This is a genomic window from Amycolatopsis ponsaeliensis (assembly GCF_030182635.1).
In the GTDB taxonomy this organism is placed as follows: Bacteria; Actinomycetota; Actinomycetes; order Mycobacteriales; family Pseudonocardiaceae; genus Amycolatopsis; species Amycolatopsis ponsaeliensis.
This window is the reverse complement of record NZ_JAPZLD010000019.1, coordinates 1-54,904: the sequence shown is the minus strand read 5'-3', so window position 1 is coordinate 54,904 and position 54,904 is coordinate 1. Positions and strand designations below refer to the sequence as shown.

Genomic DNA, 54,904 nt, shown 5'->3' with positions numbered 1-54,904 from the left:
CGCCAGCAGGAGCTGCTGCGCACGCTGAAGTCCGCCCGGGCGGAGGCGACGCGCCTCGCCGACGAGGCCGCCCGAGGGTGACCCGGTCCGGGTGAAGCTGGTCACCCGGGTTCAACGCCGCGCGCTTAATCGAGTTAGTCTCGCGCCGTTCGTCCGGTACCCGGAACGGGACTGGAACGAGAGCAGAGGGAGTCTGCCCACCATGAGCGTCCACAGGCGCACGCCATGAATCGGCCCGCTCGTCTCGCGGTCGGTGTCGTTTCCGCCGGCCGGGTCGGCAGTGTGCTCGGGGCCGCGCTGGCCCGGGCGGGGCACACCGTGGTCGCCGCGTCGGGGCTGTCCGCCGCGTCGCTGGCCCGTGCCGAACGCCTCCTCCCCGACGTGCCGCTGCTGCCGCCCGACGAGGCCGTCCGCCGGGCGGACCTGGTGCTGCTCGCCCTCCCCGACGACGCGCTGGCCGGCATGGTCCGCGGGCTCGTCGCGACCGGGTCGCTGCGGCCCGGGCAGATCGTCGTGCACACCTCCGGCGCGCAGGGCATCGACGTGCTGGCGCCCGCCGCCGAGGCCGGGGCGCTGCCGCTCGCGCTGCACCCGGTGATGACGTTCACCGGCCGCGAGGAGGACCTCGAGCGGCTGGCGGCGTGCAGCATCGGCGTCACCGCGGCGGCCGACGACGACGCCGCCTGGAGCGTCGGAGAGGCCCTCGCGGTCGAGATGGGTGCCGAGCCGGTGCGCATTCCCGACTCCGCGCGAGCGCTCTACCACGCAGCGTTGACCCATGGCGCGAACCACCTGATGACACTGGTCGCGGACTGCGCGGAAGTCTTGCGGGAAGCGGGAATCGGGCACTCCGAACGCCTGGTGGCGCCACTGCTTTCGGCGGCGTTGGATAATGTGCTCCGACACGGCGACCGCGCGCTCACCGGCCCGGTCGCCCGTGGCGACGTCGGCACCGTCCGCAAGCACCTGGAGGTGCTGGCGGACCGGGCGCCGGACGTGGCGCCGGCCTACCGGGCGATGGCCAAGCGCACGGTGGCGCGTTCTTCGGCTGCCGGGCTGCTGGACACCGCGGCCGCCAAAGACCTCACCGAACTCCTCGACGATCCCGCCGAAGGGCACCAAGACCAGTGACCACACCGAAATTCAGCCGCGGCACGCTGAACACCTTCGCGTCGCCCGAGCAGATGAGCCAGGTCAGCAAGGCCCTGCACGGCGTCGGCCGCAAGCTGGCGCTCGTGCCGACCATGGGTGCGCTGCACGCCGGGCACCGCGAGCTGATCCGCCGCGCGAAGCGGCTGCCGAACAACGTCGTGGCGACCTCGATCTTCGTCAACCCGCTGCAGTTCGGCGCGGGAGAGGATTTCGAGGCGTACCCGCGGCCGTTGGAGAACGACCTGGCCGTGCTGAGCGAGGACGGCGTCGAAATCGCGTTCACGCCCAGCGCCGACGCTCTCTACGGCGAGGGCGCGGTCGTGACCGTGCACCCCGGCCCGCTCGGCGAGGAGCTGGAGGGCGCTGTCCGGCCCGGCCACTTCGCCGGCGTGCTCACCGTCGTGGCGAAGCTGTTCAACCTGCTTCGCCCGGACTACGCGCTCTTCGGCGAGAAGGACTACCAGCAACTGGTCCTGATCAAGCGGATGGTGCGCGACCTGAACATCGACACGCACGTCATCGGCGTGCCGACCGTGCGGGAACGCGACGGGCTGGCGTTGTCGTCGCGCAACGTCTACCTGACGCCCGAGCAGCGTGAAGACGCCGTCGTCCTGTCGGCCGCCCTCACCGCGGGGGCGTTCGTCGGGCGCGACGGTGCCGAGGCGGTCCTCGAGGCCGCGTGGAAGACCCTCGCCGCGCGGCCGGCGGTCGAGGTGGATTACCTGGAGTTGAGGGGAACCGACCTCGGGCCCGCGCCCGTCGATGGTGAAGCACGCTTGTTGATCGCGGCCCGGGTGGGGAGTACCCGGCTGATCGACAACGTTCCGGTGTTGCTCGGCGCTTCGGTAGATCACCCAGCGCACCCGGAGCGGGACGCAGGGGAATAGGAGTCCACGATGTACCGCACCATGCTCAAGTCGAAGATCCACCGCGTCACCGTCACCCAGGCCGACCTGCACTACGTCGGCTCGGTGACCGTCGACGAGGACCTGATGGAGGCCGCGGACCTGCTGCCGGGCGAACAGGTGTCCATTGTGGACGTCACCAACGGCTCCCGGCTGGAGACCTACGTCATCAAGGGGGAACGCGGCACCGGCGTGCTCGGCATCAACGGCGCCGCGGCGCACCTGGTGCACCCGGGCGACCTGGTCATCCTCATTTCGTACGGCCAGATGGACGACGCCGAAGCCGCGACGTACGAGCCGCGCGTGGTGTTCGTCGACGCGGACAACCGGATCGTCCACCGGCACGCCGACCCGGGCTATGCGCCCGAGGGGTCGGGGCTGCTGTCCGGCACGGTGACCCTGCCGCCGGAGGAAGAGACCGCGGTGTTCCCGGTCGCGGAGACGGCGGACGCCCGCCGCCTCGACGCGCTGCTGCACGCGGAAAGCTGACCCGCTTGCTGCTCACCGTCGACGTCGGCAACACGAACATCGTGCTGGGGCTGTACTCCGGCACCGAACTGGTCGGCGACTGGCGCATGCGCACGGACGCGCGCATGACGGCCGACGAGCTGGCGTTGACGGTGCGCGGCCTGCTGGGCCCGCACGCGGACGCGGTCACGGGCATCAGCGCCTTGTCGACGGTGCCGGCGGTGCTGCGCGAGCTGCGGGTGATGCTCGCGCGCTACTACGACCGGGTCCCGAAGATCGTGGTCGAGCCGGGCGTGCGCACGGGCGTGGCGCTGCTGGTGGACAACCCGAAGGAGGTGGGCGCGGACCGGCTGGTGAACACGCTGGCCGCGCACCACCTGCACGACACGGCCTGCGTGGTGGTCGACTTCGGGACCTCCACGAACGTGGACGCCATTTCCGCCCGGGGCGAGTTCCTGGGCGGGGCGTTCGCGCCGGGGATCGAGATTTCGGTCGACGCCTTGGCGTTGCGCGCGGCGGCGTTGCGGAAGGTCGAGCTGGTCCCGCCCCGGTCGGTGATCGGGAAGAACACCGTGGAGTGCCTGCAGTCCGGGATCCTGTACGGCTTCGCCGGGCAGGTGGACGGGCTGGTCCGCCGGATCGTCCGGGAGCTGTCGCCGAGCGGGACGGAACCGGTTGCGGTGCTGGCGACCGGCGGCCTGGCACCGTTGGTGATCGGCGAGTCGGAGACGATCACCGATCACGTGCCGGATCTGACGCTGCTCGGGTTGCGGCTGGTCTTCGAGCGGAACATCCGCCCCTGACCGGGTGGCCGGGGGCGGATGACTCGTCAGCCCTTGGCCAGGCGCCGCCGCTCCAGGACGTACCCCAGCGCCGTCACCGCCAACGCCGGGAAAGCCACCACCGCCTGGGGAAACTTGGCCGTCCCCGGCGGATCCACCGCCTTCGAACCCGGGTAAGCCAGCGCCGAAATTTGCGTCAGCCAGTACAGCGACGCCAGCGCGGCCCCGGCGTCGAGACCTTCCCGGGTCGGCCGCCGCCACAGCTGCCACAGGCTCGTGACGCCCAAGGCCAGTCCCAGGCTCATCGTCTGCCCATTGTGGAACTTCGCGTGCGGCGGCCAAGCCGGGTTCTTGACGTGCGTTTCGTTCCAGTCGGCGCGATACGGGCCCACCGCCGTGACGAGTGAAGTCAGCGAGATCAGTGCTCGCCCCAAGGATTTCCCAGGCATGAGCGCAGTATCGAACCTCGACTTCGCTAGAGGTCAAGACCGCCGGGCGCGGAACACCCAAGTACGCAATGGCAGGTCGAACTCGCCGGACGCCGTGTGCGGATTCGTGGCGAGGAACCGGCGGATCTCCGCCAGGCCGGCGGCCGCCTCCGCCGGATCCGCGACGATCATGTGGGAATGCGTCGCGATCGTTTCGACGAGGCTTTCCGCGGTGCGCCGTTGCACATGGTGAAACGTGCGGCTTTCGAACGGTGCGAACTCGGGGTGCGTGGCGGGTTCCCGCTCGCCGTCGGTCCAGGCGCGGCTCACGCCGGTCCGGCCGAGATTCCCGAACTCGGCGACCCACGGCACCGAATCGTCTTCGTAGTTCCACATCGGCACCAGCACGCCGCCCGGGCGGAGTACGCGCGCGATCTCCGTCATCGCCACGGGCACGTCGAACCAATGGAACGCCTGGCCCACGAAAACCGCGTCGACTTCGCCGTCGGGCAGCGGGATTCGTTCCGCCTGCCCCGCCAGAGACGTCGCCGACGGCACCACCCGGTCCAGTTCGGCGCGCATTTCCGGGTCGGGTTCGACCGCGGTGACGTCGAGCCCGAGCCCGGCCAGGCCGAGGGTGAGCTTGCCCGTTCCGGCGCCCAGATCGAGCACCCGGCGCGGGGTTCCGGTCATGCCCGAAAGGCCCCATTCGAGCGCTTCCCGCGGGTAGTCGGGCCGGTGCTCGGCGTACGCGGCCGCCCGGCTGCCGAAGGAAGAAGCTCGCCGGGCATGTGTGGGATCACTCACCGGGCCAGGTTAATGGACGGAAAGGAAAGGTAATCCGGTTGGCGTAGTGCTCAGCCGGGTTCGTACCCTATGGGCCATGACCGAAAACCCCGCTTCCACCAGCGAGCCCGCCGAAGACGAACTGCCCGAGCAGATGCGGGTGCGCCGGGAGAAGCGCGACCGGATCCTCGCGGAGGGTATCGATCCCTACCCGGTCGAGGTGCCGCGCACGCACTCGCTCGCCGAGGTGCGCGCGGCTCATTCCGGTCTGCCGGTCGACACCGCCACCGGCGAAACCGTCGGCGTCACCGGCCGGGTGATGTTCCTGCGCAACACGGGCAAGCTGTGCTTCGCCAGCCTCCGCGAGGGCGACGGCACCGAGCTGCAGGCCATGATCAGCCTGGCGAAGGTCGGCGAGGACGCGCTGGCGGCGTGGAAGTCCGACGTCGACCTCGGCGACCACGTGTTCGTGCAGGGCGAGGTCATCACGTCCAAGCGCGGCGAGCTGTCCGTGATGGCCGACGCGTGGCGCATCACGTCGAAGGCGCTGCGGCCGCTGCCGAACGCCTACAAGGACCTCGCCGAGGAGACGCGGATCCGGCAGCGCTACGTCGACCTCATCCTGCGCCCGCGCGCGCGGGACGTCGTGCGCACGCGCGCCGGCGTGGTCCGGTCGCTGCGGGAGTCGTTCCACCGCCGCGGGTTCACCGAGGTCGAGACGCCGATGCTGCAGACGTTGCACGGCGGCGCCGCGGCCCGCCCGTTCGTCACGCACTCGAACGCGTTCGACATGGAACTGTTCCTGCGGATCGCGCCGGAGCTCTACCTCAAGCGCTGCGTCGTCGGCGGTATCGAGAAGGTCTTCGAGATCAACCGCAACTTCCGGAACGAGGGCAGCGACTCCTCGCACTCGCCGGAGTTCGCGATGCTCGAGTACTACGAGGCGTACGCCACTTACGACACGAATGCGGTGATGACGCGCGAGCTGATCCAGGAGGCCGCGCAGGCGGTGCTGGACAGCCAGGTCGTCACCCTGCCCGACGGTTCGGAGTACGACCTGTCCGGCGAATGGACCACACTCGGAATGTACGAGTCGTTGTCCGATTCCCTCGGCGAAGAGGTCACCCCGGAGACGCCCGCCGCCAAACTGCACGGATTCGCGCAGGCCAGGGGCCTGGAAGTGGATCCGAAGCTCGGTCACGGGAAGCTGGTCGAGGAACTGTGGGAACACCTCGTCGGGGACCACCTGCACGCCCCCACGTTTGTCCGTGATTTTCCGTTGGAGACGTCGCCATTGACGAGGCAGCACCGCTCACGGGCCGGAGTGGCCGAGAAGTGGGACCTCTACGTGCGCGGATTCGAACTCGCCACCGGATACTCCGAGCTGGTCGATCCGGTCGTCGAACGGGAACGGCTCACCGAACAGTCCCTGCTGGCCGCGCAGGGCGATAGCGAAGCCATGCGCCTCGACGAGGATTTCCTGAGGGCTCTGGAGTACGGAATGCCGCCGAGCGGCGGCGTCGGAATGGGAGTCGACCGGCTCCTCATGGCGCTGACCGGTCTCGGTATCCGGGAGACGATCCTCTTCCCCCTCGTGCGACCTGAATAACCCGGCGGTGTCGTTTACCGCAATGAGATTTGCGCTGTCCTCCAGAAGCGGGTACTAATGTTCTAGACAAAGACTTCTGTCCCGGGGCTCGCCCCGTAACCAGATCATTGCGCAAGTCCCCGCAGGAGGAATCGGATGGCACAGAAGGTGCTCGTCTCGCTGGTCGACGACCTCGACGGCAGTGAGGCGGAAGAGACTGTCGAGTTCGGTTTGGACGGCGTCAGCTACCAGATCGATCTCTCTTCGGATAACGCCGAGGAGCTGCGGGACGCCCTCGCCCAGTATGTCGAGCACGCGCGTCGCGCGGGTGGCCGCAAGCGCGCTTCGGTGCGCCCGGTCTCGGGTAAGGGCCCCGCCCGTCCCGCCGCTGTCGACCGCGAGCAGAACCAGGCCATTCGGGCGTGGGCGCGCAAGAACGGTTACGCCGTTTCGGACCGGGGCCGGATCCCGTCCGAGGTCGTCGAGGCCTACCACAAGAAGAACTGAGGATCCTTCAGCTCTCCGGGTGGCCGCAGGCCGCCGGGATGACTGGGGAAACTCCTCGAAGCGGGGTTCCAGCCGAGGGCCGCCGGGCGAATTCGCCCGGCGGCTTTGTTCATGTCCGATCGTTGTCCGGTGTCCGTTCGGTGTCCGCCCCGGCCGTCCGGGCGTACTCGGCGGGCGGCTGACCCGTCACCGCCCGGAAATCGCGGATGAAGTGCGACTGGTCGCTATAGCCCAGTCGAACCGCCAGACCGGCGTAATCCGGCTCTCCTTCCGCGGCGATCCGCTGTGCCGCGTCGTTGAGGCGGTATATCCGGATCGCCCACTTGGGCGTGCAGCCGACGTGTTCGGCGAACAGTCGCTGCACTGACCGGGTGGTTAGTCCAGTATCCGCGCACAGTTGCGCCACCCGGGTAATTCCGGGATCCCGCGCGATTGATTCCACGGCCTCCGCGGCCCGCCGGGCGGCGATCGACAGCCCGGCGCGATTTGCGATCAGCAAGTTGTCGATCGTGCGGACCATTTGCGCGTCATCGATCGCAGTCCGCACCGATTCAGCGGCTTCGATCACCTTCGGCCCGAAAACATCCACGAGCGGGACAGCGCGGTCGGCGATGTCACTCACCGGGCCATCGAGGAACGCGCGGAAGCACCCGGGCCGGAAACGCACGCCCAAGCCCTGGACGCGGCCTTCGAGGCGGTGGGAAAAGACGTCGTGCATCGGGCCGTACACCCCGGACGCGCCGGGGAAGAACGTCGCGTGCACCGCGAGGTTCGGCAGTACGCGCTGTTCGTGGGGTGGTTTGCCGCGCCGGTCCCAGTGCAGCACCCAGTGGTATTCGACGAACTCGGCCAGCTCGGGCGCGGGCGCGTGCCTGGTCAGCGTGAACATCGTGCGCGCGGTGGCCTCGGCCACGATGCCGCGCGGGATCCGGTGCTCGCCCACGTCGTCCACGGTAGCTGTCGCGTTCCTTCAAGACGGCGTCCCGGCCGGGCGGATTGGATCGCGGGATGACTGCCGAGTTGCTGCGGCCCGCCGCGGCCGAGTTCCTGCGGGTCGCCGACGCCGTGGCCGACCTGTCCGCCCCGACGCCGTGTGCCGGCTACGACGTCCGCGGGCTGCTGAACCACCTTCTCTATTGGGGGCCGTGGCTCGTCGCCGCGGGACGCCGCGAGGACCCGCCGTCGCCGGGTGCGGGCGAGGCGGAGTCGGCGCTCGTCACGCAGGACTGGCGCGCGGCGCTGGAGAAGCAGACGGAGACGCTCGTGGACGTGTTCGGGGCGTCGTCGGCGTGGGACGGGATGACGGCGCTGGGGACGGCGCGGATGCCGTCGGCGGTGGTCGGCGACATGGTGCTGGGCGAGTTCGTCCTGCACGGCTGGGACCTGGCCCGGGCGAGCGGCCAGGAGGTCGCCTACGCGCCGGAAGCGGCGACGGCGGTGTACGAGTCCGCGATGGCGATGGGCGAGCAGGCGCGGTCGATGGGGGTCTACGGGCCTTTGGTGGAAGTGGCTGCGGGTGCGTCGGCGTTGGAGCGGGCGTTGGGGGCCTCGGGCCGCGACCCGGGCTGGACGCGCTGACCGCTCAGCGGGAACAGGTGCGCGGGCAGCCGTCGCACTCCGGCTCGGCCGGGAGCAGGTACGAGAAGCAGCAGCTCTCGCGGCGCCGTGTCCACTCGCGGTCGGCCAGGCGCAACGTCGACGCCGACGTCAGCGGCGGGTACCGCTCGTCGAGCACCAGGGCTGCATTCGCGACGCCGGCGCCCTCCGCCTCCGGTGTGCCGCCCGCCCGGCCCGCTCCCCAGAGGGCGTTTTCCAGGGCGTCGGTCGCCGCGGCCCAGAGTGTCCGGCGGCCGAACCGGCTGCGTGGCCCGTACGCCTGGACGAACTGGGCCGCGTGTGCCGTGTAGCGGGCCCGGAGGACCGCCGCCAGGGCTCGCTCGTCGCGGACCACCGTCGCTCCCCGGGCGTCCGACGCCGGGTCGGTCGGCAGGCAGCAGAACTCGTCGCCGAGCACCGCCAGCGCGTCCGGGTACGGCTGACCCGCGCCGAGGCGGAAGGCCAGGTCCGCGGGCCGGAGCGAGGGCACCCGCCGCTCGTGGTGCAGCAGGAGCGCGCCGACCTGGGCCGGGACGTGCAGATACCACGCGATCAGGTACGCGTCGGCGGTCCGGGGCGGCGCCTCGCCGTACTCGCGCCGCAGCCAGCCGGTCAGGCGCAGGTGCCACTCGCCGAAGAACTCGGGGGCCGCTGAGCAGCGGATCCAGCCCGCCGGGACGTCCCGCCGCAGGTCGAGCCGCCGCAGGGACGGCGCGAGGCCGTCCGCTGTCTCGCGGGTGCTCGGCTGCGTCAACGGCGTCCTCCTTAGGTCTGCCTAACCTAACAGGACTCCGCCGATCGGGTGGCCGTCACCCCGGTCACTCCCAGGTTGCGGACCTGTTCGCGGTGAGCGGACACCGCGCGGATGGCGGAATCCGGGTGGCCGCCCGCACGTTGGGGTTGACGTAAAGGTGCAGGGCAACCTGATGATGGAAGCACCCGGAACACCCCACGTCCGGGTGCGGAAAAGACCGCGAACAGCCGTAGTGGTACGCCAGCGCTACCAGTTGGCTACTAGAGTGGTCTCACGGTGCTGAATCCATCGCGGTGAAAGCACGATGGATAACGGGCCGCCGGCGCAGCAGTCGAGGGAGTGCACATGTTTGAGAGGTTCACCGACCGCGCGAGGCGGGTGGTCGTCCTGGCTCAAGAAGAGGCCAGGATGCTCAACCACAACTACATCGGCACCGAGCACATCCTCCTGGGTCTGATCCACGAGGGTGAGGGTGTCGCCGCCAAGGCGCTGGAGTCGCTGGGCATCGCCCTGGAGGGCGTGCGCCAGCAGGTCGAAGAGATCATCGGCCAGGGCCAGCAGGCGCCGAGCGGGCACATCCCGTTCACGCCGCGGGCGAAGAAGGTGCTGGAGCTGTCGCTGCGCGAAGCGCTGCAGCTCGGCCACAACTACATCGGCACCGAGCACATCCTGCTCGGCCTGATCCGCGAGGGCGAAGGCGTCGCCGCGCAGGTCCTGGTCAAGCTGGGAGCGGACCTCAACCGGGTCCGCCAGCAGGTGCTGCAGCTGCTCTCGGGCTACCAGGGCAAGGAGTCCACCGAAACCGGTTCCGGCGGCCGTGGTGAAGGCACCCCGTCGTCGTCGCTGGTGCTGGACCAGTTCGGCCGCAACATGACCGTGCTCGCCCGCGAGGGCAAGCTCGACCCGGTCATCGGGCGCGGCAAGGAGATCGAGCGGGTCATGCAGGTCCTGTCCCGCCGGACCAAGAACAACCCGGTGCTCATCGGCGAGCCCGGCGTCGGCAAGACCGCCGTCGTCGAGGGCCTCGCGCAGAGCATCGTCAAGGGCGAGGTGCCCGAGACGCTCAAGGACAAGCAGCTCTACACGCTGGACCTGGGCTCCCTGGTCGCCGGCTCCCGCTACCGCGGTGACTTCGAAGAGCGCCTGAAGAAGGTGCTCAAGGAGATCAAGACCCGCGGCGACATCATCCTGTTCATCGACGAGCTGCACACGCTGGTCGGGGCGGGTGCCGCCGAGGGTGCGATCGACGCGGCTTCGATCCTGAAGCCGATGCTCGCCCGCGGTGAGCTGCAGACGATCGGCGCGACCACGCTCGAGGAGTACCGCAAGTACATCGAGAAGGACGCCGCCCTCGAGCGCCGGTTCCAGCCGATCCAGGTCGGCGAGCCGTCGCTGGAGCACACGATCGAGATCCTCAAGGGCCTGCGTGACCGGTACGAGGCGCACCACCGCGTCTCGATCACCGACTCGGCGCTGGTCGCCGCCGCGACCCTGGCGGACCGGTACATCAACGACCGGTTCCTCCCGGACAAGGCGATCGACCTGATCGACGAGGCCGGCGCCCGGATGCGCATCCGCCGGATGACCGCGCCGCCGGACCTGCGCGAGTTCGACGAGAAGATCGCGAACGTCCGCCGCGACAAGGAGTCCGCGATCGACGCGCAGGACTTCGAGCGGGCCGCCCGCCTGCGTGACGAGGAGAAGACCCTCCTCGGCCAGAAGGGTGAGCGGGAGAAGCAGTGGAAGGACGGGGACCTCGACGTCGTCGCCGAGGTCGACGACGAGCAGATCGCGGAAGTGCTGGCCAACTGGACCGGCATCCCGGTGTTCAAGCTGACCGAGGAGGAGACCACCCGGCTGCTGCGCATGGAGGACGAGCTCCACAAGCGCATCATCGGCCAGGAGGACGCGGTCAAGGCCGTCTCGCAGGCGATCCGCCGTACGCGTGCCGGTCTGAAGGACCCGAAGCGCCCGTCGGGCTCGTTCATCTTCGCCGGCCCGTCCGGTGTCGGTAAGACCGAGCTGTCGAAGGCGCTGGCGGCGTTCCTGTTCGGCGAGGACGACGCGCTCATCCAGATCGACATGGGCGAGTTCCACGACCGCTACACCGCTTCGCGGCTCTTCGGTGCCCCTCCGGGTTACGTGGGCTACGAAGAGGGCGGCCAGCTGACGGAGAAGGTGCGTCGCAAGCCGTTCTCGGTGGTGCTGTTCGACGAGATCGAGAAGGCGCACCAGGAGATCTACAACACGCTCCTGCAGGTGCTGGAGGACGGCCGCCTGACCGACGGTCAGGGTCGCACGGTCGACTTCAAGAACACGGTCCTCATCTTCACGTCCAACCTGGGCACGTCGGACATCTCGAAATCCGTCTCGCTCGGGTTCGCCGGGTCCAACGACACCGGCACCCGGTACGAGAAGATGAAGCAGAAGGTCAACGAGGAAATGAAGAAGCATTTCCGCCCGGAGTTCCTGAACCGGATCGATGACATCATCGTGTTCCACCAGCTGACGCAGGACCAGATCATCATGATGGTCGACCTGATGATCGGCCGCGTGGAGAAGCAGCTCAAGGCCAAGGATATGGAGCTGGAGCTGACGTCGAAGGCCAAGGCTCTGCTGGCCAAGCGCGGCTTCGACCCGGTGCTGGGCGCGCGGCCGCTGCGCCGCACGATCCAGCGCGAGATCGAGGACCAGCTGTCGGAGAAGATCCTCTTCGGCGAGGTCGAGCCCGGCCAGATCATCCTGGTCGACGTCGAGGGCTGGAGCGGCAACCCCGAGGACAAGGACGACCAGGCCAAGTTCACCTTCCGCGGTGAGCGCAAGCCGTCGTCGGTCCCGGACGCCCCGCCGGTCAGCATCGGCGCGGGCCACGAGGAGAACAGCGGCGAAGCCGAGAACGAGTGATCGGCTGAGTGGTACGTGAGAAGGGCGGTTCCCCGGTTGGGGAGCCGCCCTTCTTGCGTCTGGTGAGTTGGGGCTCGCCCGACAGCGAGAAGCCGCGAACATTCCGATCGCGGGGCACCGGTTCCGCGAGCACCTGAGTCATGGAGAGAAGGGCTGAGATGAGCCGGACCTGGAAGGAAGTGAAGGCGGACAAGTCGGCCGCCGACCAGGAGGCCGGACGCGACGTCGAGGCCGCTCGTACGGCCGCGCGGGAGGCCACCCAGGCGTACGTGCTCGGGTTCCGCCTGGCTCGGCTGCGCGAGAGCTGGACACGCTCCGCCGGTACATCACTGCTCTCGGCGGCCGGATGCGCGTGGTCGCCGATTTCGACGACCACGATGTCATCGTATCGGTCGCCGAGCGGGGTTCTGCCGACGTCCGCGCCTGACCGCGGGACACCCCCGGCCCCGTGAGACGATGCCGGTGGGAGGGGAACCTGCGTGGACGTGCTGTCGATCGACTTCGGGACTTCCAGCACCGTCGCCGTGGTCTCCGCCGCCGGGCGGACGCCGTGGGCGGTCGAGGTCGATGGGGCGGTGACCATGCCGTCGGCCGTCTGCGTGGACGATGCCGGTCTGCTCGTCGCCGGGCTGGAGGCCGAACGGCGCGCCCGGCTTGATCCCAGCCGGTTCGAGGCCAACCCGAAGCGGCGCATCGACGAAGGCTCGCTCCAGCTCGGTGAGTACGCCTTCGAGATCGCCGACACCTTCGCCGCGGTGCTGCGGCGGGTCGGCGAGGAAGCCGGGCGTGAGCTCGGCCGTCCGCCCGCGCAGGTGCGGATCTCGCACCCCGCCGGCTGGGACGCGGGCCGCCACGAAGTCCTCCGTACCGCCGCGGCCCGGGCCGGTTTCGGTGATGTCCGGCTGGTGCTTGAACCCGTTGCCGCGGCGGCACACTACGCCGCGCTCGGGGGCCGGGCCGGCGGGCCGATCGGGGTCTACGACCTCGGCGCCGGCACCTTCGACTGCGCGGTCGTCGGCATGACGCCGCACGGGTTCGCGGTGCTCGCCGAAGACGGCCTGACCGACATCGGCAGCCTCGACATCGACCAGGCGCTTCTGGTCCACATCGGACGCTCGGTGTCCTTCACGGATCCGGCGCAGTGGCAGGGCCTGCTCCGTCCGCGCACGAAGTCCGAACGCCGCCAGCGGCGCGCCCTGCTGCAGGATGTCAAGGGCGCCAAGGAAAGCCTCTCGCGGCACCAGGAGACGGCGGTGCCGATGCCCGAGCCGTTCGGTGACGTCGTGGTCACCCGGGCGGAGCTGGAAGCCCTGGTGCGGCCCAGCCTGCTGCGCAGCGCGGAGCTCCTCGAGACGACGATCCACCGCGCCGGCCTGACCCCCGACCGCCTCGCCGGCGTCTACCTCGTCGGCGGGCCGAGCCGGATGCCGCTGCTGGCCGACCTGCTGGCCCGGAAACTGGGCGTGCGGCCGGCGACGCAAAGCCAGCCGGAGACGGCGGTCGCGTTCGGCCTGCAGCACGTCCAGCTGGGCACCGCGGCCCCGAACCTCACCGTTCCCGCGGTCCGGCCGGTCGGCACTCCGCCGCCGCCTTGGCAGCGGACCTTCTGAGCGTCACCAGGCCTGGTCCATCCGCGGGCCCTGGCGGTAGAAGTCGTCGTCCGCGACCGGGCCGGGTGGCGGTGCGGCCGGCGCGACTTCTTCGGAGCGGTCCTTCAGCACCGCGTCGGTCCGCTCTTCGCGCCGCGTGACGGCCGGCGAAGGCGAAGGAGCCGGCGCCGGTTCGAACTGCACCCGCCAGCGCAGCCGGTCCATCAGGTAGCCGCCGCTGCCCAGCGGCGCCAGCAGCTGTCCGGTCCGCTTCGCCGAATCCCGCTGCGCCTCGACGTAGGTGCGCAGCACGGCGTCGGCGATCTCGTCCGGCGACATCCGCGAGACGGCGTCGGTGAGCCGCAGCCGGGTCAGCACGCCGTCGGTGTTGACCGACAGCGAGACGGCGCCGTCGGCGGACGTCGCCGTCGCCGACAGCGCGGCCAGCTCGCTCAGGAGGCCTTCGCGGTCCGGTTTCGGTGGCTGCTCAGCCATCCAGCATCCCCACGTGCGTCGCGCCGCTGGACGGCTTCCCGTCGCGGCCGATGTCGACGTTCGCGTCCCGGACGTTCTTCTCCGTCTGGCGCGAGGTGTGGCTGGTCTCGAAGTTCGACGGGTCGAAGCTCGAACCCGGGCTGACGTCCGGTGAATCGGGGATCGGCGGCAGGTCGACGGCTTCGTCGTTGATCCGGTCCGCCAGCTTCGCCGCCGCCTCGCCGGCGCCGTCGCGGATCTTGCCCGCGCTCTCGACGAAGCTGTCGTACAGGTCGATCGCGTTGTCGCCCTTGATCTCCGTCTGGTTCGCCACCGCCGCGGTGATCGCGCCGCCGGCGGCGTTCCCGGCGATCAGCGCGCCGTTGGCCGCGGTGAACACCGTCGCACCCGCCGCCGCGCCCGCACCGGCGGTGGCCACGGTGAGCAGCCCGGCGACCGCGCCCGCGAACGTCGCCGCCAGCACCTTCGACATCGCCGCTTCGCGCTTGCGTTCCTGTTCCTTCTGGAAGTCCTCGGCCGTGTGCTTGAACGTGGCGCCGAGGTTGTTCAGGTCTTGCCGGGCCGACGCGATCGCTTCGCGCGCCGCGACGAGGTCGCTCTCCAGCACCGTGATCTTCGACGTGACCGCCGTGAAGGTGTCCGCCAGCTCGTTCAGGTAGGCCTTGACCTCGTTGGCGGCCGAGCCGCGCCACTCCTCGAGGAACTGCCGGGCGTCGTCCAGCTTCGGCTTCGAGTCGCGCTGCAGCTGCTTCCAGACGGCGTCGTGCCGCATGATCATGTTCTGCAGGCCACCGGTCGACTCGTGGTCGATGTCGCCGTCGGAGAACTCGCGGTAGAACCCGGCGATCTCGTCCTGCATCTTCCGGTACTGGTCTTCCATGCTGACCAGGACCCAGTCCGTGTACTTCAGGATCCGGAGGCCGTCCAGGGCGTCGTTCGCGCCGTCGCGCAGGTCGTCGGACACGCCTTCGAGCAGCTCGGCCCGGCGGTCGTCGTCGCCGCCGGACATCGTCTCGAGCCCGGTGTCGAAGTAGCCGTCCACGCCTTCAGTTCCCTTCCAGGTTCGCGGCGGCGCGGTGCACGCGCCGCTTCGCGTCCTCGTCGGCCTGCTCGTACAGGTCCGCGACCGACATCAGCGCGCGGCCGGTGTCCAATGTGGTCTCGTGCAGCCGCGCGACCAGCTGCTGGATCTTCGCCAGGTGGTCGTTGTAGGCCTTCGCGACCGCCGTCATCCCCAGCGACCGGCCGAAGGCGTTGTGCGCGGGCAACATCCCGGCGATGCCGCCGAGGAAGCCACCGCCGTCCGACGTCAGGGGGACGTCCTGCCCGCGCAAGCCGGTGGACGCGGTTTCCGCGGCACCCGCGGCGTCCAGCATCGCGCCGGCGGAGTCGCGCAGATCCTGCAGGTCGGTTTCGAACCCGATCATCGTTCACCTCTCGTCCCGGGCATCTCGCCATGTAAACACCGTTCAGTCGCCCGTCAGGGTGATTCGCGGAGGGTGTGCGTCAGATCACGAGCGCGGCCGGCGTGCCGCCGAACGGGCGAAACTCGTACCTGCCCGGGGCGGCCGGCGCTCTTACCTGCATGAGCACCGTCACGAAGCCTCGCGCGCCGACCGTGCGGAGCCGGCTGCGCGAGGCGAAACGCTTCTCCTGGACCGGGTTCGCCGTCACGGTCGCGGCGTCCCTGCTCGGCACGCTCGTCCCGGCGGCGATCGGCGCCGGCCCGAACGCGACGCTGATTTCGACGCTGGTGGTCACCGTGCTGGTGGCCGGCGGGTTCACCGCCAAGGACGGCAGCGCCGCCCGCGGGATCAAGGCGATCGCGATCGTGCTGCTGGCCGTCGGTGCGCTGGTCCTGACGGTAACCGGGGTGACGGTGCTCGACGTCGTCCGCGGCCGCCCGGCGACGTTCCCGGTGGGGCCGGACGCGGCTCCGGCGGCGCTGCTGGTGCCGGAGTCGGTCACGTGCGGGACGACGCCGGTGCGCACGACGGCGTACTGCGCGGTGGCGGTCCGCAGCGTCGGCGCCGGGCCGCTGCGGGTCAGCGGGATCGAGCTGGACAGCGAGGAGTTCACGGTGGACGCGAGCGCGTGCGTCGGCGCCGAGGTGGTGCCGGGCAAGCGGTGCACGCTCGTCGTGAGCTTCACGCCGGAGTGGACCGGCAACCGGGTGGCGGACCTGACGGTGCACCACAACGTGCCGGGCCCGGCGTCGTTCGTGGAGCTCACCGGACGCGGCGGCTAGCGGACGCCGACCCGGGCCGCCCTCGCCACCCCGGCGTGCAGGAGCGCGGAAACCGCGGCCAGCAAAGCGATCCGGTAACCGCCGAGGCCGCCGGTGACGTTGTAGACGATCACCAAAGCGAGGGGCGCCAGTGCGGCGGCCAGCACGATCGGCACCTTCGGCCACATGCGCGTCATGCTGACGGCGAGCCAGGTCAGCAGCGATGCCCCGGCGACGGTCGCGAAGAAGACGATCAGGCCGAGCAGCCACACGCCGAGTGCGCACATTTGGTTGCCGCCGCCGCACAACCGGTCGTAGCGGCCGGACATCACGACCCAGAAGAGGCCGGTGGCGGCGCCGGTGACCAGGCCGGCCAACCCCACGGCGACGAGTGCCCGCGGGTCGGCTCTCGGCGTGGTCAATGCTCCGCGCCCGCGCTGACGGCGAGGTCCTCCGTCGTCTTCGATGCCGTGTCCACCAGCGCCTCCAGCGCGTCGGCGATGCGGTCCACCCCCAGCGACGGCGCGGCCTTGCCGGACGCCGCCACCTGCTCGGGGCTGTACGGGACGTGGACGAACCCGCCGCGCACGTCCGGCAGGGTGGACAGCAGGTGCATCAGCCCGTAGAAGACCTGGTTGCACACGTACGTCCCCGCGGTGTGGGACACCGAAGCAGGCACGCCCGCCGCGCGGATCGCCGCCACGCACGCCTTCACCGGCAACGTCGTGAAGTACGCCGCCGGGCCGTCCGGGACCACCGGGACGTCCACCGGCTGCTCGCCCGCGTTGTCGGGGATGCGGGCGTCGATCAGGTTGATCGCGACGCGCTCCGGGGTCACGTCGAGGCGGCCGCCCGCCTGGCCCACGCACACGACCAGCGACGGCCGGTGCTCCTCCACTGCGGCACGCAACGCGGGCAGCGACGCGGCGAACTCGCACGGCAGCTCCACCGCCGCGATGTCTTCCCGGCGCGCGCCGAGCAGGGAAACCGCCTGCCACGACGGGTTCACCAGCTCCCCGCCGAACGGCGCGAACCCCGTCACCAACACCTCGGCCATGCACCCTCCCGAAAGCCGTTAAGGCCACCTTACGGGCGTCAGACGCCCGTAAGGTGGCCTTAACGGCTTTCAGCGACCACTCAGGCGGCGGGCTTCAGGCCACCTGGGAAGAGGTACTGGTCGGCGGGCTTGCCGGCGCCGTACACCCATGCGTCGAAGAACCCCTGGAGGTTCTTGTGCGCGACCTTCTCGGTGTACTGCTGGAACTCCTGCATGCTCGCGTTCCCGTCCCGGTGCAGCGACGGCCAGGTCTTGATGACCCGGTCGAACGCGGCCTGCCCGACGTAGCTCCGCAGCGCGTGCAGCATCATCGGGCCCTTGGAGTACACGGACGTGAACTCCTTGCCGGGGCCCATGTCGTACAGCTTGCCGTTCCAGAAGTTCGCCGACGCCTTCTTGACGTCGTCCGCGTACTGCTTGTTCAGGTCGACGCCCTCCTTCGCCTCGTCCCAGAGCCACGTCGCGTACGACGCGAAGCACTCGTTGAGGCAGACGTCGCGCCAATGGGACACCGCGACCGAGTCGCCGTACCACTGGTGGGCGTTCTCGTGGACGATCGTCGGCACGGTGCCGGCCCAGCCCGCGGAGTAGATCGGCCGGCTCATCGTCTCCAGCGAGAAGCCGATCTGCTCGTTGAGGAAGATGCCGCCCGCCGCGTCGATCGGGTACTTGCCGAACTTCGACTCGAGGAAGTCGAGGATCTCCGGCAGCTTCGCCTCGGCCTGCTTCGTCGAGTCGGGCACGCCCGGGGCGAACGCGCTGACGATCGGCGTGCCGTCCTTGCGCTTCTGCTTGTCGAAGGTCCACTTGTCGATCGCGACCGTCGTCATGTACGGCACGATCGGCGTCTCTTCGGCCCAGACGTGCGTGGTGCCGCCCGGCGCCTTGAAGGACGGCTTCTCGCGGCCGTTGGCGATCACGCCCCACTCGTCGGGCACGGTGATCGCGAGGTGGAACGTGGCCTTGTCGAGCGGGGTGTCGTTGACCGGGTACCAGGTGGCGGCCGACTTCGGCTCGCCGGCGACGAACGCGCCGCCCGCCTGGGCGTACTGCCAGCCGTTGTTGCCGAGCACCGGGTCGTCGATCGGCTCGGGCACGCCGTGGTAGTCGATCTTGACCTCGAAGTGCTCGCCGCGCCGCAGCGACCGTGCCGGCGTGATGACCAGCTCGTGGTCGCCGGTGCGGCTGAACTTCGCGCCGCGGCCGTCGACCTTCACCGCGTCGACGGTCAGGCCGCGCAGGTCGAGGTTGAACGAGCTGAGTGACTGCGTGGCCCGCGCGGAGATGTCCTGGGCGCCCTTGAGCTGGTGCGACGCGGGGTCGTAGCTCACCTTCAGGTTGTAGTCGGCGATGTCGTAGCCGCCGTTGCCGTCCTGCGGGTAGTAGCTGTCGCCGGCGCCGTCGCTGCCCGGCTTCGCGCCGCCCCAGTCGTTCCCGGCGGCCGCGACCCCACTGCTCAAGCAGATGCCGGTGAGCAGCGCGGCGGCCAGCACGACCGGTTTCTGTCCCCTCATGAACGCTCCTGTCCGTCTGGGGTGGACCAAGAACCGCAACGTATCGCCACGAACCTGCCGCGGGGCGGTCGAACGTCGCATTTGTCCGGATAATCACCACTTCCGTCGGTGCCGCTCCGGCCATCCGCCCCCGGCCCTCAGGCGAGGTCTGGAAAGCTGGGCACATGCGCGTCGCGCTGCTGGGCCCGCTGCGGGCGACCGATGACGAAGGCACGCCGATCGACATCGGCGGAGCCCGCCTCCGCATGCTCCTCGCCAGGCTCGCGCTGGACGCCGGGCGCGCCGTCCCGGCCGACGCGCTCGTCGACGGCCTCTGGGGTGCCGAACCGCCCGCAGACGCCGCCAACGCCTTGCAGTCGCTGGTCTCGCGGCTGCGCAAGGCGCTGCCGGTGGCCGTCGAGTCGGGCCCGGGCGGCTACCGGCTCGCCGTGGCCCGCGAAGACGTCGACGCCGAGAGGTTCGAACGGCTCGCCGCCGACGGCCGCCGCGAGCTCGCCGTGGGCCGGGACGCTCACGCGGCCGAGCTGCTGGCCGAAGCGCTCGGGCTCTGGCAGGGCGGGGCGCTCGCCGACGTCCTCGACGCGCCGTTCGCGCCCGCGCCCGCCCGCCGCCTCGCCGACCTGCGGGCGGAGGCGGCCGAAGACCGGTTCGACGCGCTGATCCGGCTGGGCGAGCACAGCGGCGTCCTCGCCGACCTGGCCGCCGCGGCCGATGCCGACCCGCTGCGCGAGCGGCTGGCCGGGCTGCGGATCCGGGCACTGTGCGCGGCCGGGCGCCAGTCGGAAGCCCTGGCCGTCTACACCGGGATCCGCCGCACGCTGGCCGACCAGCTCGGCGTCGACCCGTCGGCCGAGCTGCAGGAGATCCACCTCGCCGCGCTGCGCGGCGAGTTCGCGCCGCCGTCGCCGGTCGCCGACCGGCTGCCGACCCGGCTGACCACCTTCATCGGCCGTGACGACGAGCTCAAGCTGCTGGCCGAGCTGCTCGGCGGCGCCCGGCTGGTCACCCTGGCCGGCCCGGGCGGGGCCGGTAAGACGCGGCTGGCCACGGAAGCGGCGTCGCGGCACCCGGTGCACGCGCGCGGCCGCGTGTGGTTCGTGCCACTGGCCGGCGTCCGCGACTCCGGCGACGTCGTCGGCGCGGTGGTCGGCGCGCTGGAGGTGCGGGACATCCGCAGCGCCGACACCGAGGTGCGGCGGCGGCCGGACCTGCTCGGCCACGCCGTCGAGGTGCTGGCCGGCGGGGAGGCGCTGCTGGTGCTGGACAACTGCGAGCACGTCATCGACGCGGCCGCGAACCTGGCCGACGAACTGCTGAGCCGCGTGCCCGGGCTGCGGATCCTCGCGACCAGCCGGGAGCCGCTGGCCATCACCGGCGAGGCGCTGTGCCCGCTCGGGCCGCTGCCCGTGCCCGCCGAACGCGCCGCGCCCGCCGAATCCGCCGAGCTGGACTCGACGCGGCTGTTCCTCGACCGGGCGAGCGCGGTCCGGCCGGACTTCGTGCTCGACGAGTCCACTGTGGACGACGTCGGTCAGATCTGCCGCCGGCTCGACGGGATGCCGCTCGCCCTGGAGCTGGCCGCCGCGCGGCTGCGGTCGATGACGCCGGCGCAGATCGCCGCCCGGCTCGACGACCGGTTCCGGCTGCTGACCTCGGGCAGCCGTACGGCGCTGCCGCGGCAGCGGACGTTGCGCGCGGTCGTCGAGTGGAGCTGGGACCTGCTCACCGAGCCGGAGCTGGTGCTCGCGCGGCGGCTCGCGGTGTTCCCCAGCGGTGCGCCGATGGACGCCGTCGAGCGGGTCTGCGCGGACGAGCTGCTGCCCGCCGCCGACGTCCCGTACGTGCTCGGCACGCTCGTCGAGAAGTCCATCGTGGACACCGTGAACCGCGGCGGGGAGCCGCGGTACCGGATGCTGGAGACCCTGCGGGCCTACGCCGGCGAACGGCTGGCCGAGTCCGGCGAGCAGGACGCGTTCCAGCGCGCGATGGGCCGTTTCTACGTCGGCCTGGCCGAGTGGGCCGAACCCCTGCTGCGCACCGGCGAGCAGCTGTCCGCGATCGACGTCTACGAGGCGGAGTCGGCGAACCTGACCGGCGCCCTGCGCACGGCCATCGAGATGTCCGATGTGGACACTTCGGTGCGGTTGCTCAACGGGCTGTTCTGGTACTTCACCATCCTCGGGCAGGGGGAACGGGCCGAGGAGTTCATCGACGCGGTGCTCGACTTCGGCGACCGGCTGCCGCCGGACGTCCTGGCGGCCTACCGCGCGATCACGCGGTTGTTCCACCAGATGCCGTCCCGGTTCCCGTTCGAAGGCGTCCGTGAGCTGATCGACGAGTGCGTCCGCACCGGCGCGGTGGGGAAGTACCCGGGGCTGGCCGTGGCGCTGCCGATGCTGGCGTTCCTCGGCGGCGAACGCGAGCTGGCGATGCGGGAGGTGCGCCGCTCGCAGGCCGCCGTCGACCCGTGGACCCGCGCGGGCGGGTTCTGGGTGGAGAGCTTCCTGTTCGACGACGCCGGCGACGTCGAGGGCGCGGACCGGGCCCGGGACCTGGCGTACGCGGGCTTCCGCGAAGTCGGCGACCGCTGGGGCACGGCGATGACGTTGAGCTTCAAGGCGATGGCGTTGTCGCAGGACGGCGAGGGCGAGAGCGCGATCGAGGTGTACCAGCAGGGCCTGGCGCTGTCGATGGAGCTGCGCTCGCAGGAGGACGTCGTCCAGCACTGGTGGCGCCTGGCCGTCGAACGGGCGCGGCTCGGGGACATGGAGGGCGCGTGGCGTGACCAGGAGGCCGCCGAGCGCTACGGGCGGGGGGTCGAGAGCCCGCAGCAGCGGGCGATCCTGATGTTCGGCCGGATCGAGCTGTGCCTGCGCAGCGGCCGGCCGGCCGACGCGCGCGCGGCGCTCGCCCAGCTCAGGGCGCTGACGTGGGAGACCGCGTTCCCCGAGGGCATGGGCGTGGAGTGGGTCAGCGCGTTCGAAGGGCGGCTCGCGCTCGCCGAGCACCGCCCGGACGTGGCCGAGGCCCACGTGGTCAAGGCCATCGTCGCGAGTCGCGACCGCGGTGACATGCCGGATCTCGCCGGCGCCGTGGAGCTGCTGGCGCTGGTGCGCGGTGCGCAGGGCCGGCCGGTCGAGGCGGCCCGCATGCTGGGCACGTCGGCGCTGATCCGCGGCCGGTTCGACCTCGGCAGCCCGGAGGTGCGCGAGCTGATCGCCCACCTGCGCGCGGAGCTTTCCGGCGCGCGGTACGAAGAACTGGTCGCGGCGGTGCGCACGATGTCCAAAGAGGACGCCATCGCCGAGGTCTACGCCTCCATAGACTGAAGGGGACGCCCTCGCGGACGTCCCCTTCAGTTCCCCCTGGCGCGACTCACCCCCGTGCGTCGGCGCCTTTCAGACCCGCCGGCGGTAGGCCCAGGTGGCCAGCGGGAAGAACACGATCACCGCGCCGGCCATCCAGGCGAGCGCCCCGGCCAGCGGACCGGCGACGGCGCCGCCGTTCATCAGGCCGCGCAGCGCGTTCGCCATCAGGCTCACCGGGCTGATGTCCGCCCACGCCTTCAGCCAGCCCGGCATGGTGCTCGTGCTGACGAACACGTTGCTGCCGAAGGTCAGCGGCATGATGAAGACGAACATCAGCGCCGTCGCCGCGCCCGGCGACTTCATGATCATGCCGACGAACACCGAGCCCCAGCAGAAGCAGAGCCCGAACGCCACCGCCAGCAGGATCGCCACGATGAACTCGCCGGGGCTGGTCGCGATCCGGTAGCCCATGATCGTCGCGACGACCATCAGCACGGTCAGGCAGACGAGGTAGCGCACGACGTCGGCGAGCACCGCGCCGATCAGCGGTGCCGACCGGGCGATCGGCATGCTGCGGAACCGGTCGAACACGCCCTTGGTGATGTCGGTGTTGAGGTTCGTGCCGACCGTGAGACAGGCCTGCAGGATGTTCATCACGATGATCCCGGGCACGACCATCTGCAGGTACGCGTCGGTCGAGCCGGACAGCGCGCCACCGAACAGGTAGACGAACATGACCAGGAAGATGATCGGCATCAGCGTGACGTCGGCCAGCTGCTCCGGGTTCTTGCGGATCTTCAGGATGCCGCGCCAGGCCAGCGAAAGCGCGTGGCCGAATCCCTTGGCGGGGCTGATGTGCCGCGGCGGGGCCGGGCGGTCGAGCGCCAGCGTCGTCATGCCAGGCTCCCTTCGAGGTCGCGGGTGGTGTCTTCGGTCGCCGCTTCGGCGGTGTGCCCGGTCAGGGCGAGGAACACCTCGTCGAGGCTGGGCAGCCGCAGCGCCAGCTCGTCCGCGGTGATCCCGGCTTCGTCCAGCTTGCGGACCAGAGTGGACAGCAGGACCGGGTCGCTGACCGGCGCGGTGAGCAGCCCGGTCGCGTTGTCGCGGCTCGGGTGCACGCCGGTGAGGTCGCCGAGGATCCGGTTGACGGCGTCCATGTCGGACAGCTGGGTCGGCCGGACCTGCAGCGTCTGCCCGCCGACGCGGCGCTTGAGCTCGTCGGCGCGGCCGTCGGCGACGACGCGGCCGTGGTCGAACACGGTGATCTTGTCGGCCAGCTGGTCGGCCTCCTCCAGGTACTGCGTGGTCAGCAGCACCGTCGCGCCGTCGGCGACGAGGGTGCGGACGACGTCCCAGACCTCGTTGCGGGCGTGCGGGTCGAGCCCGGTGGTCGGCTCGTCGAGGTAGAGCACCTCGGGCCCGCCGACGAGGCTGGCCGCCAGGTCGATCCGCCGCCGCATGCCGCCGGAGTACGTCCGGACCGGCCGCTTGGCCGCCTTGGTCAGCTCGAACCGCTCGATCAGCTCGGCGGCGCGGGCCTTCGACTGGGCGCGGGAGTGGCCGTACAGCCGGCCGATGAGGACGAGGTTCTCGATGCCGTTGAGGTCCTCGTCGACCGACGCGTACTGCCCGGTCAGCCCGATCAGGCTGCGGACCCGCACCGGGTCCTTGACGACGTCGAAGCCCCCGACGGTGGCTCTCCCGGCGTCCGGTTTCATCAGCGTCGCCAGGATGCGGACGGCGGTCGTCTTGCCCGCGCCGTTCGGCCCGAGCACCCCCACGACCTGCCCGAACGGGACCTCGAGGTCCACCCCGTCGAGCGCCTTGGTGTCCCCGAAGTGTTTGACCAGGCCCTCGGCCTGGATCGCGTGCGACATGGGCGTTCCTCCTTCACTGTCGCTGTCTGGGAGCAACTGTGGCGGTCGGCGCTGGCAGGCCGCGCACAGCGCGCTGGCAGGCGCTGGCAGCCGCTGGTGGAGATCTTGTGGAGGACTTGTCGGCGCCCGGGCCGGGTGGCGGGCTCATCGGCATACTCGGCACATGACCGTTGCGGAAGAGACGCGCGTCCGGCGGAAGTATCCGCTGGTCACGGCCCTGCTGGTGGTGCCGCTGGTGCTGCTGGCGGCCCTGGTCGCGCTGCGCCTGATCGGCTACGACGGCGACTGGTACACCCTCGTCGCGCTGTCGCTGACGCCGTACGTGGCGGCCGCGGGCGTGTTGCTCGGCGGGCTCGCGCTGGCGCTGCGGCGCTGGTGGGTCGGCGGGACCGCGCTGGTGCTGGCGATCGTGCTGGCCGTCCTGGTGCTGCCGCGGCTGTCGGCGAGCGACCAGCGCGAGGTGCACGGCAAGACACTGCGCGTGCTCGCGTCGAACCTGCTCTACGGCCAGGCGGACCCGAAGGCCGTCGTCGACCTGGTGCGCGAGCAGCGGATCGACGTGCTGAACCTGGTCGAGCTGACGCCCCGCGCGGTCGACGGCCTGACCGCGGCCGGGCTGTTCCAGGCTCTGCCGTACCGGGTGCTGCACCCGGCGCCCGGCGCGTTCGGCTCGGGGATCGTGTCGCGCTTCCCGCTGAAGGAGGTCAACCTGACGGGTGATTCGGCGGCCAAGCAGCCGGGCGCGCAGGCCGACCTCGGCGACGGCGTGGTGGCCGAGATCGTCGCCGTCCACCCGATCTCCCCGGACGTCGACACCCCGCAGTGGGAGCGCGAGATCAAGGACCTCTCCCGCGCGGCGGGCGAGCACGGCCTGCGCATCCTGGCGGGCGACTTCAACGCGACGCTCGACCACGCGGCGTTCCGCACGGTGCTGTCCCGCGGCTACAACGACGCGGCGGAGGAGCACGGCTCGGGGTTGACGCCGACGTGGCCGTCATCGTCGCCGGTGGTGACGATCGACCACGTGGTGGTCGACAACCGCGCGGCGGTCCAGGACTACCGGGTGTTCGACGTCGCGGGCAGCGACCACCGGGCGGTGTTCGCCGAAGTCCGCCTGCCGTGATCGCGTTCCTGGCAGGCTGACGGGCATGCGAAGACTCGTGGTCGTGCTCGCGCTGGTGGCCACCGCCTGCGGGCAGCCCGCGGCGGCGCCGGCGGACGACGGCCCGAAGAGCGCGCTCGGCTTCACCGCGCACGCGGGTGCGGTGGAGTTCCCATCCGACACCGACTGGATCCCCACGACCGGCGGGCTGAACGCTTTGGTCCCGGTGCAGGGCTGTGTGCTCGGTATCGGCGACTACGCGACCGGCAACCGGATGCCCAACGTGAACTGGACCGGCGGCGCGGACTGCACGACGTTGCGGATCGGCCCGATCGGCGGCGGCCTCCCGGCGGTGGCCGCGGTGCCGGGCCCGGACGGCTCGGTGCTCGGGGCCGGCGCGAAGTTCTCGCACCGGGACGCCGGCGGCACCGTCATCGAGCTCGGCGAGCTGCGCGGCCGGCGTGACGTGCGGGCGCTGGCGCGTTCGGGTGGCAACCTGGTGGCGGTCGGGACGGCGTTCCTCGACGGGCAGACGACCCGGCCGGTGGCCTGGGTGTCGGACGACGGAGGCAAGACGGAACGCACGGTCGTGCTGCCGCTCCTCGCCGGGGTGACCGGGGCGAACGGGCCGTCGTCGGTGGCGGCCGCCGGTCAGGAGCTGCTCGCCGCCGGGTATTCGAACCCGCGGCTGCAGCTCTGGGCTTCGCACGACGGCGGCGGCAGCTGGACGGTGTCGGAGCTCTCGACGCCCTCTGACCAGACGCTCGTGTACGGAATCCTGCTGGTCGCCGGGCAATGGCTGCTCTACGGCGAGACTTCGAACGGCTACGCGCAGAAACCCTTCGTGCTCACCGGCAAGCCGGGTGCCTGGTCCACTGTGGACACCCCGGGACCCGGGGGGATCGTGGCGGGCACGCTGGACGGGCGCGGCAACCTCGTGCTGGCCGGCCGGACCCTCGAACCGATGCGGGGCAACCAGCGCCCGCGTTCCTGCTCGGCCGTGCTGGCGCGCGACGGTCAGGGCTGGCAGCGCGGCGAGCTGGGCTGCGCGGAGTGGCCGGTGCGGGTGGCGACGACGCTGTCCGACGGCCGGGTCATGCTCGCGGGGAACCGGGACCTGTGGCTGCGGCCAGCGCCGTGAGCGTTTCCAGGGCGCCGGCCGCGATCGAGACGCCTCGGTTGTGGCGGATCTCGGGTTCGCGCGGGTTGATCCGGATCAGCGCACCACTCGCCGCGCTCGCCAGTTCGGCGTAACGGCGGACCGTCGGGATCGCCTGGCCCGCGCCCAGCTCCACCACGACCAGGTCGCGCACACCGCGTCGCCATACTGTCAGCTCGTGGAGCTGCGCCTGGCCGCGGTCCGGGACCCACGCGTCGTCGCCGAACATCAGGATGTTGGGGCGCGCCAAGCCGCCGCAGCGGGGGCACGACGGCAGCGGCGGCACCGCGCGCATCGTTTCGGGGTCGATCGAAACGTCGACGTCGTCAGCAGGCCAGATGACCGGCGAACACCCGGCCAGGCACTGCAGGTGGTGGATCGAGCCGTGCACCTCGGAGACGAGCCCGAAGCCCGCCGCCTGGAACTGGCCGTCCACATTGGACGTGAACACGCCGGTGCCGCCGGGCAGGCGCGAGCCGATCTCGAGCAGGATCCGGAAACCCTCGTGCGGCACCGTCTTCCGGTAGAGCGCGAGCCGGTGCCCGTAGAAACCCCAGGCCAGCTCGGGGTCGTCGGCGAAGTGGCGCGGGTCGGCCAGCTCTTCGAACCGCAGCCCGAGCCGGGCGTACGGCGGATACGCGCGCCAGAACCCTTCGCCGCCACGGAAGTCCGGCAGCCCGGAGTCGACGCCCATCCCGGCGCCGGCGCAGATCAGCAGCGCGCCGGCGCCGTCCAGGAGCTCCGCGGCTCGGTCGAGCGCGTCACTCACCCGGCTGCGAACCGAGGACGACCTCGAACTCCAGCAGGTTCGCCCCGGTGGACACGGGCTTGGCGCGCTCGCCCGAGTGCGCCGCCGCGGCCGGGCCGCCCTTCGCCCACGCCTGGTAGTGCTCCTCGGTCTCCCACTTCGTGTACACGAAGTAGCGCGTCTCGCCGGAAACCGGGCGCAGCAGCTCGAACCCGAGGAACCCGGGCTGCTGGTCGACGGCGTGCAGCCGCGCCGCGAACCGCTTCTCCAGTTCGGCGCCGGCACCTTCGGGGACTTCGATCGCGTTGATCTTCACGACACTCATGGCCTCCAGACTAGTTGGCCACGTGGTGTGATCCGTGCCACTGTGACATCGGGGGCTTCGCCCCCGGCCGGGGGCTCCGCCACCCGGACCCCCGAAAGCAAGGGGTGGAAGCCATGGGGAGCATCGAGCGCGACCTCGCCACCGATATCGCCCGGATCGTGCGCGCCACCGCCGACGAGGTCGGCGAGGGCCGGGCCAGTGAGCTCATCGAGCGCGTGACCGGCCACCTGGGGGCGCAGCTGCCGGAGGTGGTGGTCGTGGCCCGCTCCTGGCCGATGTGGGAGCACGCCAACATCCAGCGCGGGGTCGACGCCTACCTGGCCGAGCACGGCACGCTCGTGGACTGGTTCGGGATCGCCGGCGGCCAGCGCAGCCACGAGGACCTCATCGGGATGCTCGTGACCGCGCGGATGCGGGGCATGTTCGAGCTCGGCTCGGTGGACTTCACCACGACGGCGATCGGCCCGGACCAGGCGACCGAGGCCGTGCAGCTCGGGCTCGTCGGCACGAGCGCCCCGGGCGGTGAGCCGGTGCTGCTCGCGATCCGCGGCTCGAACCTGCAGTGGGGCCTCGAGCAGTGCCGGCTGGAGGTCCTCGCGACGTCGCGGGTGACCGCCACCGAGGTGCGCGACCGCGTCGAACGGCTGATGGCCGAGCACGACCTCCTGCGCGGGCAGGTGCTGGCCTTTGGCACCAGCGAGCACCGCGGCAACGAGCTGCTCACGTTCCTCCCGCGGCCGGCGCTGACCGGCGAGGAGGTCGTGCTGCCCGACGGCGTGCTCGACGCGATCGAGCGGCACACGGTCGGCATCGCGCACCACGGCGAGCGGCTGCTGGCCGCGGGGCAGCACCTCAAGCGCGGGCTGCTGCTGCACGGCCTGCCCGGCACCGGCAAGACGCACACGGTCCGCTACCTGATGGGCCGCCTGCCGGACACCACGGTGATCATCCTGACCGGTACGGCGATGAAGTTCATCGGCAAGGCCGCGGAGCTGGCGCGGCGGCTGCAGCCGAGCGTGGTCGTGCTGGAGGACGTCGACCTGATCGCGCAGGACCGCAGCTACGGGCCGATGGTCCAGCCGCTGCTGTTCACCCTGCTCGACGCGATGGACGGCGTGGGCGGCGACGCCGACGTGACGTTCCTGCTGACCACCAACCGCGCGAGCGAGCTGGAGAAGGCACTGGCCGACCGCCCGGGCCGCGTCGACCTGGCGGTGGAGATCCCGCTGCCGGACGCGGCCGGTCGTGAGGCGCTGCTCCGGCTGTACGCGCGGGGGTTGAAGCTGACGGCCGACCTTGCACCGGTCGTGGCGGCGACGGAGGGGGTGACGGCGTCGTTCGCGAAGGAGCTGCTGCGGCGGGCGTCGCTGATCGCGCTGGCTTCGCGCCCGGACGAGGACGTCGCGGTGGGCGACGAGGAGCTGACGACGGCGCTGCGGGAGATGCAGGACGCGCGCAGTGCCTTGACGCGGTCGTTGCTGGGCAGCTCAGCTGCGCAGTGAGCCCGGGAAGAGGTCCGCGTCCGCCGGCAGCTTCGTCCCCCGGAACCATTCGTCGAAGAACGACCGCAGGTTCTGCCCGCTGACCTGCGCTGCCATCTTCTCGAAGTCAGCCCACGACGCGTTGCCGTGGCGGTAGCGGGACGGCCAGTCGTGCAGCAGCCGGTTGAACGCCGGGTCGCCGATCTGGCGGCGCAACGCGTGCAGCGCCAGGATTCCCTTGTTGTACACGCCCTCGAACTCGTGGCCCTGGCCCATGCCGACCAGCTTCTGCGCCCAGAAGTCCGTGCTGCCGCGGGTGATCTCGATCGCCGCGCGGTAGCGGTCGTCGAGGCTCTGGCCCTCGCGCTCGGCCCACAGCCACTGCGCGTACGACGCGAAGCACTCGTTCAGGCAGATGTCGGACCAGTCGCGCAGCGACACCGAGTCGCCGAACCACTCGTGGGCGTTCTCGTGCACCAGCGTCGGCAGGTCGGCCCACTTCGCGTACGTCGGCCGGGTCTGCGTCTCCAGGGAGAAGCGGACGTCCTCGTCCAGGAAGATCCCGCCGGCCGCCGACTGCGGGTACGGCCCGAACTTGCCGCTCAGGAAGCCGAGCACCTCCGGCAGGCGGTCGCCGATCGCGCGGCGGTCCTCGGTGCCGGGCGCGTACGCCGTGACGACCGGGGTGCCGTCGGGCAAGGCCGACCTGTCGACACTGAACTTGCCGATCGCGATCGTCGTCAGGTAGCTCGCCACCGGGTTCGGCTCGGTCCAGGTCCCCGGCGGGCCCTCCCGGCCGTTCGAGATGACCGTCCAGCCGGCTGGGACGTGCGCGGTGAGCGTGAAGGACGCCTTGTCGCGCGGGGTCTCGTTCACGGGGTACCAGAACGCCGCCGAGTGCGGCTCGCCGACCATGTACGCGCCGCCGTCGGCCGAGTGCTGCCAGCCGTTCTCGCTGCCGCCGTCGTGCGGGGTCTTCGCCGGGTCGCCGCCGTAGCGGACGCGGGCGCGGAACGTCGTCCCGGCGCGGATCGGCGCCGCCGGCGTGATGACGAGTTCGAACGCCTTCTCACGCGTGAAGCGGGCCGGCTGGCCGTCGACCTCGACGCTGTGGACGTCGAGCCCGCGCAGGTCGAGGTCGAACCGGCCGAGGTCCTGGGTGGCCCGCGCCGTGACTGTCGTGTCGCCGTCGAGGTGGCCGCTCGGCGGGTCGTAGGTCGCGTCGACGTGGTAGTTCAGGGCGTCGTAGCCGCCGTTGCCGTCGTCCGGGTAATACGGATCACCGGCGCCGGCCGCCCCCGGCGTCGGATGCATCGGAGGAGGCGGGAGGGGCACCGTGACGGCGTCACCACCGCAGGCCGCGGCGACGATCACCGCGGCGCAGACGGCGAGGGCGGCGAGTCGGCGGCGCATACGGCCCAGCCTAGGTCATCCACAGCGATCGCTCGGTCACGTTCCGCACCAGCGGTTTTGTGGTTAGGTGGCCGCGTGCTCTGTTTCGGCGGCACCGGTGTGCCGATCGTTCTGCTCCACGGACTGATGGGCCGCGCGCGGACGTGGCGGCGCGTCGCGGAGTGGCTCCGGCCCTACGGCGCGGTGTACGGCCTCGACGCGCGCGGCCACGGCAACGCGCCGCGCGTCGGCCCGTGGACGACCGAGCGGTTCACCGAAGACGTCGCCGACGCGCTGCGGACCCTGGACGCCGGCCCGGCCGTGCTCATCGGGCATTCGATGGGTGGCCTGCACGCGTGGGCGACCGCCGCGACGTACCCGGAGCTGGTGCGCGCGGTCGTGTCCGAGGACTTCGCGCCGGACCAGCGCGGCCGGACCGTCGAGACGTGGCGTGGCTACTTCGAGAGCTGGCCGGTGCCGTTCGAGTCCCTGGACCACGTCCGCGAGTTCTTCGGCGACGCGGGTGAGTACTTCGCCGACTGCGTCGAAGAGCGTGCGGACGGGTTTCACCTGGTCGCCGACCTCGAGGACCTGTACGTCATCGCCGCCGAATGGGGCCGCGTCGACTACTGGTCCGTTGTCGAGAAGATCCGCTGCCCGCTGCTGCTGGTCGAGGGCGAGCACACGGCGATGCCGCCCGGCCAGCAGGCGCTCGTCGCGTCCAGGGTCGACGATGCGAAGCACCTGGTGGTCCCGGGCTCGGCCCACCTGCCCCACGACGAAGCCCCGGAGACCTACCGAGGCGCGGTGGAGGCGTTCCTCAGCCAGGTTTTGAACCACGCGTGACCAAGCGGACGGCACACCGAACGCGCCGTTGAGCCCGGTGCACCGACCACCTGGTCACGCGCGAGCCAGGTCCGCTCGCCAGGCTGCGGTGGAGCGGTCGGCCGGGACGATCAGCGGCCAGACGTCCGCGCCGAGGAAGCCGGTCTCGTCCGCCACCTTCGCCGCGGTGCACGTGTCGCGCGGCAGCCCGGCCTGAACGGCCAAATCAGCCACGGCGTCCTTTGTGGACTTGCCGAAGACGCCGTCGGTCGGCACGCCGAACCCGGACGCGCGGAGGAACCGCTGTGCCTGGTGCACCTGACGGCCCGTGTCGCCCGGCTTGAGCAGCGGCCATTCCGCTTCCGACCGCGCCACCGAGACGCCGAGGACGCGGCCCACGGCCGTCCGCAGCTCCGGCAGCCGGTTGTAGAGCACCTGGCCGGGGCACTCGGTCGAGTTGAAGTCGCGGTGGCCCTTGATGAACTCGGGCGCGATGCCGTACTGGTGCGCGATGTAGGCGACCAGGTTCACCAGCGAGTTCCACAGCGCCTGCGGCACGTCGACCGTGCTGTACAGGCCCTCGTTCTCGATGCCGATGACCTCGCTGTTGTGGTTGCCGACGTTCGCGCCCTGCACGTGCTGCGTGCCGCCGCGCAGGATCTCCAGGCTGCGGTGCCTGCCTTCGGTGACGAACCCGCCGCGGCTGTTCGTGAACTGCTGGCCACTGTCGATCCAGCCGTTCTTGTCCATGTGCAGGTCTTGGATGAACTTCGCGACGTAGAACGCGCGCGCCAGCGAGAAGTCGTTGTTCATCGGCGGGTCGACCGCGTGGTGCACGACGATGTAGGTCGGTTTGTGGTTTTCCACGACGATCGGGCCGGTGGCGGCCCGTGCGCCCCACTCCGAGGTGGGGTGGATCGTCGGTGTCGGCACGGCCGCCGAGGCCGTACCCGTGGTCGTCATCCCCAGTGCGCCGGCCGCGGTCGCGGTCATCCCCGCCTTGAGCAGGGTCCGGCGGTCTACGTGGACCATGCGGGAAAAGGTAGCTCCGGACCGCGCCGTTGACAACTATTGACCAACTTTTGTCGTAGCGCGTTAGTGTTCGCCCGGCAGTGCGAAGAGGCCGCCGCTGGTCTGTTCGAGCAGGCCGTCGGCGAGCAGGGAGTCCAGGCAGCGGTCGCGCTGACCGCCGTCGTGCCACACGAGGTCGAGGCGGGCCTTCTCGACCGGGCCCTCGGAACCGCGCAGGACGTCCAGCAGCAGGCCGCGGACCTGCCGGTCGGTGCCGGCGAACTTCTGCACGGGCTTGGCCGGGCCGGCGTACTCCGGGCGGCCGGCGAGCTGCCACGCGCATTCGTCGTAGACCGGGCAGTCGGCGCAGCGGGGGCTTCGTGCCGTGCAGATCAGCGCGCCGAGCTCCATGATCGCGGCGGAAAACCGGGCGGCGGGGGCGTCTTCGGCGGGCAGCAGGGCCTCGACGTCGTTCATGTCCCGGGTGTTCGACGCCGGCCCGGCATCCCCGGCCCCGTGCACGGCCCGCGCGACGACGCGCCGCACGTTGGTGTCGACGACGGGCGCGCGCCGCCCGTAGGCGAACGCGGCGACGGCCCGCGCGGTGTAGGCGCCGATCCCGGGCAGCGCGAGCAGAGTGTCCACATCGGACGGAACGACGTCGCCGTGGTCGGCGGCGATCACCCCGGCGGCTTCGTGGAGCCGCAGCGCGCGCCGCGGGTAGCCGAGCTTCCCCCAGGCCCGCACGACCTCGCCCTGGCTCGACGCGGCCAGCGCGGAAGGCACGGGCCAGCGCGCCATCCATTCGTGCCAGATCGGCTGCACCCGCGCGACCGGCGTCTGCTGCAGCATGATCTCGCTGACGAGCACGCCCCAGGCCGAGCAGTCCGGCTCGCGCCAGGGCAGGTCCCGGCCGTGCGTGGAGAACCAGTCGAGCAGTACGTCAGCGTCCACAGCCACGCGGGGAGGCTACTTCGCGTACTTCGGCAGCTCGCGGGCGACCTCGTCCGGCGACGGCATCGCGGCGATCTCCGCGGCGATCGCGCGGGCCGCGTCGCGGCGGGACGAGGACTTCCGGGCCTGTTCGGTGACGGCGTCCGCGGTCAGCTCGTCAGGAAGGAGGCGCAGGCCGGCACCCGCGGCGACGAGCGCCTCGGCGTTGGCGAACTGGTCGGCGCCTTGGGGCAGCACCAGCTGCGGGACGCCCTCGGCGAGCGCGCCGAGCATCGTGCCGCTGCCGCCGTGGTGCACGACCAGGTCCGCCTGCGAGATCGTTGCCGCCTGCGGTACCCAGGCCCGGGCAGTCACGTGGGCCGGCTGCGGCCCGAGGGACACCCCGCCGGTGGCCACCACGACGTGCGTGCCGAGCACGGCCAGCCCCTCGATCGCCGTCGTGAGCACCTCCGGCGTGCCGAACGCGGTGCCGAGCGTCAGGTAGATCAGCGGCCCCCGGAGGTCGCCTGGCTCGGCGACAGGCACTGGGCGCAGGGCGATCCGATCGGCGGTCGCCAGGAAGCTCGTGTCCTGCAGGGACCGCGGGCAGATGTCCAGGTGGGTCCCGCCGTCCGGGCGATCGAGCCCGATCCCGCCGGGGAACAGCCGGCCGAAGCCGTGCCAGAGGGCGGGAATCCCGGCGCGCCGCGCGGCGACGGCCACTTCCGGGACGCCCCACCCGTGCACGACCAGGTCCGGCCGCAGCCGCTTCAGGTCCGGTTCGAGGTCCTCGGCGTAGATCTCGTAGAACGAGTCCGCGGGCCGGAACGGGTTCAGCCCGAGCCGGCGCAACGGCGAGTGGACGTGCTCACCGGCGGCGAAGTGCACTTCGTGCCCGATGTCCCGCGCCGCGACCGCGAGCGGGACCATCGGGTACGTGTGGCCGGGTGAGGCTAGGGCGGCGAAGAGGACGCGCACGGGATCCCCGTTCAGATGGTGACGGCATCTGAACGGAAATGCTACTGGACCTCGGTGAGCTTCCCGGTCTTGACGTCGTAGACGAAGCCCCGGACGTTCTCCGTGTGCGGCAGGAAGTCGCTGCGGCGCACGCGCTCCACCGACGTCCGGACGCTGTTCTCGACGTTGCGGAACGCCTCGACCGCCCACGTCGGCCGCAGGCCGGTGTCGCTCTCGAGCTCGTCCTTGAAGTCGTCTTCGGTGACCATCGAAAGGCCGCACTCCGTGTGCTGGACGATCAGCACTTCGCGCGTGCCCAGCTTGCGCTGCGAAAGGGCCAGCGAGCGGATCATGTCGTCGGTCACCACGCCGCCCGCGTTGCGCAGGACGTGCGACTCGCCCTGCAGCAGGCCGAAGAGCTCGAACACCCGGATGCGGGCGTCCATGCAGGTCAGGATGGCCACGTGCAGCGACGGCTTCGGCGACGAACGGTCGCCGGGCGTCACTTCGCCGAGTTCCTGGTTGCGCTTGAGCAGAACGTCGATCGAGGTCATCGGTCACCTTCCGGCCAGTGGCCCCGCGGCGCGGGCGTGCCACTCCATTTGACCTGGTGGAGACCCCTTCGGGCAATGCACTACGAGCTATGTCACGGGTCAGCCCCCGAACCAGGGCTCCTCGACCGTTCTAGGGGGTGCCGACGTCCGCCCGATGCGCAGCTCGGTCGGCAGCGTGATCACCTTCGGGGCGCTCCGCTCGCCCGAGCTGAGCAGCAGCCGTCCGGCCATCTTGCCCTTCTCCAGCACCGGCTGGTGGACCGTGGTGAGCCCGATCCGCTCGGCCTCGGCGATGCCGTCGAAGCCGGTGACGGTCAGGTCCTGCGGCACCCGCAGCCCGCGCCGCTCGGCCTCGGCCATGGCGCCGAGCGCGAGGATGTCCGAGGTGCAGATCACGGCCGTGATCTGCGGGTACGCGTCCAGGAGCTGGCGAGCGGCGGACGCGCCGTCGTCCACCGTGTGGTCGAAGCGCTCGATCACCGGGACGCCGGCCCAGTCGACGCCGGCCGCCGAGAACGCGACGGCGAGCGCTTCGAGCCGGGTGCGCTGGACGTGGAAGTGCGCGCCGCTCTGGCGGGCCGGGGAGACGAAGTCGTCGTTGCGCTCGCGGGCGAGCCGCATGCAGATGACGCCGACCTGCCGGTGGCCCAGCGAAACCAGGTGCTCGGCGATCTTGCCGACCGCCGCCGCGTCGTCGGGGCCGACGCGGTCGATGCCCTCGATGCTGGGCTGGTCGATGATCACCGTCGGCACCGGGCGTTCCAGCACGGCGGCCAGGCTCGGGTCGTCGTCCGGCACGGAGTAGACGACGAAGCCGTCGACGCCCGCGCGGTGCACCGCGGCGACGTCCTCGCGGCCCGGGCTGGCCGGCACCAGGTGCAGGCCGACGCCGGCGTCTTCGCAGGCCAGGGCCAGTCCTTCGAGGACACCGACGGCGGCGGGGTCGCGGAAGGCGTAGGAGAGGTTCTCGGTGAGCAACAGCCCGACCGCGCCCGCCTTGCGCGTGCGCAGGGAACGGGCGACCGGGTCGGGACCGGGGTAGCCGAGGCGCCGGGCGGTCTCGAGGACGCGGCGGCGCAGTTCGGGGGACAGCTGGTCCGGCCGGTTGTAGGCGTTGGACACCGTGGTCCTGGACACACCGAGCTCCGCCGCGAGCGACGCCAGCGTCGCCTGCCTCCGGGTGCGAATAGGACGTCCCATCAGCAAACCGTAACGGTTCAGATCGAATTCATGAAGAGACACCCCGGGTGGTCGATGTCTCGATCCGCATGCGTGAAGACGCATACACCAAAACACGATCGGATGGCCAGGAAGTCATCCGGATGGGGTAGGGTGAATCTGACAACGGTTTCCATTAGCGTTTGCAGGAGTCCTCAGATGAGTCCCCGCCACACCAGGAGCGTGCTCGCCGCCGCTTCGGCCCTGTCCGTGCTCGCCCTGGCCGCGTGCTCCGGCGGAACCTCCGGCTCCGACGGCGGCGGGCAGTCCGGCGGGTCCGACAAGATCAAGGTCGTGGCGTCGACGGACGTCTGGGGCAGCGTCGTGAGCGCCGTCGGCGGCGACAAGGTCGAGGTCAAGTCGATCATCCACGACCCGTCGGCCGACCCGCACTCGTACGAGACCACCGCTGACGACGCCCTCGCGGCGAAGGACGCGAAGCTGCTGCTGTCCAACGGCGGCGGCTACGACGAGTTCTTCGACAAGCTCACCGACCAGGCCGGCGACACGAAGAAGCTCGTCGCCTACGACATCGCCGCGACCGGCGACGAGAACGAGCACGTCTGGTACGACCTGCCGGGGGTCGACAAGGTCGCCGACCAGGTCGCGGCGCAGCTCGGGGAGCTCCAACCCGCGTCGAAGCAGGCGTTCACCGACAACGCGACGGCGTTCAAGACGAAGGTCGGCGCGCTGGAGAAGCAGCTCGGCGAGCTGGGCGCCGCGCACCCGGGCACCAAGGTCGTCGTCACCGAGCCGGTCGCGCACTACCTGCTGCAGAGCGCGAAGCTGACGGACGCGACGCCGAAGGCGTTCTCGGACGCGGTGGAGAACGACACGGACGTCCCGGCCGGCGCCGTCAACGAGTACAAGCAGCTCATCGCCACCAAGCAGGTCAAGGCGCTGATCAACAACGCCCAGACCGTCACGCCGCTCACCCAGGACGTCGTGGCGCAGGCGAAGGCCGCCGGGATCGGCGTCGTCGACGTGACCGAGACGCTGCCGCAGGGTGTGACCGACTACATTGGCTGGATGACCGGGGAAGTAGACGCGCTGGCAGGAGCGTTGAAGTAGCCATGCCTCCAGTCTCCGTCTCCGACGACGTGCGCCCCGCGGTCCGGGTCCGTGGTGCGGGGCTCGCGTTCGGTCCCCGCACGCTCTGGTCGGGGCTGGACCTCGTCGTCGAGCCGGGTGAGTTCCTCGCCGTGCTCGGCCCGAACGGCTCCGGCAAGAGCAGCCTGCTCAAGGCGCTGCTCGGCATGCAGGGCCTGTCGGCGGGCGTGGTCGAGATCGCCGGCGGCCGGCCGGGCGGCGCGAACCGCAAGGTCGGCTACATCCCGCAGCAGCGCGCGATCGACGAGTCGCTGACGCTGCGCGGCGTCGACCTGGTCGGGCTGGGGCTCGACGGCCACCGCTGGGGCCCGGGCCTGTTCGGCATGGCGGCACGACGCCGCCGGGTTTCCGAAGCCATCGAAGCGGTGGGGGCGACGCGGTACGCGAAGCAGCCGGTCGGGCGCCTGTCCGGCGGCGAGCAGCAGCGGCTGCGGGTGGCGCAGGCCCTGGTCGGCGACCCCGAGGTGCTGCTCTGCGACGAGCCGCTGCTGTCCCTGGACCTGGCGCACCAGCGCGCGATCAGCGAGCTGATCGACGCCCGGCGGCGCACGTCCGGCACCGCGGTGCTGTTCGTGACGCACGAGATCAACCCGGTGCTGCCGTTCGTCGACCGGGTGCTGTACCTGGTCAACGGCTCGTTCCGGATCGGCAAGCCGGACGAGGTCATGACCACCGAAACGCTGTCGGAGCTGTACGGGACCCGCGTCGAGGTGCTGAAGGTGGGCGGGCAGATCCACATCGCGGGCGCGCAGAGCGCGTTGTGCGAGGGGGAACCGCACCACCACGAACACGACGTCGAAGAGCAAGTGGGCTGAATCTTGGATCTGTTCGACTTCGGCAAGACGTGGGAGCTGATCACCGAGCTCGACGGCGTCCAGACGGCGCTGCTCGCGGCGGCGATCCTCGGGCTGGTGGCGGGGGTGCTGGGCCCGCTGATCGTGATGCGGCGGATGTCGTTCGCGGTGCACGGGACGTCCGAGCTGGCGTTCACCGGCGGCGCGGCGGCGTTGCTGCTGGGGATCGGCGTCGAGTACGGCGCGCTGATCGGCGCGGTGGTGGCGGCGCTGCTGCTCGGCATCCTGGGTGCGCGTGACGCGGATCGCGACTCGGTGATCGGCGTGATCCTGTCGTTCGGGCTCGGCATGGGCGTGCTGTTCCTGTCGTTCTACAAAGGACGGTCCGGGAACAAGTTCGGGATCCTGACCGGGCAGATCATCACCATCGATTCGACGAACCTGACGTTGTTCGTGGTGTCGTCGGTGGTGGTGCTGGCGGTGCTGGCGCTGGTCTACCGGCCGTTGTTGTTCGCTTCGGTGGACCGGAACGTGGCCGTGGCGCGCGGGGTCCCGGTGAAGACGCTGACGGTGGTGTTCGCGCTGCTCGTGGGCGTTTCGACGGCGTTGAGCGTGAAGGTGGTCGGGTCGCTGCTGGTGGTGGCGCTGATGGTGACGCCGGCTGCCGCGGCGGCTCGTGTGACGGCGTCGCCTTGGAAGGCGACGGTGCTGGCCGTGGTCTTCGCCGAGGTGTCGGCGCTGGGCGGGATCGTGCTGTCGCTGGCGCCGGGGTTGCCGGTGAGCGCGTTCGTGACGGCGATTTCGTTCTTGATCTACGTGGTCTGCCGCGTGATCGCCTGGCAGCGCGACCGCCGGACGCGGGTCCGCGCGGTCGAGTCGCCGGCCGAACTGGCCCCGGTGGCCTGATTTCTCGGTTCGGCTGCCGCTCTCGTTGATGGCGGTTTCCGGACGCTCGACGTCCCCTTCCTCCATCGGTGAGGGACGAGTACGTCCACTGCCCGCGACTGACCTGCCTCGGCTGTCCACACGCTCGCGCGGATGTGGACAACTCGGCCCCTCCGGCGTCGATGTGAGGGCCGTGTCGCACCCCGCCGATAGACTGGGCAAGGGGACGCCCCCCAAGGGAAGGGCGGGGAGCTTGCGGCCGTGAGCCCGGCGGCGCAGCAGGCAGGGACGCTCGGCCACGTCGAGGTCGCGGGTTCGAAACCGCCCGGCGTTCCTGGCTCAGCACCGGGTTGTGCCTTCGGAACCCCGTCTACCCAACGCACCTAACCCAGCATCAGCAGGACCTGCAGCTCCCCGACCACGAACCCGATCACCCCACCCACGGCGATCAGCTTCCACTCGTCCTGCCGGAACGCCGGCCGCAGCAGCCCCTCGAACTCCAACGGCGTCAACGCCAGCATCCGCTGCTCGATCATCTTCGCGACGTCCATCGCCTCGGTCAGGTACCCCTCGGCGTACCGGGCCGTGTCGGGCAGCTGCTCAAGAGCCTTCACCGCCGCCGCGTGCTTCATCTCCCGCAAGCGTGTGCCACCCACCGCGAATGACAACGGCAGCTGCGCGTCCACCGCCGACGACACCATCTGCTCCACCAGCGCCGCCAGCCGATCAGCGCGGGGACCCCGCAGCACCGCGTCCAGCAGGTTCTGGACCGTCAGGACCTCGTTCGCGATCAGCTCGCCGTACTGCCGGGCCACCTCCGCGCGCCGGCGCTGGAACTTGCCCTGGAAGATCACCCGGCCCAGGCGGACCGGCTCGCGCGGGACGAAGATCAGCTTGATCGCCAGCCAGTCCGTGCACAGCCCGATCACGCCGCCGAACGCCGGGAGCACCCACGGCTCGCGCGTGAACGCCCACACGATCGTCTGCACCAGACCGAGCCCGAAGCCGAAGTAGATGCCCATCCGCGCGATGAACGCCATCTCCGGCCGGGACGTCTCGCGGATCAGCCGCACCAGCAGCGCTTTGTCCCGCGTCAGGCGCTGGACCGTCATGTGCTGGACGTCGAGGACTTCGTCGAGGTTCTCGCGGACGTCGTCGAGGAACTCCCGGACCAGCCGCGGCGCCGACGCCTGGACCTGCTTGATCAGCATCTCCTGGGCGAGCGTGGGCATGACCTCCCACAGCCGCGGGTGGTGCTCGGCCAGCACCTCGCGCGCGATGTGGTCGACCGCGCGCAGGAGCGGCTGCTCCAGCTCGCTCGTGATGATCACCGGGTCGATCCGGCCGAAGACCTCGCGGAGGTCGAGCAGGTTCGCCGTCAGCAGCTCGGTCGCCACCGCCGCCATCCGCCCGCCGTGCTTCGGGACGACGCCCTGCCAGCCGAGCAGCGGCGGGATCCCGAGGAAGTCCAGCGGCCGGAACATCATCTCGATCGCGACGCGCTTGGTGACGTACCCGATCAGCGCCGCGATGAACGGCATCGCCGCGTAGAGCGGCCAGTGCAGGGCGAGGTCGTGCAGGACAGCGTCCATCCCGACCTCCCTCGCACACCCGAGAGCGAAACCGTACCGGCTACCCGAGCAGGGCGAGCACCTGCAGTTCTCCGACGAGCCCGCCGATCACCGCGCCGACCGCGATGAGCTTCCACTCGTCCTGCCGGAACGCCGGCCGCAGCAGCTGCTCGAACTCCAGCGCGCTCAGCTTCTTCATCCGGTCGACGATCGTGTTGCGCACGTCGAGCGCGTTGATCGCGTAGTTCTCGGCGTACCGGATCGTCTCCGGGACGCGCTCCGCGGCCTTCGCGGCCGCCGTCTGCTTCAGCTCCTGGAACTTCCGCGTCCCGACGGCGATGGCGACGAACGGCTTGACGACGCTCGCCTGCGCGTCGATCGTCTTCTGCACTTCGCGGCTGATCATCGCGAACAGCCGGTCGGACTTCGGCCCGCGCAGCACCGCTTCCAGCAGGTTCGGGATGGTGATGATCTCGCGCGCGATCATGTCGCCGTAGTCGGCGGCGACCTGGTCACGGCGTTTCTGGAAGACGCCCTGCCAGGTGTAGACGCCGAAGAACCGGCGCGGCTCACGCGGCAGGAAGATCATCTTGAGGGCGAGCCAGTCGGTGAACCAGCCGATGAGCAGGCCGAACACCGGCAGCACGATCGGCGACTTCGTCAGCGCCCACACCACCAGCTGCACACAGCCGAGGATGAACCCGAACCAGATGCCCGAGCGGGCGATGAACCGCATCTCGGGGCGGGAGATGTCGCGGATCAGCCGGTTGAGCAGCGCCTTGTCGCGGACGAGGTTCGTCACGACCATGTGCTGCAGGTCGAGGACGTCCTCGATGTTGTCGGCGATCTCCCGCATGATCTTGGTGATCGCCTTCGGCGCCTCGGCCTGGACGCGCTTGAGCAGCAGCTGCTGCGCGCCGTTCGGCAGCACCTCCCACAGCCGCGGCTGGTAGGTCTCCATCACCTCGCGCGTGACGTCCTCGACGACCCGCAGCAGCGGCTGCTCGATCTCCTTCGCGACCTGCGCCGGGTCGAGCCGGGCGAAGATCTCCTTGGGGTCGACGAGGTTGGTCGTCAGCATCTCGGTGGCCGTCGCCGCCATGCGCTCGGCGTTCGCCGGCAGCACGCCCTGCCAGCCGAGGAACGGCTTGATCCCGGTGAACTCGAGCGGCCGGAACATCATCTCGATGGCGACGCGCTTGGTGACGTAGCCGATCAGCGCCGCGATGAACGGCATGGTGACGTACACCTGCCAGTGCGTGCCGAAGTCCACCCGCGCACGCTATCGGCCCTTGATCAGTGCAGCAGGAGCAGCACCTGGAGTTCACCCACCAGCCCGCCGATGACCGCGCCGACCGCGATGAGCTTCCATTCGTCCTGCTTGAAGGCCGGACGCAGGATGCCTTCGAACTCCAGCGGCGTCAGCTGCTGCATCTTGTCGACGATCGTGTTGCGGACGTCGAGCGCGCCGGTGGCGTAGCTCTCGACGTGTTTCACCGTTTCGGGGAGGTAGGCGATGGCCTTCTCGGCGGCCGCGCGCTTCATCTCCTGGTACTGCTTGCCGCCGATGGTCAGCGCGACGAGCGGCTTGGCGATGCTCGCCTGCGCGTCGATTGTCCGCTGCACCTCGCGGGTGACCAGCGCGAACAGCTTGTCCGCGCGCGGCCCGGTGAGCACGGCCTCCATCACGTTCCGCACGGTGAGGACCTCGTCGGCGATCAGCGCGCCGTAGTCGGCGGCGACCTCCTGGCGGCGCTTCTGGAACATGCCCTGCCAGCGGAAGAAGCCGAAGCCGCGGGGCTCACGCGGGTAGAAGATCATCTTGAGGGCGAGCCAGTCCGTGACGAAGCCCGTGACGAAACCGAAGATCGGCATGATCAGCGGCTGTTTCGTCAGCGCCCAGGCGACGAACTGGACGAGCCCGATCACGAACCCGAACCAGATGCCCGAGCGCGCGATGAACTTGAACTCGGGTGCGGCGACCTCGCGGATGAGCCGGCACGTCAGCGACTTGTCGCGGACCATCGCGTTGATGAGCATGTCGTTGACGTCGAGGACGTCGTCGATGTTGGTCGAGACCTCCCGCAGCAGCCGCTTGACGACCTCGGGTGCCTGCGCGCGGACCTGGTCGACGAGCAGTTGCTGCGCCCGCGCCGGCAGCAGTTCCCACAGGCGTGGCTGGTGGGTCTCCATGACCTCGCGCGTGACGTCTTCGACGGCCTTGAGCAGGGGCCCTTCGAGCTCTTTGACCATTTCCTCGGGATCGAGCCGGGAGAAGATCTCCTGCGGGTCGACGAGGTTGCGGGTCAGCAGATCGACGGCGGTGGTGGCCATTCGCCGAGAGTTGGCCGGGATCACGCCCTGCCAGCCGAGGAACGGCCGGACGCCGGTGAACTCGAGGGGCCGGAACATCATCTCGATGGCGACGCGCTTGGTGAGGTAGCCGATCAGGGCGGCGATGAGCGGCATGGTGGCGTAGACGTGCCAGTGCGCGCCGATGTCCGCGAGGATCGCCGATGTGTCCAAAGTGGCCTCCCCCGCGTCAACCGCTGGTCAACAGAGGTCAGGATGCCATGTGTGACGGGGGGTTCCCAAATTCGTGATGCATCCGTTTGGCGGTACAGACGAACGGGCCCCGGATCATTAGGGTGGCCCGCATGGTCGCGCCTGAGAAGTCCCAGTCCACCTCGAAGACATTCGCCGTGGGTGTCCGCGGCTACAACCAGCGTCAGGTCGACGAGCGTCTCGCCGAGCTGACCAAGGAGGTCCGCGACGCGGCGCGCAGCCGCGACGAGTCCGCCGCGACGGCGTCGGATCTGTCGAAGGCTCTCGCGTACGCGCAGAAGGAGCTGGCCGAGACGAAGGCCGCCCTCGCGCGGATGAGCGCCAGCCCGTCCGGCGCCGGCGCGATGGCCGAGCGCGTCCGGATGATGATGCAGCTCGCGGAAGAGGAGATCGCCGACCTGCGCTCGGCGGCGGAGGCCGACGCGGCGTCCACGCGCGAACAGGCGGACAAGTACGCGCACGAGACCCGCCGCACGGCCGACAAGCTGGCGAAGGACGCGGAAGAGGAGCGCGCCCGCCTGAAGTCGGAGGCGAAGGGCGAGATCGAGAAGCTGAACGCGGCGGCGGGCGCGAAGCGGGTCGAGCTGGCCGCGGCGGCCGAGCGGGCCCGCAAGGAAGCGGACGTGGCAGCCGAGGCGGCTGCGGCGGAGGCCCGTGCGGAGGCGGACCGGGTCGCGGCGGAGGAGCTGGCGGCGCGGAAGAAGTCGTTCGACGAGGAGCACGCGAAGAAGAAGCAGGAGACCGAGGCGGCGTTGGAGTCGGCTCGGGCTTCGCAGGCGACGGCGGATCAGAACCGGAAGCTGGCCTTGGACCTGCGGTCGAAGGTCGCCGAGCGGATCGCGGCGACGGATGTGGCGGTCCAGGAGGCCATGCGGTTGCTGGCACCGGTCGAGGAGGCTCCTTCGGCTGGGAACGGAGACCGCAAGCCGGCTCCGGCCCCTGCCGCGAAGGCCCCCGCCGCTCCGGCGAAGGCCCCGGCCGCTCCCGCAGCCCCGGCGAAGACTCCGGCTGCTCCTCCCGCAGCCCCGGCGAAGGCCTGAACTTCCCAGACGCCGGCGCCCCTCGGATCTTCGAGGGGCGCCGGGCCAATCTCGGGCGCCGGTGATGTCTTGAATGAGTCATTCAGGTCGTCGGACGACCTGAATGACTCATTCAAGACGTTTGAGGCGCCGCGCACCGCAAGTCCGCGGTGGCGAACCGCACAAATCCCCCGGCCGGGGAAGTGGCCGAAGCTCGTGGGTGGCTGGCAGTCTGCATGGCAGCTGCTTGATCACCCACGAGACGACGGGACCCGCGCATGATCCTCGAGACCGAGCGGGCCGCCGTCTGCGCCTACGCGCGCCGGATGGTCGGGGACGGCCTCGTCGTCGGGACCTCCGGGAACGTCTCGGTGCGGGCCGGGGACCTCGTCGCCGTCACCCCGACCGGCGTCCCCTACTCCAGCATGACCCCGGGCGACGTCGCCGTCGTCGACCTCGGCGGCCAGGTCGTCGACGGGGCGCTCAAGCCGACCAGTGAACTGCCGATGCACCTGTCCGTCTACTGGGACGTGCGCGATCCCGACCGCGAGCCCGTCACCGCCGTCGTCCACACGCACTCGCCGCACGCCACCGCCGTCTCGACCCTCGTGCGCGAGGTGCCGCCGATCCACTACATCCTCGCCACGATCGGCCCCTCCGTGCGCGTCGCGCGCTACGCCACTTACGGCACTCCCGAGCTCGCCGCGGCCGTCCTCGACGCCCTGGAGGGGCGCCGCGGCTGTCTGATGGCCAACCACGGCACCCTCACCTACGGCGACGGCCTCGAGGCCGCCTACCAGCGGGCCCAGCAGCTCGAGTGGGCCTGCCGCGTCTGGCTGCTCGCGCAGAGCGCCGGCCGGCCGAACCTGCTGCCGCCGCCCGAAGTGGCCAACGTCGTCGACCGGCTCCGGGGATACGGCCAGAGCTAGGACGCCAGCGCGTCGACGGCGTGGACCGCGTCCAGCAGCTCCGCCACCGTCGGGTCGTCGACCGCCTCCTTGATGCACTGCCACAGCTGGAGGTTCGCCATCGCCCAGCGCGAGTACGTCGCCGCCGCCTCGGGGTTGTAGAAGTAGTACCCCTCGTCGTGGACGTCGCACTGCTCGCCGACGATCTTGTGCGCCAGCTCGCGCAGGCTCAGCCCGTTCTCGCGCAGGTACCGGTGCGCGAGCACCACCGGCGTCACCGGCAGCGCCTTGAACAGCGTGTCCGCGTCGCTCAAGGCCTGTGCCTCCAGCGAAATGTCACGGCCGCGCGTGGCCATTTCGGCTTCGTCGATGATGCTGTCGATCCAGCGCGCCACGTCGCCCGGGACCCCGCACTCCGTGAGGATCTCGAGCCGCAGGCTCCGGCCCGCCGCCGCGGGCGAGTTGCGGAGCACCAGGTAGTTGACGTCGTGCACCAGCGCCGCGACCTCGACGACGGCGAGGTCGGCGCCGTTGTGCTCGGCGAAACCGGCCGCCTTCGCGCGGACGAAGCTCACGTGGTGCCAGCCGTGGAACGGCAGCCGTTCGGCATAGCGGCGGCATAGCCGGTGAACCCGGTTTTCGACGGCGTCGACGATGACATGGTCGATCGTGCTTTCCTGCGTGCGCATACACCTCTCCGATCCCGGCCGTGGTGTTCAGACGGGTGGAGTAATGGTAAGCGCCGCTGACGCCGGTGTGTAGCTAGATGCGGTCGGCCAATTCCCCCAATCGGACCTCTACCGGAACGTGACGATGGCCGATTCCCGTGGCGGGGTCGAAAGAAAGGCTGAAACTGCTCACCGGGCGTGATTTCACGAGGAACGTCATCGTGCCGTCGGCCGCTTCGGGGATGCGGTGGAATTCGTCGGCCAGCATGGTGATGCTGGTCCCGGCGCCGCACACGGTGCTGCGCCGCCTTCTCGCGGAACTGATCAAGCCGGTGTCGGCGTCGATCGTCGTCTCGTACTTCTCGTGGCGGTAGTCGCCCCGGAGAATGGTGGTGCAGAAGTGGTACCTGTGGTTGTGCACGGAATCCGCGTACCCCTCCCGCCAGTCCTCCTGCGCCTTGTATTCGTGCAGCCAGAAGGAAAACGCGTCGGACGGCGAATCGAGCAGGCACCAGGCGAAGTGCGTCGTCGTTTCCCGGGACGAGCGCAGTACTTTCACGGATTCCGCGGTGGAGAGCGTGCGAAGCTGCGAGCGCAGTTCGTCGCGCAGGCCGGACTGGGCGGCCCAGGGGCGGAACCACTCGTCGACCGCGAGCCAGTCGGCGGCGAGCGGGTTCCGGGCCGTGCGCAGGCGCGTGGCCAGTTCGGACAGGGGGGACAGGCGGGTGAGCAAGGTCAGCTCCCTAGCTCGGCGACTTCGGAGAACTCCGTGCGGAAGGCGTGGAACTTGCTTTCCAGCTCACGGAACTGCTCCTCGGACAAGGGGGATCCGGTGATCTTTTCGAACAGCGCCAGGAAATCCGTCCGCGTCGTCGCGGACGTGATGCGGAAGTGGCGGCCGGTCCGGGACTGCGAGACGCGCACGAACTCGGCGCGCTCCATGTTGTAGAGGAAGGAACCTTCGGTGAACCGCAGGGTCCGCGGGTACAGCTTCGTGGCGCCGCGGACGTCGCTGTAGAGCGACACCCACACGCTGTCGTCGAACATTTCCAGCCGGTCCAGCGGCGGGTCGGCGACCACGGTGATGTCGACCTGCGCGCAGCGGCTGCGCGCCAGGAAGAGGCCGACGAGCCCGATCCGGATCTCTTCGTCGAGCCGGGTCTGGATTTGTTCCGAGTCGACGTCGCCCGCTTCGCGGCGCAGCAGGTAGCGGGCACGCCCGCTGATCGCGCCGGCGTCACGCGGGTCGGCGATGACGGCCCGGAGTTCGCGTTCGGTGCGGGAAAGCAGCAGGCGGGCGGCCGCGTGCCGCCCGGAGAAGCCGCGGAAGAAGTACTGCCGGGTCGCGTCGAGGTCGGCCATCAGCGCCCGGTTGAACGCGGGGTCGGGGTCGGTGGTCGCCTCGAACACGTCGGTGGGGAAGAACTCCTTGTTCAGCGCGCGGTATTCGGAGCTCAGGTCTTCCAGCGCGCGCCGGCTTTCCTCGATCACCGGGGTCACCAGCGCCTTCTGCGAAGCGCTGGCGGTGATCAGCGTGGTGCCGAACCCCACGATCGCGGAGATCAGGGTGCCGGTGCCCAGCGACGTCACCAGGTTCTTCCCGGTGCCGGGGTCCATCAGGCCGGCGAGCCACAGGCTGAGGCCGGCGACGACGACGAGCACCGTGAGGAGCAAGCTCGTCCTGGTCCAGAAGATCTCCTGCAGTGGGGTACGGCGGCGGGATCCGCCATCCGCGGCCACTTGCTTCACCTCCCTCGAACCACCCGAACGGACGAATGCCCAAAGTGTCTGTTCGAGTGCGGGGAGTCACTTTACGCGCCTGACGGGACCCGCGAAATAAGAAGTTCGGGGGACAGGGCTGACGGACAGACGTCACTCTCGGCAATAATTAACCAGGTTGCCGAGTTTTCCGAAAATCGCGAAAAACCCGGCTCAAAGGGCGGCCGGGAGGCCGTTTTCGTACCAGCCCGGGCCGGGCTCGGTGGTCATCAGGAAATCGACGACGACCGGTGCGGGCGCCGGGTGGATCTCCGGGTGATCACGTTCGCCGCGCGCGAAGTCCACCGGCCAGGCCAGTTTCTCCTCGCCGAGCGAAAACTCCCCGCCGGCACCCGTCCGGTTGCCGCGGGCATCGAGGCGCGACCACCTGCCGTGCAGGTACACGGCATTCAGCCCGTGCAGCGCGGAGAGCTCCTGGTAGCAGAACCCGGCCGGGATCCCTTGTGCGCGCAGCAAAGCGGCGAGCAGGTGTGCCTTCGCGTGACAGATCCCGACGCGCTCGCGCAGGACGTCCGACGCCCGCCAGGTGACACGCGGATCGCCCGCGTCGATCACGTGCTCGACCTCGTCCCGGACGAAGAGGAACGCGGCTTTCGCGCGCTCGACGGGATCTTTGGCAGCGGGTGCCAGGGCTTCGACTTGGGCGCGGATCGAGGGGTGCTCGTGATCGACGACGGCGTCCGCGGCGAGGTAGTCGCTCAGCCGAACGGACGTGGGCGACGGAACAGGACTCATCCGGCCATCGTGACAGGCTCGGCCATTCGGGCGAGAGCCATTTTCGGTGGCTGCGACGCTCCGCGTTCGCCGGCTACGGAACGTAGAAGTCGGGCGGAAAGCCGGTCCAGCGCAGCTCTGCGGGCAGGTGGCTCAGGTCGTTGTACGTCAGCAGTGCCGCCGGCCGGCCTGGCGAGTACCGGATGACGGTGAGCCCCGCGTTCGCGTGGTTCAGCGCGAGCCACCGCCAGCGCGGCGCGTCCTGGGAGGCACTCACGAGCCAGCCGACGAGGAAGTTGTGCGTGACGACGACGTCGTAGCGCGGCTCGGTCGCCGGCACCGGCCCGGTGAACCGACGCTCGGCCTCGGCGGCGAGCTCTTCGTCGGCCGGTGGGTGCTGGCGGGCGAACGCGAGCAGGAGGTCCCCGGAAGTCTCGGGGAGTTCCTCGCGCTTCGGCAGGTACGGGACGAAGTCGCCCGCGGCCTCTTCTTCGTGGACCGCGACCCCGGGTAGCTGGGCGGCCATCAGCTGGGCGGTCTCGGTCGCGCGCGGCAGCGGTCCGTGGTGGATGGCCGTGACCGGTACGTCGCGCAGGCGCCGGCCGAGGAGGACCGCTTGGCGTTGCCCGGCTTCGGTGAGCATGCCGTTGGGCGCCGCCTCGCCGTGGCGGGTGAGGAAGAGGAACCGGGTCGCGAGCATCAGGCGACGGGCACGAGCGCGCCTTCGGGGCTGTGGCTCGGTGCGAACCGGGCCACCAGCCGGACCGGCGCGGGGTGCGGCGGCACGATGGTCGAGGCGAACGGGGTGATCGTGTGGTCGTGGCCGCTGTTCGTGTGCAGGTGGACGCTGACGTGGACGTTGCGGTCGGCGGGGATCTCGAAGGAGACCGAACCCCAGGAGACGATGTATTGGCGGCCGTCGATGCTGGCGATCGGGGCGTACGCGCGGACGGTGTGGCCCAGGTGGGGGATTTCCATCGCGAGCAGGCGGCGGGGGCCGTCGTGGTGGTCGACGTAGGGGATCACGCCGGGCACCTTGGCGAGATCGGTCGGCTCGGTCATCCCTGTTGCCTTTCTGACTGGTCGCCGATCATGCTGCCAGGTCGGCACCAGCGGCGTGTGCGTTCCCTGCCAGTCGGGGGCGCGACGCTCGGCACATGACGATCAAGCTGAAGCCCGGAAGCACCGTGATGTTCACCGGCGACTCGATCACCGACCTTTGGCGGCCACCGGGGGAGGATCGGTGCGGCTATCCGCTGCTGGTCGCTGGTGAGTGGTGCTTCCGGCACCCTGGGTGTCCGGTGACCTGGCTGAACACCGGGCATGCCGGCGACAAGGTGATGGACCTTGAAGCCCGGTGGGAGGAGGTGCTGGACGCGCGTCCGGACGTCGTGTCGATCCTCGTCGGGGCCAATGACATGGGGTGGCACACGTTGGACCCTCGTGGGCGGGTGATTCCGGTTGAGGAGTTCGCGGCTTGTTACGGCCGTCTGCTTGCTCCGCTCGCGTCGTTGGGGACGGAACTGATTCTTGTCGAGCCTTTCCTGGTGCCGGTCAAGGGCGTTGTCGAGCGCGTGCTTCATGGTGTTGACGGGGAGCGGGTTGTTGTCATCGATGACGCGGTGCGTGAGGAATGGCGTGGTGATTTGGACGCGAAGATCCGGGCGGTTCGGGAGTTGGCTGGGGAGTACGGTGCTCATCTTCTTGCCGCGGACCGGATGTTCGCTTCGGTGGTGGGTGAGGATCCGGGGCGTTGGTCTGAGGATGGGATTCATCCGACTCCGGCTGGGCATGGGGCTCTCGCTGAAGCTTGGTTGCGTCTTGTTGTTTGAGTAACCCCAACGGCCCGAATGGCGGCTCTCGTCAGAATTGGTAATACAAGAATGGGCTGAATGTTCCCGTTGCTATCAAGATTGCCGCGTACAGCAATCCCACCGTCATCACGCCTATGCGCAATGCCGTTGCCGGTTTGCTTCTTGATGACTCCAGGAGCGGTCCTGTTACCGGGTGGGCCGGCAGCAGGAACACCGCCAGCGCTGCCAGGAGCAGTACCAGCCTCTGGTTCGTGAATGCCTCCGCGACTCCTGTGCCCAGGCCGTCGAAGTCGGGGAGCAGCATGTGGCCGATCATCGATAGGGCGTGGCCGAGGTCCGCTGATCTGAAGAACACCCAGCCGAACACCACCAGGAGCATCGTCAGTGCTCGGCGCAGGTAGCGCTTCCAGCGCACCGCCGGGTCGAGGTCGAGGCCGAAGCGGCGCTCGATCACCAGCAATGCTCCGTGGTAGCAGCCCCACACCAGGAACGTCCACTGCGCTCCGTGCCAGAAGCCCGTCAACACGAACACGATGCAGAGGTTCCGGTAGGTGCGCGCCGCGCCGTGGCGGTTGCCGCCCAGGGGGATGTACACGTAGTCGCGGAACCAGCGGCTCAAGCTCATGTGCCAGCGGCGCCAGAACTCCGTGATTGTCACCGATGAGTACGGCCTGGCGAAGTTCTCCGGCAACCTGAAACCCAGCATGCGGCCCAGGCCGATCGCCATGTCCGAATAGCCCGAGAAGTCGAAGAACAGCTGGAGCGTGTAGCCGATCGCGCCCAGCCACGCCGTCGCGAAAGTCATCTGGTCCGGGGGCACCTTGAAACACGCCTCGACCAGGGGGCTCAGCGAGTCGGCGATGATCGTCTTCTTGCACAGACCCAACGCGAACCGGGGGAAGCCGGCCGCCAGGTCGTCGAGGCGGTGGGACCGCAGCTGGGGCAGCTGGTCGGCGATCTCGCGGTAGCGGACGATCGGGCCCGCCACCAGCTGCGGGAACATCGCGATGTACGCCGCGAACGACACCGGGTTGCGCAGCGCCTGCCGCTCACCCCGGTAGATGTCGACCACGTACGAAATGTGGTGGAACGTGTAGAACGAGATGCCGATCGGCACCACCAGGCTCGCCACCGGCACGCTGCCGCCGAACCAGTGCGCGACGGCCGCGATCTGCTGCGTCGCGAACCCGGCGTACTTCCAGATCAGCAGCACCGTGACGTCGAGCGACACCACCGCGATGAGGATCTTGCGCCGGCGGCCGCCGTTGAGGTCGAACGGGTCCGGGGCCAGCAGCGGGCCGGCCAGGAAGTTGACGACCATGCAGCCGAGCAGCAGGAACACGAACGGCCCGGCGCCGATCGAGTAGAACAGCAGGCTGCCGACCGCGACGATGCCGTTTCGCCACGTCCGGGGGCACACCAGCACGGCGATGAGCACCGCCGGCATGAAGTACCACAGGAACAGTGGCGAAACGAACGACATCGGGTCCCCTCGAGTTATCCGACGGTGACCTTAACCCGACTGGGTGGTGGTGTCAGACCCGACCGGCGAGACGGCGGCGTCGCGCCACCTCGGCCAGCAGCACACCCGCCGCCACCGACGCGTTGAGCGACTCCACGCCCGCCGCCATCGGGATCGACACCGTCGCGTCGCACGTCTCGCGCACCAGGCGCGACAGGCCGCGGCCCTCCGAGCCCAGCACGATCACCAGCGGGTCCGCCGCCAGCGCGAGCTCGTCGATGTCCACCGAGCCGTCGGCGTCCAGGCCGACCAGCATCAGGCCGTCGTTCGCCCACGCCTTGAGCTGGCGCGTCAGGTTGGTCGCCACCGCGATCGGCAGCTTCGCCGCCGTGCCGGCGCTCGTCCGCCATGCCACCGCCGTCATGCCCGCGCTGCGCCGCTCCGGCAGCAGCACGCCGTGGGCGCCGAACGCGGCCGCCGAACGGATCACCGCGCCCAGGTTCCGCGGGTCGGTCACGCCGTCGAGCGCGACGAACAGCGGCACCTCGCCCGAGTTGCGGGCCGCCGCCATCAGGTCGTCCGGGTGGGCGTACTCGAACGGCGGGACCTGCAGGCCCAGGCCCTGGTGCACAGCCCGGTTGGTCTTGCGGTCCAGCTCCTCGCGCGGGATCTCCAGGATCGAGATGCCCTTGTCACCGGCCAGCCGGACGGCGTCGTTCACGCGGTCGTCGATCTCGATGTTCAGCGCGACGTACAGCGCGGTCGCGGGGACGCCCGCGCGCAGGGCCTCGACCACCGGGTTGCGCCCGGCGATCAGCTCCGGCTTGTCGGCCTTCTTCTGCCGGGCCTGGTCGCGCTTGGCCTGGGCGTTGTTCTGGCGGTAGGCCTTGTGCCCGGGGCGGTCCTCCGCCTTCGGGGTCGGGCCCTTGCCTTCGAGGGCCTTGCGGCGCTGACCGCCCGAGCCGACGACGGCACCCTTCTTGGTGCCCGTCTTGCGGATCGCGCCCTGGCGCCGCGAATTGCCTGCCATGGTGAAAGTTTCCTTGCTGTGTAACGGGATCAGTCGGACTTGACTGTCCACTGAGGACCGTTGGGGGTGTCCTCCACCACGATGCCCGCCTGCTGGAGGCGGTCACGGGCGGCGTCCGCGCGGGCGAAGTCCTTCTCGGCGCGGGCCTGCTGGCGCTCGGCCAGCAGCCCTTCGACGATCCGGGACAAAGCCTCTTTGGTGGGCGTGTCGGAACCGCCCGCCTCCGACCAGCGCGCGGACAGCGGGTCGAGGCCGAGCACGTCGGTCATCGCGCGGACGGCCGCGGCGAATTCGAGTGCCTTGGAGGTGTCGCCCGCGTCGAGGGCGGCGTTACCGTCCCGGACCGTGGTGTGGACCACGGCGAACGCCTGCGGGGTGGCCAGGTCGTCGTCGAGCGCCGCGGCGAACCCGTCCGGGATCGTGCCCAGCGTCACCTCGCCCGACTGCGCGACGCGACGCAGGAACGTTTCGATCCGCCGGTAGCCCTGCGCGGCCTCGGACAGCGCGCCGTCGGAGTACTCGATCGTCGACCGGTAGTGCGGCTGCACCAGGTAGTAGCGCAGCTCCGGCGCCCGGTAGCGCTCCAGCATCGACGGGATCGACACGGTGTTGCCGAGCGACTTCGACATCTTCTCGCCCGACATGGTCACCCAGGCGTTGTGCAGCCAGAACCGCGCGAAGGCGTCGCCCGCCGCGTTCGACTGGGCGCGCTCGTTCTCGTGGTGCGGGAAGACGAGGTCGATGCCGCCGCCGTGGATGTCGAACTCCGCGCCGAGGTACGACGTCGCCATCGCCGAGCACTCCAGGTGCCAGCCCGGCCGGCCGTGTCCCCACGGCGTCGGCCACGACGGCTCGCCCGGCTTCGCGCTCTTCCACATGGTGAAGTCGCGCGGGTCGCGCTTGCCGCGGGTCGGCGTCTCGCCCTGCTGGACGTCCTCGAGGACCTGGCCGGACAGCTTGCCGTACTCGTCGAACGACTTGACCGAGAAGTAGACGTCGCCGTCCGCGACGTAGCCGTGGCCCGCCTCGATGAGGCGCTCCATCAGCTCGACCATCTGGGTGACGTGCCCGGTCGCGCGCGGGTTGACCGACGGCGGGAGGCAGCCCAGCTGCTCGTACGCGGTCTCGAAGGCGCGCTCGTGCGTCGCGCCCCACTCCCACCAGGGCCTGCCGGCTTCGGTGGCCTTGGTCAGGATCTTGTCGTCGATGTCCGTGACGTTGCGGACCAGCAGCACGTCCAGTCCACTGTGGACGAGCCAGCGGCGCAGGACGTCGTAGTTCAGGACGCCGCGGACGTGCCCGATGTGCGGAACGCCCTGCACGGTGGCACCACACACGTAGATCGACGCCGTTCCGCTACGGACGGGGTGGAACTCCCGCACGCTCCGGGTCGCTGTGTCGAAAAGGTGAAGGGCCACCCTGAAAGGGTACGGGGTGGGCGTGAGCGATGTCGCAGCCCCTCAGGCGACGCCGTGGGTGCGCAGTGCCGTGAGCAGGGCGTCCGGCCGTTCGGCGGTGGGCAGCGGGTCGACCAGCGCGAACTCGCAGCCGAGCGCGCGGGCGCCGCCGTCGGCCTCCTCGCTGTCGCCGACCATCAGTGTGCCGGTGGCCGGGACACCGAGGGCCTGCACGGCCTTGCGGAAGATCTCCAGCTCCGGCTTGATGGCGCCGACCTCGAAGGACAGCACGAACTCGTCGACGTAGGCGTCCCACCCGCGCGCGGTGAAGGCCGGCCGGATGTCGAAGGCGATGTTGCTCAGCACGCCCACCTTGAGCCCCCGCTCGGCGGCGGCCTTCAGCGCGGCTTCGGTGTCCGGGTACGGCGTCCACTGGCTGGGATCGATGAGCCGGTTGTAGAGGGCCTCGGCCTGGTCGGCGTGCGGGACGCCGGACTTCTTGAGCACCTCGAGGTAGACCTTCCGGTGCAGCCCGGGGTCGCGGTCGCGGTGGTGCCAGGCGTGCACGTGCTCGGCGTCGAGCTCGACGACCTGCCCGACGGGGGCGGTCATCCGGCGCATCAGCTCGGCCTGCGCCTCGATGTCGAGCGGCGTGCCCTCGTGGTCGGTCAGTTCGGCGAGCCAGGACTCGTCCTGCTCGAGCCGGAAGAGCGTGCCGGAGAAGTCGAACAACACCGCCCTGATCGTCATGGTTTCCAGCCTAACGGGATCGTCAGGCCGAATGCCCTGTGATGTGTTCGGGAACAACACGCACGAGCACGCGCACGACTTCCGGCGGCTCGGGCGGGAAGACGGTGCCGGTGTACTTGCGGGCGAGCTCGTCGTTGAGTTCGCGGCCGCCCTCGACGGTGACCTCGGCGCGCCCGCGGATCTCGACGTAGTTCTCCGGATCAGCCAGGTCGAAGACGGAGAGCGACACCCGCGGGTCGCGGCGGATGTTGCGCTCCTTGCGCCGGCCCTGGACGGTCACGAAGACCACGGTGTCGCCATCGCGGCGCGCCCAGACGACGGAGCTCTGCGGCGAGCCGTCGGCGTTGGTGGTGGCGACGACCGGGTAGTTCTTGCCGTCGAGCAGGGCTCTGGTGGCCTCGTTGAACGTCATGGTTCAGACCTTATTTGACGTTCCCGGCGACCTTCTCGACGTGGAGGCGGACGATGACGCGCTCGGTCTCGGGGCCTTCGGGCGGCGGGTCCTGGGCGAGGTACTCGTGGCTGAGGGCCTGCCTGGACCGGTGGTGATCGTCACGGTGCTGCGCAGCTGAGTGCGACGGTAGGGATTGGCGGCGTCGGTGATGGAGGCGCTCACGGGCGGGTCGCGGCGCAGGTTTGCGCAGACTTTGGGGGCCGGGCCGCCCCGCAGACAGCCCCCGCCCTCCGGCGGTTTCTAGGGTTGGTTGCAACACCTGAGTTTTCAGGAGTTGCCTCTTGTCCAGACGGGATCGAGACCGGGCTTTGAGCCGGACCGTGTGTAGTCCTGATCGGCGTG

Annotated in this window: 57 protein-coding genes and 1 pseudogene (1 of these 58 cut by a window edge); 24 read left to right on the top strand and 34 right to left on the bottom strand. The window is 70.4% G+C overall.

The annotated features are described in order from the left end of the window. The 5 genes from QQ657_RS26985 to QQ657_RS26965 form a co-directional block, all read left to right on the top strand. Positions 1-81 carry the 3' end of a PrsW family intramembrane metalloprotease gene (locus QQ657_RS26985; protein WP_284745182.1) on the top strand. It extends 1,023 nt beyond the left edge of the window, so the window shows 81 of its 1,104 coding nt (coding positions 1,024-1,104); its start codon lies off the left edge, out of view; its stop codon occupies positions 79-81. Between the two features lie 90 nt (positions 82-171). Then, a complete protein-coding gene (locus QQ657_RS26980; RefSeq protein WP_434056782.1) occupies positions 172-1,131 on the top strand; it encodes a Rossmann-like and DUF2520 domain-containing protein in 960 nt (319 codons plus the stop codon). After that, positions 1,128-2,039: a pantoate--beta-alanine ligase gene (gene panC, locus QQ657_RS26975; RefSeq protein ID WP_284745054.1), complete on the top strand. Its 912-nt coding sequence runs from the start codon at positions 1,128-1,130 to the stop codon at positions 2,037-2,039. The genes QQ657_RS26980 and panC overlap by 4 nt, the downstream gene beginning before the upstream one ends. A gap of 9 nt (positions 2,040-2,048) precedes the next feature. After that, the gene (gene panD / locus QQ657_RS26970; RefSeq protein ID WP_284745053.1) at positions 2,049-2,546 is read left to right on the top strand and encodes an aspartate 1-decarboxylase; all 498 of its coding nucleotides are present in this window, start codon (positions 2,049-2,051) and stop codon (positions 2,544-2,546) included. Between the two features lie 5 nt (positions 2,547-2,551). After that, complete coding sequence (locus QQ657_RS26965; protein WP_284745052.1) at positions 2,552-3,328, top strand: type III pantothenate kinase; 777 nt, start codon at positions 2,552-2,554, stop codon at positions 3,326-3,328. A gap of 26 nt (positions 3,329-3,354) precedes the next feature. Here the strand turns inward: QQ657_RS26965 and QQ657_RS26960 are convergent, their stop codons facing one another. Then, a complete protein-coding gene (locus QQ657_RS26960) occupies positions 3,355-3,756 on the bottom strand; it encodes a DUF6640 family protein (protein ID WP_284745051.1) in 402 nt (133 codons plus the stop codon). A gap of 33 nt (positions 3,757-3,789) precedes the next feature. Continuing rightward, positions 3,790-4,542: a class I SAM-dependent methyltransferase gene (locus QQ657_RS26955; protein WP_284745050.1), complete on the bottom strand. Its 753-nt coding sequence runs from the start codon at positions 4,540-4,542 to the stop codon at positions 3,790-3,792. 76 nt (positions 4,543-4,618) lie between these two features. Here QQ657_RS26955 and lysS point away from each other — a divergent pair, with 76 nt between their 5' ends. Continuing rightward, the gene (gene lysS / locus QQ657_RS26950; protein WP_284745049.1) at positions 4,619-6,130 is read left to right on the top strand and encodes a lysine--tRNA ligase; all 1,512 of its coding nucleotides are present in this window, start codon (positions 4,619-4,621) and stop codon (positions 6,128-6,130) included. A 135-nt stretch (positions 6,131-6,265) separates the two neighbouring features. Next, positions 6,266-6,616: a histone-like nucleoid-structuring protein Lsr2 gene (locus tag QQ657_RS26945; protein WP_284745048.1), complete on the top strand. Its 351-nt coding sequence runs from the start codon at positions 6,266-6,268 to the stop codon at positions 6,614-6,616. A gap of 109 nt (positions 6,617-6,725) precedes the next feature. Here QQ657_RS26945 and QQ657_RS26940 read toward each other — a convergent pair whose 3' ends face one another. Further along, entirely contained in the window at positions 6,726-7,568 is an 843-nt protein-coding gene (locus QQ657_RS26940; RefSeq protein WP_350310707.1) for an AraC family transcriptional regulator, read from the bottom strand. Positions 7,569-7,624: 56 nt separating this feature from the next. Here QQ657_RS26940 and QQ657_RS26935 point away from each other — a divergent pair, with 56 nt between their 5' ends. After that, positions 7,625-8,194 (top strand): TIGR03086 family metal-binding protein, encoded by a 570-nt coding sequence (locus QQ657_RS26935; protein ID WP_284745047.1) that lies wholly within the window; start codon positions 7,625-7,627, stop codon positions 8,192-8,194. A 4-nt stretch (positions 8,195-8,198) separates the two neighbouring features. Here QQ657_RS26935 and QQ657_RS26930 read toward each other — a convergent pair whose 3' ends face one another. Next, positions 8,199-8,966 (bottom strand): (2Fe-2S)-binding protein, encoded by a 768-nt coding sequence (locus tag QQ657_RS26930; protein WP_284745046.1) that lies wholly within the window; start codon positions 8,964-8,966, stop codon positions 8,199-8,201. 345 nt (positions 8,967-9,311) lie between these two features. Between QQ657_RS26930 and QQ657_RS26925 the strand changes: the two genes are divergently transcribed. From QQ657_RS26925 to QQ657_RS26915, 3 genes and pseudogenes are all read left to right on the top strand, one after another. After that, entirely contained in the window at positions 9,312-11,870 is a 2,559-nt protein-coding gene (locus QQ657_RS26925; RefSeq protein ID WP_284745045.1) for an ATP-dependent Clp protease ATP-binding subunit, read from the top strand. A 158-nt stretch (positions 11,871-12,028) separates the two neighbouring features. After that, positions 12,029-12,322 carry a hypothetical protein gene (locus QQ657_RS26920; RefSeq protein WP_284745044.1) on the top strand — a complete coding sequence of 98 codons (294 nt, stop codon included), beginning with the start codon at positions 12,029-12,031 and terminating at the stop codon, positions 12,320-12,322. A 27-nt stretch (positions 12,323-12,349) separates the two neighbouring features. Next, positions 12,350-13,471: pseudogene (locus QQ657_RS26915) on the top strand (Hsp70 family protein); the annotation flags it as partial. Positions 13,472-13,483: 12 nt separating this feature from the next. On the opposite strand, the gene QQ657_RS26910 reads toward QQ657_RS26915, so the two are convergent. The 3 genes from QQ657_RS26910 to QQ657_RS26900 are packed head-to-tail and all read right to left on the bottom strand — an operon-like array spanning position 13,484 to position 15,381. Next, on the bottom strand, positions 13,484-13,954 hold the full coding sequence (locus QQ657_RS26910) for a YbaB/EbfC family nucleoid-associated protein (RefSeq protein ID WP_284745043.1): 471 nt from the start codon (positions 13,952-13,954) through the stop codon (positions 13,484-13,486). Further along, positions 13,947-14,996, bottom strand: a complete 1,050-nt coding sequence (locus tag QQ657_RS26905) for a hypothetical protein (protein ID WP_284745042.1) — start codon at positions 14,994-14,996, stop codon at positions 13,947-13,949. Before QQ657_RS26905 ends, QQ657_RS26910 begins: the two co-directional genes overlap by 8 nt. 4 nt (positions 14,997-15,000) lie before the next feature. Continuing rightward, positions 15,001-15,381, bottom strand: a complete 381-nt coding sequence (locus QQ657_RS26900; RefSeq protein WP_284745041.1) for a hypothetical protein — start codon at positions 15,379-15,381, stop codon at positions 15,001-15,003. A gap of 158 nt (positions 15,382-15,539) precedes the next feature. Between QQ657_RS26900 and QQ657_RS26895 the strand changes: the two genes are divergently transcribed. Next, positions 15,540-16,202 (top strand): Ig-like domain-containing protein, encoded by a 663-nt coding sequence (locus QQ657_RS26895; RefSeq protein ID WP_284745040.1) that lies wholly within the window; start codon positions 15,540-15,542, stop codon positions 16,200-16,202. On the opposite strand, the gene QQ657_RS26890 is transcribed toward QQ657_RS26895, so the two are convergent. The 3 genes from QQ657_RS26890 to QQ657_RS26880 form a co-directional block, all read right to left on the bottom strand. Further along, entirely contained in the window at positions 16,199-16,603 is a 405-nt protein-coding gene (locus QQ657_RS26890; protein WP_284745039.1) for a hypothetical protein, read from the bottom strand. The genes QQ657_RS26895 and QQ657_RS26890 overlap by 4 nt on opposite strands. Then, positions 16,600-17,238, bottom strand: coding sequence for a pyroglutamyl-peptidase I (gene pcp, locus QQ657_RS26885; RefSeq protein ID WP_284745038.1), 639 nt, complete (start codon positions 17,236-17,238; stop codon positions 16,600-16,602). The genes QQ657_RS26890 and pcp overlap by 4 nt, the downstream gene beginning before the upstream one ends. 80 nt (positions 17,239-17,318) lie before the next feature. Beyond that, on the bottom strand, positions 17,319-18,752 hold the full coding sequence (locus tag QQ657_RS26880) for a M1 family metallopeptidase (protein WP_284745037.1): 1,434 nt from the start codon (positions 18,750-18,752) through the stop codon (positions 17,319-17,321). 164 nt (positions 18,753-18,916) lie between these two features. On the opposite strand from QQ657_RS26880, the gene QQ657_RS26875 reads away from it, so the two are divergent. Continuing rightward, entirely contained in the window at positions 18,917-22,081 is a 3,165-nt protein-coding gene (locus QQ657_RS26875) for an AfsR/SARP family transcriptional regulator (protein ID WP_284745036.1), read from the top strand. Between the two features lie 69 nt (positions 22,082-22,150). Here the strand turns inward: QQ657_RS26875 and QQ657_RS26870 are convergent, their stop codons facing one another. Then, positions 22,151-22,957, bottom strand: coding sequence for an ABC transporter permease (locus QQ657_RS26870; RefSeq protein ID WP_284745035.1), 807 nt, complete (start codon positions 22,955-22,957; stop codon positions 22,151-22,153). Next, positions 22,954-23,937: an ATP-binding cassette domain-containing protein gene (locus QQ657_RS26865; RefSeq protein ID WP_284745034.1), complete on the bottom strand. Its 984-nt coding sequence runs from the start codon at positions 23,935-23,937 to the stop codon at positions 22,954-22,956. Before QQ657_RS26865 ends, QQ657_RS26870 begins: the two co-directional genes overlap by 4 nt. A gap of 163 nt (positions 23,938-24,100) precedes the next feature. Between QQ657_RS26865 and QQ657_RS26860 the strand changes: the two genes are divergently transcribed. Both QQ657_RS26860 and QQ657_RS26855 read left to right on the top strand, forming a co-directional pair. Further along, entirely contained in the window at positions 24,101-25,060 is a 960-nt protein-coding gene (locus tag QQ657_RS26860) for an endonuclease/exonuclease/phosphatase family protein (RefSeq protein WP_284745033.1), read from the top strand. Between the two features lie 25 nt (positions 25,061-25,085). Further along, positions 25,086-26,180, top strand: a complete 1,095-nt coding sequence (locus QQ657_RS26855) for a beta propeller repeat protein (protein WP_284745032.1) — start codon at positions 25,086-25,088, stop codon at positions 26,178-26,180. Here QQ657_RS26855 and QQ657_RS26850 read toward each other — a convergent pair. Together QQ657_RS26850 and QQ657_RS26845 are read right to left on the bottom strand one after the other, a co-directional pair. Beyond that, entirely contained in the window at positions 26,134-26,967 is an 834-nt protein-coding gene (locus QQ657_RS26850) for an SIR2 family NAD-dependent protein deacylase (RefSeq protein WP_284745031.1), read from the bottom strand. The two genes, QQ657_RS26855 and QQ657_RS26850, sit on opposite strands and share 47 nt — an antisense overlap. Continuing rightward, complete coding sequence (locus tag QQ657_RS26845; protein ID WP_284745030.1) at positions 26,960-27,271, bottom strand: antibiotic biosynthesis monooxygenase family protein; 312 nt, start codon at positions 27,269-27,271, stop codon at positions 26,960-26,962. The genes QQ657_RS26850 and QQ657_RS26845 overlap by 8 nt, the downstream gene beginning before the upstream one ends. Before the next feature lie 113 nt (positions 27,272-27,384). Between QQ657_RS26845 and QQ657_RS26840 the strand changes: the two genes are divergently transcribed. Further along, positions 27,385-28,773, top strand: a complete 1,389-nt coding sequence (locus QQ657_RS26840) for an AAA family ATPase (RefSeq protein WP_284745029.1) — start codon at positions 27,385-27,387, stop codon at positions 28,771-28,773. Here the strand turns inward: QQ657_RS26840 and QQ657_RS26835 are convergent. After that, positions 28,759-30,165 carry a M1 family metallopeptidase gene (locus QQ657_RS26835; RefSeq protein WP_284745028.1) on the bottom strand — a complete coding sequence of 469 codons (1,407 nt, stop codon included), beginning with the start codon at positions 30,163-30,165 and terminating at the stop codon, positions 28,759-28,761. The two genes, QQ657_RS26840 and QQ657_RS26835, sit on opposite strands and share 15 nt — an antisense overlap. Positions 30,166-30,240: 75 nt before the next feature. Between QQ657_RS26835 and QQ657_RS26830 the strand changes: the two genes are divergently transcribed. After that, on the top strand, positions 30,241-30,990 hold the full coding sequence (locus tag QQ657_RS26830) for an alpha/beta fold hydrolase (RefSeq protein ID WP_284745027.1): 750 nt from the start codon (positions 30,241-30,243) through the stop codon (positions 30,988-30,990). Positions 30,991-31,044: 54 nt separating this feature from the next. On the opposite strand, the gene QQ657_RS26825 is transcribed toward QQ657_RS26830, so the two are convergent. The 5 genes from QQ657_RS26825 to QQ657_RS26805 form a co-directional block, all read right to left on the bottom strand. After that, positions 31,045-32,001 carry a peptidoglycan recognition protein family protein gene (locus QQ657_RS26825; RefSeq protein ID WP_284745026.1) on the bottom strand — a complete coding sequence of 319 codons (957 nt, stop codon included), beginning with the start codon at positions 31,999-32,001 and terminating at the stop codon, positions 31,045-31,047. A 63-nt stretch (positions 32,002-32,064) separates the two neighbouring features. After that, complete coding sequence (locus tag QQ657_RS26820) at positions 32,065-32,940, bottom strand: HhH-GPD family protein (protein ID WP_284745025.1); 876 nt, start codon at positions 32,938-32,940, stop codon at positions 32,065-32,067. 9 nt (positions 32,941-32,949) lie between these two features. Beyond that, positions 32,950-33,891, bottom strand: coding sequence for a glycosyltransferase (locus tag QQ657_RS26815; protein ID WP_284745024.1), 942 nt, complete (start codon positions 33,889-33,891; stop codon positions 32,950-32,952). Between the two features lie 41 nt (positions 33,892-33,932). Continuing rightward, positions 33,933-34,424 (bottom strand): beta-class carbonic anhydrase, encoded by a 492-nt coding sequence (locus QQ657_RS26810; RefSeq protein WP_284745023.1) that lies wholly within the window; start codon positions 34,422-34,424, stop codon positions 33,933-33,935. 99 nt (positions 34,425-34,523) lie between these two features. Continuing rightward, positions 34,524-35,624 carry a LacI family DNA-binding transcriptional regulator gene (locus QQ657_RS26805; protein WP_284745022.1) on the bottom strand — a complete coding sequence of 367 codons (1,101 nt, stop codon included), beginning with the start codon at positions 35,622-35,624 and terminating at the stop codon, positions 34,524-34,526. Between the two features lie 177 nt (positions 35,625-35,801). On the opposite strand from QQ657_RS26805, the gene QQ657_RS26800 reads away from it, so the two are divergent. From QQ657_RS26800 to QQ657_RS26790, 3 genes are read left to right on the top strand one after another with little or no spacing between them, the layout of a single operon-like run. Next, positions 35,802-36,713, top strand: a complete 912-nt coding sequence (locus tag QQ657_RS26800; protein WP_284745021.1) for a metal ABC transporter solute-binding protein, Zn/Mn family — start codon at positions 35,802-35,804, stop codon at positions 36,711-36,713. 2 nt (positions 36,714-36,715) lie between these two features. Further along, the gene (locus QQ657_RS26795) at positions 36,716-37,567 is read left to right on the top strand and encodes a metal ABC transporter ATP-binding protein (protein ID WP_284745020.1); all 852 of its coding nucleotides are present in this window, start codon (positions 36,716-36,718) and stop codon (positions 37,565-37,567) included. A gap of 3 nt (positions 37,568-37,570) precedes the next feature. Beyond that, positions 37,571-38,452, top strand: a complete 882-nt coding sequence (locus tag QQ657_RS26790) for a metal ABC transporter permease (protein ID WP_284745019.1) — start codon at positions 37,571-37,573, stop codon at positions 38,450-38,452. Between the two features lie 362 nt (positions 38,453-38,814). Here QQ657_RS26790 and QQ657_RS26785 read toward each other — a convergent pair whose 3' ends face one another. Genes QQ657_RS26785 through QQ657_RS26775 form a run of 3 tightly spaced genes read right to left on the bottom strand, consistent with a single transcriptional unit; the run spans position 38,815 to position 42,528 of the window. Then, entirely contained in the window at positions 38,815-40,023 is a 1,209-nt protein-coding gene (locus tag QQ657_RS26785; protein WP_284745018.1) for a DUF445 domain-containing protein, read from the bottom strand. 40 nt (positions 40,024-40,063) lie between these two features. Then, a complete protein-coding gene (locus QQ657_RS26780; RefSeq protein ID WP_284745180.1) occupies positions 40,064-41,239 on the bottom strand; it encodes a DUF445 domain-containing protein in 1,176 nt (391 codons plus the stop codon). Positions 41,240-41,298: 59 nt separating this feature from the next. Further along, entirely contained in the window at positions 41,299-42,528 is a 1,230-nt protein-coding gene (locus QQ657_RS26775) for a DUF445 family protein (protein ID WP_284745017.1), read from the bottom strand. A 131-nt stretch (positions 42,529-42,659) separates the two neighbouring features. Here QQ657_RS26775 and QQ657_RS26770 point away from each other — a divergent pair, with 131 nt between their 5' ends. Then, entirely contained in the window at positions 42,660-43,607 is a 948-nt protein-coding gene (locus tag QQ657_RS26770; RefSeq protein WP_284745016.1) for a hypothetical protein, read from the top strand. 257 nt (positions 43,608-43,864) lie between these two features. Then, the gene (locus QQ657_RS26765; RefSeq protein ID WP_284745015.1) at positions 43,865-44,515 is read left to right on the top strand and encodes a class II aldolase/adducin family protein; all 651 of its coding nucleotides are present in this window, start codon (positions 43,865-43,867) and stop codon (positions 44,513-44,515) included. On the opposite strand, the gene QQ657_RS26760 is transcribed toward QQ657_RS26765, so the two are convergent. The 6 genes from QQ657_RS26760 to QQ657_RS26735 form a co-directional block, all read right to left on the bottom strand. After that, positions 44,512-45,183, bottom strand: a complete 672-nt coding sequence (locus QQ657_RS26760; RefSeq protein WP_284745014.1) for an HD domain-containing protein — start codon at positions 45,181-45,183, stop codon at positions 44,512-44,514. The two genes, QQ657_RS26765 and QQ657_RS26760, sit on opposite strands and share 4 nt — an antisense overlap. A gap of 73 nt (positions 45,184-45,256) precedes the next feature. Continuing rightward, a complete protein-coding gene (locus QQ657_RS26755) occupies positions 45,257-45,895 on the bottom strand; it encodes a hypothetical protein (protein WP_284745013.1) in 639 nt (212 codons plus the stop codon). Positions 45,896-45,897: 2 nt separating this feature from the next. Beyond that, positions 45,898-46,911, bottom strand: coding sequence for a hypothetical protein (locus tag QQ657_RS26750; protein WP_284745012.1), 1,014 nt, complete (start codon positions 46,909-46,911; stop codon positions 45,898-45,900). Between the two features lie 183 nt (positions 46,912-47,094). After that, the gene (locus QQ657_RS26745) at positions 47,095-47,676 is read right to left on the bottom strand and encodes a transglutaminase-like domain-containing protein (RefSeq protein ID WP_284745011.1); all 582 of its coding nucleotides are present in this window, start codon (positions 47,674-47,676) and stop codon (positions 47,095-47,097) included. Between the two features lie 73 nt (positions 47,677-47,749). Then, positions 47,750-48,355: a histidine phosphatase family protein gene (locus tag QQ657_RS26740; RefSeq protein ID WP_284745010.1), complete on the bottom strand. Its 606-nt coding sequence runs from the start codon at positions 48,353-48,355 to the stop codon at positions 47,750-47,752. Then, positions 48,355-48,717, bottom strand: a complete 363-nt coding sequence (locus tag QQ657_RS26735; RefSeq protein WP_284745009.1) for a hypothetical protein — start codon at positions 48,715-48,717, stop codon at positions 48,355-48,357. Before QQ657_RS26735 ends, QQ657_RS26740 begins: the two co-directional genes overlap by 1 nt. A gap of 95 nt (positions 48,718-48,812) precedes the next feature. On the opposite strand from QQ657_RS26735, the gene QQ657_RS26730 reads away from it, so the two are divergent. After that, a complete protein-coding gene (locus QQ657_RS26730; protein WP_284745008.1) occupies positions 48,813-49,487 on the top strand; it encodes an SGNH/GDSL hydrolase family protein in 675 nt (224 codons plus the stop codon). A 31-nt stretch (positions 49,488-49,518) separates the two neighbouring features. Here QQ657_RS26730 and QQ657_RS26725 read toward each other — a convergent pair whose 3' ends face one another. The 5 genes from QQ657_RS26725 to QQ657_RS26705 are packed head-to-tail and all read right to left on the bottom strand — an operon-like array spanning position 49,519 to position 54,520. Then, on the bottom strand, positions 49,519-50,952 hold the full coding sequence (locus QQ657_RS26725) for an MBOAT family O-acyltransferase (RefSeq protein ID WP_284745007.1): 1,434 nt from the start codon (positions 50,950-50,952) through the stop codon (positions 49,519-49,521). A gap of 52 nt (positions 50,953-51,004) precedes the next feature. Continuing rightward, on the bottom strand, positions 51,005-51,961 hold the full coding sequence (rlmB, locus tag QQ657_RS26720; protein WP_284745006.1) for a 23S rRNA (guanosine(2251)-2'-O)-methyltransferase RlmB: 957 nt from the start codon (positions 51,959-51,961) through the stop codon (positions 51,005-51,007). Between the two features lie 29 nt (positions 51,962-51,990). Continuing rightward, positions 51,991-53,379, bottom strand: coding sequence for a cysteine--tRNA ligase (cysS, locus tag QQ657_RS26715; RefSeq protein ID WP_284745005.1), 1,389 nt, complete (start codon positions 53,377-53,379; stop codon positions 51,991-51,993). Between the two features lie 42 nt (positions 53,380-53,421). Continuing rightward, on the bottom strand, positions 53,422-54,108 hold the full coding sequence (locus QQ657_RS26710) for an HAD family hydrolase (RefSeq protein ID WP_284745004.1): 687 nt from the start codon (positions 54,106-54,108) through the stop codon (positions 53,422-53,424). Positions 54,109-54,130: 22 nt separating this feature from the next. After that, on the bottom strand, positions 54,131-54,520 hold the full coding sequence (locus QQ657_RS26705) for a PPOX class F420-dependent oxidoreductase (RefSeq protein ID WP_284745003.1): 390 nt from the start codon (positions 54,518-54,520) through the stop codon (positions 54,131-54,133). On the opposite strand from QQ657_RS26705, the gene QQ657_RS26700 reads away from it, so the two are divergent. Further along, positions 54,501-54,680 (top strand): hypothetical protein, encoded by a 180-nt coding sequence (locus tag QQ657_RS26700; protein ID WP_284745002.1) that lies wholly within the window; start codon positions 54,501-54,503, stop codon positions 54,678-54,680. The genes QQ657_RS26705 and QQ657_RS26700 overlap by 20 nt on opposite strands. Positions 54,681-54,904: the final 224 nt, after the last annotated feature.

What these genes read in the sequence shown, in the direction of transcription:
- QQ657_RS26705 (WP_284745003.1), bottom strand. Translation starts at nt 54,520, where the DNA reads ATGACGTTCAACGAGGCCACCAGAGCCCTGCTCGACGGCAAGAACTAC.
- QQ657_RS26835 (WP_284745028.1), bottom strand. Translation starts at nt 30,165, where the DNA reads ATGCGCCGCCGACTCGCCGCCCTCGCCGTCTGCGCCGCGGTGATCGTC.
- QQ657_RS26875 (WP_284745036.1), top strand. Translation starts at nt 18,917, where the DNA reads ATGCGCGTCGCGCTGCTGGGCCCGCTGCGGGCGACCGATGACGAAGGC.
- QQ657_RS26725 (WP_284745007.1), bottom strand. Translation starts at nt 50,952, where the DNA reads ATGTCGTTCGTTTCGCCACTGTTCCTGTGGTACTTCATGCCGGCGGTG.
- QQ657_RS26900 (WP_284745041.1), bottom strand. Translation starts at nt 15,381, where the DNA reads ATGATCGGGTTCGAAACCGACCTGCAGGATCTGCGCGACTCCGCCGGC.
- panD (WP_284745053.1), top strand. Translation starts at nt 2,049, where the DNA reads ATGTACCGCACCATGCTCAAGTCGAAGATCCACCGCGTCACCGTCACC.
- QQ657_RS26895 (WP_284745040.1), top strand. Translation starts at nt 15,540, where the DNA reads ATGAGCACCGTCACGAAGCCTCGCGCGCCGACCGTGCGGAGCCGGCTG.
- lysS (WP_284745049.1), top strand. Translation starts at nt 4,619, where the DNA reads ATGACCGAAAACCCCGCTTCCACCAGCGAGCCCGCCGAAGACGAACTG.
- QQ657_RS26870 (WP_284745035.1), bottom strand. Translation starts at nt 22,957, where the DNA reads ATGACGACGCTGGCGCTCGACCGCCCGGCCCCGCCGCGGCACATCAGC.
- QQ657_RS26770 (WP_284745016.1), top strand. Translation starts at nt 42,660, where the DNA reads ATGGTCGCGCCTGAGAAGTCCCAGTCCACCTCGAAGACATTCGCCGTG.
- QQ657_RS26845 (WP_284745030.1), bottom strand. Translation starts at nt 27,271, where the DNA reads ATGAGTGTCGTGAAGATCAACGCGATCGAAGTCCCCGAAGGTGCCGGC.
- QQ657_RS26710 (WP_284745004.1), bottom strand. Translation starts at nt 54,108, where the DNA reads ATGACGATCAGGGCGGTGTTGTTCGACTTCTCCGGCACGCTCTTCCGG.
- QQ657_RS26935 (WP_284745047.1), top strand. Translation starts at nt 7,625, where the DNA reads ATGACTGCCGAGTTGCTGCGGCCCGCCGCGGCCGAGTTCCTGCGGGTC.
- QQ657_RS26910 (WP_284745043.1), bottom strand. Translation starts at nt 13,954, where the DNA reads ATGGCTGAGCAGCCACCGAAACCGGACCGCGAAGGCCTCCTGAGCGAG.
- QQ657_RS26730 (WP_284745008.1), top strand. Translation starts at nt 48,813, where the DNA reads ATGACGATCAAGCTGAAGCCCGGAAGCACCGTGATGTTCACCGGCGAC.
- QQ657_RS26825 (WP_284745026.1), bottom strand. Translation starts at nt 32,001, where the DNA reads ATGGTCCACGTAGACCGCCGGACCCTGCTCAAGGCGGGGATGACCGCG.
- QQ657_RS26785 (WP_284745018.1), bottom strand. Translation starts at nt 40,023, where the DNA reads ATGGACGCTGTCCTGCACGACCTCGCCCTGCACTGGCCGCTCTACGCG.
- QQ657_RS26945 (WP_284745048.1), top strand. Translation starts at nt 6,266, where the DNA reads ATGGCACAGAAGGTGCTCGTCTCGCTGGTCGACGACCTCGACGGCAGT.
- QQ657_RS26745 (WP_284745011.1), bottom strand. Translation starts at nt 47,676, where the DNA reads ATGAGTCCTGTTCCGTCGCCCACGTCCGTTCGGCTGAGCGACTACCTC.
- QQ657_RS26760 (WP_284745014.1), bottom strand. Translation starts at nt 45,183, where the DNA reads ATGCGCACGCAGGAAAGCACGATCGACCATGTCATCGTCGACGCCGTC.
- pcp (WP_284745038.1), bottom strand. Translation starts at nt 17,238, where the DNA reads ATGGCCGAGGTGTTGGTGACGGGGTTCGCGCCGTTCGGCGGGGAGCTG.
- QQ657_RS26865 (WP_284745034.1), bottom strand. Translation starts at nt 23,937, where the DNA reads ATGTCGCACGCGATCCAGGCCGAGGGCCTGGTCAAACACTTCGGGGAC.
- QQ657_RS26765 (WP_284745015.1), top strand. Translation starts at nt 43,865, where the DNA reads ATGATCCTCGAGACCGAGCGGGCCGCCGTCTGCGCCTACGCGCGCCGG.
- QQ657_RS26855 (WP_284745032.1), top strand. Translation starts at nt 25,086, where the DNA reads ATGCGAAGACTCGTGGTCGTGCTCGCGCTGGTGGCCACCGCCTGCGGG.
- QQ657_RS26960 (WP_284745051.1), bottom strand. Translation starts at nt 3,756, where the DNA reads ATGCCTGGGAAATCCTTGGGGCGAGCACTGATCTCGCTGACTTCACTC.
- QQ657_RS26880 (WP_284745037.1), bottom strand. Translation starts at nt 18,752, where the DNA reads ATGAGGGGACAGAAACCGGTCGTGCTGGCCGCCGCGCTGCTCACCGGC.
- QQ657_RS26735 (WP_284745009.1), bottom strand. Translation starts at nt 48,717, where the DNA reads ATGACCGAGCCGACCGATCTCGCCAAGGTGCCCGGCGTGATCCCCTAC.
- QQ657_RS26805 (WP_284745022.1), bottom strand. Translation starts at nt 35,624, where the DNA reads ATGGGACGTCCTATTCGCACCCGGAGGCAGGCGACGCTGGCGTCGCTC.
- QQ657_RS26780 (WP_284745180.1), bottom strand. Translation starts at nt 41,239, where the DNA reads ATGCCGTTCATCGCGGCGCTGATCGGCTACGTCACCAAGCGCGTCGCC.
- QQ657_RS26800 (WP_284745021.1), top strand. Translation starts at nt 35,802, where the DNA reads ATGAGTCCCCGCCACACCAGGAGCGTGCTCGCCGCCGCTTCGGCCCTG.
- QQ657_RS26795 (WP_284745020.1), top strand. Translation starts at nt 36,716, where the DNA reads ATGCCTCCAGTCTCCGTCTCCGACGACGTGCGCCCCGCGGTCCGGGTC.
- QQ657_RS26860 (WP_284745033.1), top strand. Translation starts at nt 24,101, where the DNA reads ATGACCGTTGCGGAAGAGACGCGCGTCCGGCGGAAGTATCCGCTGGTC.
- rlmB (WP_284745006.1), bottom strand. Translation starts at nt 51,961, where the DNA reads ATGGCAGGCAATTCGCGGCGCCAGGGCGCGATCCGCAAGACGGGCACC.
- QQ657_RS26925 (WP_284745045.1), top strand. Translation starts at nt 9,312, where the DNA reads ATGTTTGAGAGGTTCACCGACCGCGCGAGGCGGGTGGTCGTCCTGGCT.
- QQ657_RS26810 (WP_284745023.1), bottom strand. Translation starts at nt 34,424, where the DNA reads ATGACCTCGATCGACGTTCTGCTCAAGCGCAACCAGGAACTCGGCGAA.
- QQ657_RS26840 (WP_284745029.1), top strand. Translation starts at nt 27,385, where the DNA reads ATGGGGAGCATCGAGCGCGACCTCGCCACCGATATCGCCCGGATCGTG.
- QQ657_RS26740 (WP_284745010.1), bottom strand. Translation starts at nt 48,355, where the DNA reads ATGCTCGCGACCCGGTTCCTCTTCCTCACCCGCCACGGCGAGGCGGCG.
- QQ657_RS26920 (WP_284745044.1), top strand. Translation starts at nt 12,029, where the DNA reads ATGAGCCGGACCTGGAAGGAAGTGAAGGCGGACAAGTCGGCCGCCGAC.